Origin of the sequence: Inquilinus sp. YAF38 (assembly GCF_052113205.1) — a bacterium.
Classification (GTDB): Bacteria; Pseudomonadota; Alphaproteobacteria; order DSM-16000; family Inquilinaceae; genus Inquilinus.
Map to the genome: position 1 here is coordinate 111,844 of NZ_JBFRCU010000003.1, position 55,441 is coordinate 167,284.

A 55,441-nucleotide genomic window follows, 5' to 3' on the forward strand; every position below is an offset into this window, starting at 1 on the left:
CCCGACCACGTCGGCGGCCAGGATCGCCGCCAGCTTGCGATGGTCGTTCATGGCCCCGAGGTCATTCCTCCCTCAGCGGCAGCAAGCCGACGCTGCCATAAATCGTTATGCAGTATACGCCTCAAATTCGATCATTGCGCGTGTCGTCGAGCGCGGGCTCGGGGCGCTGTCCAGCGCCACCATGTGCCCGCGATCTGGCACCATGACGCGAAGGCATTGGGCCCGGGGCCGGCACCGCCGCCAGGATGCAGCCTCTGCGTCCCCGGGAGCGAATGCGGTGTCGGCAAGGCTGTGGGTGTTGACGATCATGGCGGCGGTGGCTTTGGCCCTGCCGGCCTCGGCGCAGGAGCCGCAGCGGGTGGTGCCCGTGGCCGTGCGCGTGATTCCGCCGATGGTCGAGGAGACCAACGGCCAGTTGAGCGGCTTCAGCGTCGATCTGTGGAACGCGATCGCCAGCCGCCGCCACTGGACCACCGCGTTCACGGTGGTGCCCAGCGTCCAGGCCCAGCTCGCCGCGGTGTCGGGCCGGGCGGCCGATGTCGGCGTCGGCGCGATCTCGATCACCGCCGAGCGCATCACCGATTACGACTTCTCGCAGCCGATCCTGAATGCCGGTCTCGGCATCCTGACGCGCAGCCAGCGGCCGGGGCGCGAGGCCACCGCCTTCGGCAGCCTGCTGCACCTGCTGCTGTCGCCCGCGGTGCTGGTCTGGCTCGGCATCGCCGGGCTGCTGACGATCATCCCGGCGCATATCGTCTGGTTCGTCGAACGCAGCCAGCCGGACGGCATCATCGGCACCAAGCGCTATTTCCCCGGGATCTTCCAAGCCTTCTTCTGGGGCCTCGGCACCCTGGCCACCCAGGCGGATGCGATGCCGCGCCACTGGATCTCCCGCGGCGTCGCGGTGCTGTGGATGTTCACCGGCGTGGTCTTCGTCGCCTTCTACACGGCGACGCTGACGGCCAGCCTGACGGTCCAGCAGATCCGGCAGGAGATCAACGGCCCCGGCGACCTGCCGGGCAAGGCGGTCGGCACCGTCGCCGGCACCACCTCGGCCCGCTATCTCGGTGCCGCCGGCATCCAGTCCCTGGCCTTCGCCAATGCGGAGGACGCGTACCAGGCCCTGTTGGACGACCAAGTCGACGCGGTAGTCTATGACGCGCCGGTGCTGCAGTACATCGCCGCGCATGAAGGGCTGGGGCGCGCCGGCCTGGTCGGGACGGTGTTCCAGCCTGAGGATTACGGCTTCGTCTTCCGCAACGACAGCGACCTGCGCCGCGACGTCGACTCCGCCCTGCTGTCGATGCGGCAGGACGGCAGCTACGAGGAACTGCGCGAGCGCTGGTTCGGCAAGTCGTAGCGGGGGGCGGCGGGAAATGGGGCCGGGAAAAAACTTCGAATAAGAACGGGCCGGATCCGCCCGCGGTAGCAACATCAAATGTTAATTGCGTCATATCTTTTGCTTCGGTCGGCCTTGCGCCGTACGCTTGGGCGATGCGGTCCGCTGGGTTGGGGTCGGTCAGGCCAACGGCGGGAAGTTTCGAACAGGATCGACCAGGATGACCGGATCCGCGACACCATCGGAGCCTGAACGGTCACTTCGGTTCCGGTTGGGGCGTCTGGCCACGGAGCTGCAGTGGCAGGGGCTGCTGCGAGAGCTGCCCGTCGGCGTGTACATGACCGATGCGGCCGGCTGGATCACCTTCTACAACGAGGCTGCGGCGAGGCTCTGGGGCTACCGTCCGGAGATCGGGAAAGCGCGGTACAACGGTGCGCTGCGGCTGTTCCGGCCCGACGGGACATCCCTGCCGCATGACCAAGCGCCGTTGGCTCTTTCGCTTCGGAACAGGCAGCCCGCCCTCGGCATGCATGCCGTCGCGGAGCGTCCCGACGGCAGCAGGGCGCATTTCGTTCCATATCCGACGCCGCTGTTCAACGCCGCCGGCGAGCTGACCGGCGCGGTCAATCTTCTGATCGACGTCACCGAGAGGTACGAGGCCGAGCAAGCGGCGCTACGGCTTGCCGCCATCGTCGAATCATCCGAGGACGCCATTCTGGCGAAAGACCTCACCGGCGCCATCACCAGCTGGAACGCCGCCGCCACGCGGCTGTTCGGATACTCGGCGGAAGAGGTGGTCGGGCGGCCCGTCACCATGCTGATCCCGCTCGAGCGGCATGACGAGGAACCGGAGATCCTCGCCCGTATCCGGGCCGGAGAGCGGATCGATCAATTCGAGACGGTGAGACGCCGGAAGGACGGCAGCCTGGTCGAGGTGTCCTATTCGGTTTCGCCCTTGAAGAGCGCCGAAGGCCGAATCATCGGCGCGTCGACGATCGTCCGCGACATCACCGAGCAGAAGCGCGCGCGGGAGCGTCAGGTGCTGCTGCTCCGGGAGATGAGCCATCGGGTGAAGAACCTCTTTGCGCTGTCGAGCGCCATCGTCACCCTGAGCGGTCGATCCAGCAATTCGATCGAAGAGCTGGTCCGCTCCGTCCAGGATCGACTCGCGGCGCTCTCCCGCGGCCACGAACTGACCCTTGCCGACCTTCAGCAGCAGGGGGTCGCCAAGCCGACGACGCTGCACAGCCTGATCCGTACGATCGTCGCGCCCTTCGAGGCTTCGGTCGACGAACGTGTCTCGATTGCAGGGCCTGACGTGCCCGTGGCGGGGCACGCCGTGACCGGCCTGGCGCTCATCTTCCACGAGCTCGCGACGAATGCGGCGAAGTACGGGGCACTCTCGGGGTCCGATGGCGGGGTCGAGATCGTGACCGCTGTCAAAGGGGACGAACTCAGCCTGTCCTGGACGGAACATGGCGGGCCGCCCATGTCAGGTGCGCCTGGCTCCAAGGGCTTCGGCACCTGGCTGTCCGACGGGACCGTGAAGAGCCAGCTGCGTGGAACCCTGTCGCGGGAATGGCGGCCCGACGGGCTGGTGATCACGATGACCGTGCCGACCGCGCAACTCAACGGTTCCGAACCGTAGCAGGCAGGCTAGGCTGGGAACAGATTGCGCGCCAGGAAGTCGACGAACACCCGCAGCTTGGGCGAGGGGTAGCGGCTGGACGGCCACAGCAGCCGGAACACGCCCTCATGCTCGGTGTGGTCGGCCAGCACCACCGCCAGACGGCCGTCCTCGACCTGTCGGCCGATCGCGAAGTCGGGCAGGCAGGCGATGCCCAGCCCCTGCTCGGCCAGCGCGATCAGCGGCTCGATCGTATTCGCCACAGCCGTGCTCGGGAGCGTGATTTCCTTGTCCCCGCCGCGCAACGGCCAGGGCTCGAACTTGCCGCTGGTGGCGAAGCGGTGCTGCAGGCAGGCATGGCCGGCCAGATCCTCCGGCGCTTGCGGGACGCCCCGCCGATCGAGATAGGCGGGCGCGGCCACCAGCTGCAGCCGGAACACGCCGAGGAATCGGCTCATCAGCCGGGAATCGCTGACCTCGCCGGCGCGGATCACCGCATCGAAGCCCTCGTCTATGACATCGACCAGCCGGTCGGTGAAGTCGAGGTCCAGCTCGATCTCGGGATAGGCCTGCATGAAGGCGCCCAGCGTCGGCATCATCAGCATGCCGGCCAGCGGCAGGCTGACCCGCAGCCGGCCGCGCGGCGCGCCTTGGGTCTGCGCCAGCTCGGTCTCGGCGGTCTCGATCTCGCTGAAAATCCGCCGGCAGCGCTCCAGGAACAGCGCTCCCTCCGGCGTGAGCGTCACCGAGCGGGTCGAACGGTGCAGCAGCCGCACGCCCAGCCGCTCCTCCAGCCGCGCCACCGCCTTGCCGATGGCGGAGGAGGACACGCCGAGCTGCCGCCCCGCCGCGGTGAAGCTGCGCGCCTCGGCGGCGCGGACGAAGGCGTCGAGCGCGCCCAGGCTGTCGGTGTGCCGCATGCTCATTCCGGACATTGAGATCCCAAGTGTCCGGAACTATAGCCCAGTTCTCCGGAATGCGTCCCGGCCTCACCTTCTCGGCAGTCACTGACCGCAGGAGGCAGACATGGACGCACCCCAGCATCACGACCGGTTCCCGTATTCCGCCATCGTCGACCGGCCGCCCTTGCGCTGGCCGAACGGCGCCCGGGTGGCGGTCTGGGTCAACCCGAACATCGAGCATTTCCTGTTCGACCGGCCGTCCAGCGCGATCAACCCGCACACCAATGGTTTGGTCCCGGACGTGCTGAACTATTCCTGGCGCGACTATGGCGCGCGGGTCGGCATCTGGCGGCTGATGGAGGTGATGCAGAAGCACGGCGTCAGGGGCACGGTCGCGCTCAACTCCGACGCCGTCCGGCACTATCCCCGCATCATCGAGGCCGGGCAGGGGCTGGGCTGGGAATGGATGGGCCATGGCGAGACCAATTCCACCCTGATCCACGCCCAGCCGGAGGCGGAGGAGCGGCAGATCATCCGCCGCGTGGTCGAGACCATCGAGCAGGCGACCGGCCGGCGGCCGCGCGGCTGGCTCAGTCCGGCGCTGACGGAATCGCACCGCACGCTCGACCTTCTGGCCGAGGCCGGCGTCGACTACGTCGCCAACTGGGTCAATGACGAGCAGCCCTATCCGATGCGGGTGAAGAGCGGTTCGATGCTGTCGCTGCCCTATTCGATCGAGATCAACGACTTCAACGCCTTCCTCTTCCAGGGCCAGACCGGCGAGCAGTTCGCGCAGACGATCCGCGACCAGTTCGACGTGCTGTACGAGGATGGGGCGAAGACCGGCCGGGTGATGGGCATCGCCCTGCACCCGTTCCTGATCGGCCACCCGCACCGGTCCCGGCATTTCGCCAAGGCGCTGGCCCATATCGCCGCGCATGACGAGGTCTGGCTCGCCACCGGCAGTGAGATCGCCGACTGGTACCGGACGAATACTCAGGAGCGCTGAATACTTGAGCCGAAAGCTGGGCCGGAATCTCCGGGATGAAGATCAAGGGCTCTCTTCAGTCGCGGTCTTCATCCGGCTTTCTTTCCCTTCACGCTCGGCTTGGCTGCTGCCTCGGGCTTATTGCCCGGTGCCTTGGAGGGGCCGGCCTTGGAGGCAGCGGCGGGCTTTGTCATCTTGGCCTTCCGCGCCTTGGCCGGCCCGGGCGCCTCGACATCGACCCATTGGCCTGTCCTGCCCGAAGCGATGATCGCGTCGCAGACGACGGTCGTCTCCAGCGCGTCGCGGAAGGTCGGCGCGGCCGGCTTGCCGTCGGCAAGGCCCTGCAGGAAATCGGCGACCTGGTGCACGAAGGAATGCTCATAGCCGATGGTCAGCCCCGGCACCCACCATTTGCCGAGATAGGGGTGCTCGCCATCCGTGACCAGGATGGAGGTCCAGCCGCGGAGCGCGCCGGGCGAGCGGTGATCGAACCAGGCGAGGCGGTTGAGGTCGTGCAGGTCCCAGGCGAAGGAGCCCTTCTCGCCGTTGATCTCCAGCGTATAGGCCGCCTTGTGGCCGCGCGCGTAGCGGGTGGATTCGAAGGTGCCGAGCGAGCCGTTCGAGAAATGGGTCAGCACCGCCGCGGCATCGTCGATGCCGACCTGCTGCACCTTGCCGGTCAGCGCGTGCTTGCGCTGCTTGACGAAGGTTTCCGTCATGGCGGTCAGGTTGCTGATCGAGCCGTTGATCCAGATCGCCGTGTCGATGCAATGCGCCAGCAGGTCGCCGGTCACGCCCGAACCGGCCGCGTCGACATCCAGCCGCCAGGTCCCGGCGCCGCCTTGCGGCACGTCGGGCGAGATGGTCCAGTCCTGCAGGAATTTCGCGCGGTAGTGATAGATCCTGCCGAGCAGGCCCTGGTCGACCATCTGCTTGATCAGGCTCACCGCCGGCACTCGCCGATAATTGTACCAGACCATGTTCGGCACGCCGGCCGTCTCGACCGCCTGCACCATCGGCAGGCCTTCGGCGGCGCTGCGGGCCAGCGGCTTCTCGCAGGTCACCATCTTGCCGGCCTTGGCCGCCGCGATCGCGATCTCGGCATGGCTGTCGTTCGGCGTGCAGATATCGATCACGTCGATATCCTTGCGCTCGACCAGCCTGCGCCAGTCGCTCTCGACCCCCTCATAGCCCCACATTTGCGCGAAGGCCTTGGCCTTCTCGCCGTTGCGGGCCGCAACGGCCTTCAGGACCGGCCGGTAGCCGGTGTCGAAGAAATGCGAGACGTTAGCCCAGGCATTGGAATGGGCTCGGGCCATAAAGCCGTAGCCGACCATGCCGACATTAAGTGTCTTGGCCATTATTGTTCTCCCCCCGTCTTCAGTCTTCGCGCCAGCCATGGGCGTCGCGCACCTTGACCATGGCGCCGAGCACGGCATTCCAGGTCTTCTGGTCCTCCATCACCGCGTTCGGGAACATGCAGCCGTCCCAGCAGATATGGCGCATCCGCCTGGTCAGGGTGCCGTCGCCGTCGCGCAGCCAATACCCGGCATGCTTGGTGATATCCAGCCTGCCGTTCGGGTCCGTGACCTGGCAGTGGCGGCCGGTCTTCTCATGGTCGCCGGAGCCGAAGACGGTGCCGTCATTCTGCGCGACGTGGAAATCCATGGTCCAGGGCCGGAGCGCGTCGGCGACTTTCCGGTAGGCGGCATCGAGCGTCGCCTGATCGGACCAGTCGAAATCCTTGGGCAGGATGCGGTCCTGCTCGGCATTGTAGCCGAGCGTGTAGAGCATCGAATGCGCCATGTCGGCCTGGTAGCCGACCACGCCCGGGCGATCGACCAGCTCGAGCAGCTTCACCATCTCGCGCCAGGAATGCATGCCGCCCCAGCAGATCTCGCCCTCGGCGACGAGGAACTCGCCATGGTCCGCGGCGATGTCGGCGGCCTCCCGGAAGGTCTGCGCGATCAGCCGGGTGTTGGCCTCCGGATCCCGGTCCCAGGCCTCGACGCCGGTGGAGGAGTCGATCCGGATGCCGCCGGTCGGACGGATGCCGAGCTCGCGCATCTGCCGTCCGATGGCGCAGGCCTTCCTGACCTGGGTGACGAAGCGCTTGCGGTCGTCGGCCGAGCCCATGGCCGATCCGCCGCCGGCACCGCCCCAGATCGGCGCGACGAAGGAGCCCACCTTCAGCCCGTAGCCGGCGATATGGTCGGCCATCCGCTTGACCGCATCCGTGTCGCTGTCGATCGAGACATGCGGATCGGTGATGAACAGATCGATGCCGTCGAACCTGACGCCGTCGACCTCGGCGTCGGCGGTCAACCGCAGCAGCGTGTCGAGCGGAATGATCGGCTCGGAATCGCCGCCCTTGCCGACGATCCCCGGCCAGGCGGCGTTATGCAGCTTCGGAAAATTGTTGGTCATCGAATCCTCCCGGGTCTGAAGTCGTGCAGGCTTCTCATTGACTGCCGGTTTGCCCGGTCAGCGCCGCAATCTTCGCAGCAGGTCGTCGTCAGCGCGATGGACGAGGTCCACTCGCGGATCTTGGCGCCCTTCTCGTCATACGGAAAGGGCCGGGTTCACCGGCACCCGTCATCCTGCGGTCGAGCGGATCAGGGTTTCCTTGGCCGAAGCCAGATGGGCGCGGCAGGCGTGCTCGATCCTGGAGGTGTCGCGGCTGAACAGCGCCTCGATATAGGCGAGGTGCTCGCGGATCGCGACCTCGTTGCGCTGCCGTTCGTCATGCTTGTTCCACTGATAGTGGTAGTGGAAGATCAAGGTGATGATGTCATAGAAGCCGTCGATGAACCGGTTGGGGGTGGCCGTGTTGACAAGCCGGTGGAACCGGCTGTCGAGGTCGGAGAAGTCGTGGTAGCGGAGCTCGATCTCTTGCAGCAGGGCGACATGTTCCTCCCGCAAGGCGTCGATCTTTCGCCAATGCGGTGAGCTTTGCGGCAGTGCCGCGAACGTCATCGCCGACCGCAGCTCGAACATCTCGCGGATCTCGAACAGGTCGAGCGCGAAGCTCGGCGTGAAGCCCTGGAACACCCAGCCGGCGTTCGGTCGCTTCTCGATCAGCCCGAAGCGCTGGAAACGGTTGAGGAACTCGCGGATCCCGGTGGTGGCGACGCCGAACTGGCGGGCCAGGTCGAGCTCGTTGATCGCCGTCCCCGCGCGGGCATCGCCGCGCAGCATCCATTCCATGAAGCGCTTCTCGATCTGATCGGCCATCGGCACGGTTTCCGCCGCCGGAAACCGCTGCATCGCTCCACCGTCCGAGCGGACGGTCCGGTGACGCCCGGTTCCGGCCACGGTCCCTTGCTCGGCCAGCATCGAGAGCACCTTGCGCACCGTCGTGCGGCTGACTCCGAGCTGTGCGCTGAGGACGGTTTCCGACGGCAGCGAGTCGCCGTCTTCCAGCGCCGCGAGCAGGTCCAGGGCGTCATTGAAGGTGCGCTTGAATACCGTATCGGTCTTCATGCCAATGGTCTCCGGGTCGTGCAATTTGTCTTTTAATCCATAAAAAACAGTTTGACCACAAGGGCGATTGGTTTTTCTGTATAAGGAACAAATAAGCGTAGATCAGGGAGAAAAAATATGGTCGGCGTGAGATTTCGGCTGGTGCCGGTGAGCGCGTGAGCCCGATCCTCGAAGTCGCCGGGCTGCGCAAGAGCTTCGGGCCTGTCGAGGTGCTGCGCGGCGTCGACCTGCATCTCGATGCCGGGGAAGTCCTGGCCGTGGTCGGCGATAACGGCGCCGGCAAGTCGACCTTGATCAAGCATATCTCGGGGGTCTACCGGCCCGATGCCGGCCGGATGCTGCTGGCCGGCACGCCGCTCGACCTGTCCTCGCCGCGTGAGGCGCGGCAGCGAGGCGTCGAGACCGTTTATCAGGACCTGGCGCTCGCCGACGACCTCTCGATCGGCGCCAACATCTTCCTCGGCCGCGAGCCGATGCGACGGCTGTTCGGGTTCCTGCCTGTGGTGGACGAGCGGACGATCCGGCGCGAGACCGTGGAATTGCTGAAGCGGATCCGCAGCGAGATTCCGGCCGAGGCCCGCACCGTGGCGCGGCTTTCGGGCGGGCAGCGGCAGGCCGTCGCGATTGCACGGGCGATCTATTGGAAGGCCAAGGTGGTGCTGCTCGACGAGCCGACCGCGGCGCTCGCGGTCATGGAGCGCGAGCGCGTGATCCATCACACCCGCGACCTCGCCGCCCATGGCGTCGGCGTCATTTATATCGGCCACAACCTGGTCGAGATCCTGAAGGTTGCGGACCGCATCGCCGTGATGTTCCGCGGCCGGGTGGTCCACGTCACGCCGGCGGCGGAGACGGATCAGGAGACCCTGATCAAATACATGACCGGCTACAGCGATTCAAAGAAGGCAGCCTGAGCGCTGCACGACACGGGGAGGAACCATGATGCGCAAAACCTTACTGGCTGCTTCGGCGGCGATCTTTGCCCTCGCGGGCGTCACGCCGGCGAGTGCCGAGGACACGGTCGCGGTGATCGTGAAGGCGACCACGTCGGAATACTGGCAGTGGGTGTTCAAGGGCGCCGAGGAGGCCGGCCGGCAGCTCGGCGTCAAGGTCGACAAGCTGGGCACGCCGAAGGACGATGCCGCCGGCCAGATCGCCGTCCTCGAGAACGCGGCAGGGTCGAAGCCCGCCGCGATCGTGATCTCGCCGACCATCTTCGAGGCCCTTGGTGATCCGATCGCCGCCGTGACAGCTGCCGGGATCCCCGTCATCGTCATCGACTCCGGGGCGAAGACGGACCAATACGCCTCCTTCCTCACCACCAACAACGAAGCCGGCGGCAAGGCCGCGGCCGAGGCGATGGCCGCTTGCGTCAAGGAACGGACCGGGAAGGCGGCGGGCAAGGTCGGCTACCTGACCGCCATGGCCGGCCATGAGTCGCTCGACTCGCGGGACCGGGGCTTCGTCGAAGGCCTGAAGGCCTATCCCGACATCACCCTGGTCGGCAACCGGGTCGCCAACAACGAGGAGGCGGAGGGCATGACCCTGACCGCCGACATGCTGACCAAGGATCCGGACCTCGTCGGCGTCTTCGCCGACAATGCGCAGATGGGGACCGGGGCGGGCGCTTCGGTCGCCGAGCAGAAGCTGGGCGCGAAATTCTGCCTGGTCGCCTTCGACTCCGATGCCGGAGAGCTGGAGCATCTGAAGGACGGCTCGATCTATGCCCTGATCGTCCAGGATCCCTACATGATGGGCTATGCCGGGGTCTGGTACGGCTATGCCGCCGCCCATGGCGTGCGCCTGCCGAAGGCTGTCGACACCGGGGTCGGCACGGTGACCAAGGCGACCATGAACGATCCGGCGCTGGCCGGCCTGCTCGACGTGTCGAAGCGCAAGCTCGGCCCGTTCCTGGCCAACTGATCTGCCGCGGGTGGGGGTTGCCGCGGCAGCCTCCGCCCGCCTTCATCCCGGAGGTCCGATGACGGATCAGCCCATGCCGCATATCCGCCCTGGACCGCGCCTTCGCAGCGCTGCGCCGGGCAAGTCCCTTCAGGCTCTGCTCCGGCGTTTGCCGATCGAGACCTATGTCATCGCCTTCACGGTCGCGCTCTGGGTCGCGCTGGCGGTGACCACGCCCAATTTCCTGACCGAGGGCAACATCAGCAACCTGATGCGGCAGACGCCGGTTGCGGCGATCGTCGCGATCGGCGTGATGTGCACCATCGTCATCGGCGGCATCGACCTGTCGGTGGGCTCGGTGGTCGCGTTCTGCGGCGTCGCCTTCGCCCAGATGTGCGGCCATGGCCTCGGCCTCGCGCCCGCCGCCCTGCTGACCCTGGCGGCGGGAGCCGGGGTCGGGCTGGTCAACGCCGCCGCGGTCGCCCGCCTGGGTATTCCCCCCTTCATCGTGACGCTGGCGGGCCTGCAGGTCTATCGCGGCCTGGCATTGCTGCTGTCGGGCGGCATGACCATCGGCGGCCTGCCGGCCGAGGTGAAGGAATTCGCCCGCGGCACCACCGGCCTGCCCAACCTGTTCTGGGCGATGGTGGCGGTCGGGATCGCAGTCCATTACCTGCTGCGCTTCACGCGGACCGGGCGATACATGTACGCGATGGGCTCGAATGCCGAGGCGGCGCGCCGGCAGGGCATCAACACGCCCCGCATCACGCTGATCGCCTATGTGCTGAGCTCGGGCCTCGCGGCCCTGGCCGGCATCCTCCTGGTCTCGCGCCTCAGCATCGCATCGCCGTCCATGGCCAACGCCTACGAGCTGCAGGCGATCGCCGCGGCGGTGGTCGGCGGCGCCAGCCTGTTTGGCGGCAGGGGCACCGTGCTGGGCACGGTGGTCGGCGCCGTCCTCTTCACCACGATGAGCAACGCGGCGGTCCTGCTCAGCATCGACCCGTTCTGGGAGATGGTGCTGGAGGGCCTCCTGATCGCGCTCGTGGTCTATCTCGACAACCTGCAGAAGCGACGGCAGGCCGGTTCCTGACAGGAATCCGGCGCGGTGTCGGTGCGCGCAATCAGAGAACGGACAAGCCATGCGGGCAGTGGTGTGCCGGGCCCCCGGGGAGCTGGTGCTCGAAGACCGGCCGGAGCCCGGGCGGGGCGACGGCGAGGTGCTGGTCCAGGTCCGCCGCATGGGCATCTGCGGCACGGATTTCCACATCTACGAGGGCAGCCACCCGTACCTGCAATATCCCCGGATCATGGGGCACGAGCTGTCCGGCGAGGTGCTGGAGGCGCCTGACGGCAGCCCGCTGAAGCCGGGCGACATGGTGATCGTCAACCCTTACGTCTCCTGCGGCGCCTGCATCGCCTGCCGCGCCGGCAAGCCCAATTGCTGCGTCCGGATCGCGGTGCTGGGCGTGCACCGCGACGGCGGCATGTGCGAGCGGATCGCCGTGCCGGAGCGCAATCTCTATCCGGCGGGCAGCCTCACGCTCGACCAGGCGGCGAGCATCGAGTTCCTGGCCATCGGTGCCCATGCGGCGGCCCGGTCCGGTCTCGCGCCGGGCACCCGCGCCCTGGTGATCGGCGCCGGACCGATCGGGCTCGGTGTGGCGGTCTTCGCCGGCCTCGCCGGGGGCGACGTAACGATCATGGACCGCGAGGCCGACCGGCTCGCCTTCGCGCTGGACAGCGGCATCGCGGTCCGAAGCATCGGCGCCGGCAGCGATGCGGCGGAGGCGGTCCGCCAGGCGACCGACGGCGACGGCTTCGACGTGGTCTTCGATGCGACCGGAAGCCGGGCCTCGATGGAAAGCGCCTTCGGCCATGTCGCCCATGGCGGCACGCTCACGCTCGTCAGCGTGGTGACCGAGACCATCGCCTTCTCGGATCCAGAATTCCACAAGCGGGAGATGACCGTTCTCGGCAGCCGCAATGCCCTGCGGGCGGATTTCGAGCGGGTCGTCGCCGCGATCGAGGACGGCCGCGTCCCGCTGCAGCACCTCCTCACCCACCGCACCAGCCTGGCCGGCGCGGTCGCCGATCTCCCGCACTGGGCGACCCGGAAGAGCGGGCTGGTCAAGGCGCTGGTGGAGATCGGCTGACGCGCAGCCGTCGCCCGGTCATAGACTCGTATAATCGAGTCCGGTCAGGCGCAGGGCGCGGCCGTCCTTCGCCGCGATGGCCCGCATCTCGCGCTCGAGCGCATCGCGGTCGTCGGCGCCGCGCAGCATCCGCCCGGCGAGCGGGTCGAACCGGCCCCCCGCGATATCGGCGATCAGCAGGGCTGCCCGTGTCGGCGGGATGTCCACCCCGTCGTCAAACAGTTGCTTGATGCCGGGCAGATGCGTCTTGCCGGCGTCGGAGGTCAGCTGCAATTCGGTCATCGCCGTCCGGACAAGCCCGGGATCGACGGCAAAGGCCAGGACGCCGCCGGCCTTCGTCGTGTCGTTGAGGCATTCGGTCAGGCGCATGACCCCGGCTTTGCTGGCGGCATAGCCCGAGCCGTGCGGAAAGCTCGTTCCGGTCCCGCCGCCCACCAGGTTGACGATCCGGCCCCGTCCACGCCCCAGCATCCGCGGTGCCATGACCCGGCAGGTGTGGAAGGTGCCGCGCAGATTGATCTCGACGTCGCTCCACCAGGTCTCGGGATCGCACTCCCAGATCGGGCCGAAGGCCCGGAACGAGCCGTGATTGTTGACGAGCGTGTCGACCGGCCCGAGCTCTTCGCTGATCCGGTCGAAGGCGCGCTCGACCGCCGGGCCGTCGACGAGGTCGAGCGGCAGCGCGATCGCCGTCCCGCCCTCGCCGGCGATCATTGCCCGAGTCTCCTCGATTTCGCGCTCCGTGCGCGCCAGGACCGCGACCCGGGCGCCGGCCCGGGCCTGGTGCAGCGCGATCTCGCGCCCGATTCCGCGGCCTGCGCCGGTCACGACCGAAACCGTGCCGTTCAAACTCTTCATGACCTGATCCTCCAGCATCCGGCTTGCGAAAGGCGTCACCGGCGGCCTGGCAGACCGTTGGCCGATATCGAGCCGATCACTCCGCCTCACTACACCCGTGAGACGATGCGATCAAAGCCGTGTCGCGATATACTTGGCCTCGAGGAATTCGAGCACGCCCTGGGCGCCGCCCTCCCGTCCGAGCCCGCTCTGCTTGGTGCCGCCGAACGGCGCCGCCGGGTCGGAGACCAGCCCGCGGTTGAGCCCGACCATGCCGGTCTCGATTCGGCGGCAGACCCGCAAGCCCCGTGCGAGGTCGCGGGTGAAGACATAGGCGGCCAGGCCGTACTCGGTCGCATTGGCGAGGGCGACGGCCTCGTTCTCCGTCTCGAAGCGGCTGAGTGCTGCGACCGGCCCGAAGATCTCCTCCTGCGCCATGGCGGCATCGGCCGGAACCCCTTCCAGCACGGTCGGCGGGTAGAAACAGCCGGGCCTGTCCGGCTGGCGGCCACCGCAGAGCAGCCGGGCGCCGCGCGACAGCGCATCGTCCACCAGCCGCTCGATCTTGTCGACCGCGGCCGGGTTGATCATCGGGCCGCATTCGGTGGCGGGGTCGGCGCCCGGGCCGACCTGCAGCGCCGCCATGCGCGCCGCGAGCTCCGCCGCGAACCGGTCGTAGAGGCCGGATTGCACATAGAGGCGGTTGGCGGCGGTGCAGGCCTCGCCGCCATTGCGCATCTTGGCCAGCATGGCGCCTTCGAGCGCCAGCTCCAGATCGGCGTCGTCGAAAACGATCAGCGGCGCGTTGCCGCCGAGCTCCATCGAGCAGCTCACCACATGCGTCGCCGCCTCGGCGAGCAGCACCCGGCCGATCTGGGTGGAACCGGTGAAGGACAGCTTCCGCACCCGGGGATCCGCCAGCATCGCCGCCGTCACCGGGCCAGGCGTGGAGGTGGTCAGCACGTTGATGACGCCCGCCGGCACGCCGGCCTCGGCGCACAGGGCGGCGAGGGCATAGGCGGTCAGCGGCGTCTCGCTCGCCGGCTTCAGCACCACGGTGCAGCCGGCGGCCAGCGCCGGGGCGATCTTGCGGGTGGCCATCGCCGCCGGGAAGTTCCAGGGCGTGACCAGCACGCAGATGCCGATCGGCTCGTAATCGACGATGATGTGGTTCGCCCCGGTGGGGGAGAGCATGAAGTCGCCGCAGATGCGCACCGCCTCTTCCGCGTTCCAGCGGAAGAAGTCGGCGGCGTAGGCGACCTCGCCGCGCGCGTCGCGCAGGGCCTTGCCGTTCTCCAGCGAGATCAGCCGCGCCAGGTCCTCGGCGCGCTCGGTCATCAGCTCGAAGCAGCGGCGCAGGATCTCCGACCGCCGCCGCGGCGGCGTCGCGCGCCAGGCCCCGGCCGCCTGCGCCGCCGCCTCGACCGCCGCCGCCGCATCCTCAATCGATGCATCCGGCACCTCGGCCAGAAGCCGTCCGGTCGACGGATCGATGACGGGGATCGATGCGCGCCCCACTGGCCACAGCCATTCTCCGCCGATGCAGAGGCCGCGGGCGCAGCTCGCCGGATCGATGCCCGATGCGGAGGGGGACACGGCTGAAAGCGGCATCGCAATGGTCATGGGTGGGTTCCCTTATTCGAAAGCAGGGTTGCAGGCCGCCGCGTCGAGGTCGCCGCGATAGGCGGCATCGAGCAGCCGGCGCATCTCGGCGAGCCCGATCGGGCGCGGATTGTTCTTGATCAGCCGCTCGATGCCGACCGCCTGCTCGGCGGTCCAGTCCAGCTTGTCGGCGGGCAGGCCGAGACCGGCGAGCGTCGGCGTGATGCCGATGGCGCGCAGCAGCCGCGTCACCTCGTCGATGGCGGCATCGGCCAGCGCCGCGCGCGTGGTGTGCCCGCCGTCGACCCGGAGCGCGAGGGCGATCTCCGCCATCTCGGCCAGCGCCGCGGCGCGGTTGAAGCGCATCACATAGGGCAGGGCGGTGGCGACGCCCAGGCCGTGGGGCGTGTGGGTCAGAGCGCCGACGGGATACTGGATCGCGTGCGCCGCCGCCGTGCCAGCCGTGCCGAAGGCGCAGCCCGCGGCCAGTGCCGCCATCATCACGTCCGCCCTCGCATCCTCATCCGCCCCGTCGCGCCAGGCGCGTTCCAGGCTGCGCCCGAGCAGCCGGATGGCGAGCAGCGCGAAATGGTCGGTCAGCGCGCTCTTGCCGATGAAGACGTGCTGCTGCGCCAGTTCCGCCGATGGCGGGCGCCGTCCCGCGGTGAACGCCTCGATCGCATGGGTCAGCGCGTCGGCGCCGGCGACCGCGGTCAGGGCGGGCGGGCAGGAGAGGGTGAGGTCGGGGTCGCAGATGGCCGCGGCGGGAATGAGGTGCGGGCTCGAGATGCCGACCTTCAGCAGGCGGTCCGGATCGGAGATCACCGCGACCGGCGTCGCTTCCGAGCCGGTTCCCGCGGTGGTGGGGACGGCCACGACCGGCAGCACCGGTCCCGGCACCTTGAACTCGCCGTAATAGTCCGGCAGCCGGCCGCCATGGGTCAGCAGCAGGGCGGTGCATTTCGCCATGTCGAGGCAGCTGCCGCCGCCGATGCCGATGACGAGGTCGGGCGCGAAGCCGCGCGCCTCGTCGGCGCAGTCGGCGGCGCTGTCGCGCGGCACGTCCGGCTGCACGCGGCCATGGACGCTGACGGCAAGGCCGGCCGCGCGCAGCCCGTCCAGCATCCGCTCGAAATCGGCTGACGTGGCCAGCCGCTCGTCGGTGCACACCAGCGCCCGCCGCCCGAGGCGGCCGGCGACCGCCGGCAAAGCGGCGCGCTGGCCTTTGCCGAACAGGATCTCCTTGGGCAGCCGGATCGCCGAGAAGAGCGTCACGATCGACTCCATCGATGGGGATGAGCCGGAACATCGGCCATTCGAGATCCTATATTAAATCCTATAGGATATCGTATTGAATGCGGCGGAGGATCGTGCTAGCTCTCCTTCATGTCAAGGGACAAAGCAGTGCGCAGCCAGAAGCCGATCCTCCCATCCCTTTCGGCGGCCGACCCGGGCGGCCCGGCGATCCATCGCGCCGCCAGCCTGGCGGAGGAGGTCTATGAGGCGATCTTCGCCCAACTGATGGCCCTGAAGATCCCGCCGGGCGCCCGCATCACGGTCGATGCCCTGGTGCGCGAATTCAACGTGTCGCAGACGCCGATCCGCGAGGCGCTCGGCCGCCTGGAAGGCGAAGGCCTGGTGGTCAAGACGCATCTCGTCGGCTACAGCGCGGCGCCCCAGGTCTCGCGCCGGCGCTTCACCGAGCTGTACCAGCTGCGCCTGCTGCTCGAGCCCGATGCCGCGCGCCGGGCCGCGTCGGCGATGACGGATGCGGCGCTGCAGGAACTGACCGCGGCGGCGGGGGTGATGTCGCGCCCGGACGGACCGGACGAACGGGCCCGCTACTCCCAGTTCGCCCGCGAGGACGCGGTGTTCCACGACAAGATCCTCCAGGTCGCGGGCAACGAACTCATCCGCGAGACGCTGGTGCACCAGCACACGCATTTTCATATTTTCCGCCTGATGTTCCACGCGCGGGTGACCGAGGAGGCGCTCGACGAGCACTCGGCGATCCTTGCCGCCTTCTCCCGGCGCGACCCGGACGAGGCCGAGCGGGCGATGCGCACCCATATCGAGCGGTCGCGCGACCGCCTGCTGCCGGCATTCGACTGATGCCAGGAGCCATGGGCAGCGGGCCGATCCGTGATACGCTGGCGGAAAAGGGAGGATAACGATGGGACAGGTCGACGCCTGCGCGCTGAGCCTGACCAATGTCAGCAAGTCCTATGGCCATGTCCGGGCTCTGCACAACCTGTCGTTCAGCGTTGCGGAAGGCCGCTTCTTCGTGCTGTTCGGGCCCAGCTCGGTCGGCAAGACGACGACGCTGCGCATGATCGCCGGCCTGGTCCCGCCGGATCGCGGCCGGGTCGAGATCTTCGGCCGGGATTGGACGCATGAGCCGATCGCAGGGCGCGGCGTGTCGATGGTGTTCCAGTCCTTCGCGCTCTACCCGCACCTCACCGTTTTCGAGAACCTGGCCTATCCGCTGCGCGAGGCCGGGGTGGGACGGGAGGAGATCGGTCGCCGTGTCCGGGAGACCGCGACGATGCTCCGCCTCGACACGAAGATCGGCCGCAAGCCCGGCACGCTGTCGGGCGGCGAGCAGCAACGGGTCGCGCTCGGCCGTTCCCTGATCCGGCGCCCCCGGATCCTGCTGCTGGACGAACCCCTGACCAATCTCGATGCCAAGCTGAGGCACGAGATGCGGGCCGAGCTCAAGCGCCTGCATCGCCAGTTCGGCCTGACGATCGTCTATGCGACGCCCGACGAGCTCGAGGCGCTGTCGATGGGCGAGGAGATCGCCGTGCTGCGGGACGGCGGCGTCGTGCAGACCGGGACGCCCGACGAGCTCTACGAAGCGCCGCGCGACCTGTATGTCGCCGGCAAGATCGGCTCGCCCACCATGAATCTGATCAAGGGCACGCTGGCCCGCGACGGCAACGTCATCGACTCCGCGATCGGCCCGCTGCCATGCACGCGCAAGCTCAGCACCGCGGAAACCGGGGAAGCGGCCGTGGTGGGCATCCGGCCGAACGATATCCGCCTCGCGACCGGCGGCGAAGGCGGTATGGCGGCGAGCATCGCCATGCTGGAGCCGTTGGGCGACGTCACGGTGATCTCGATGGAGACCGCTGGCGAGACGCTTCGGCTGGTGCTGCCGGAAGCGGTGGCGTCGGGTCTGCAGCCCGGTCAGCAGGCCTCGATCGTCCTCGATCCGGCAAAACTGCACGTCTTCCGGGCCTCGAACGGACAGGCAATCACCTGACGCCGGGGGCCGGACAAGAACAACAACACCGATAACACATGGGGAGGAGACCTGACGATGACGGCGACGACAAAGATCAAAGGCGTAGTGGTGGCAGCAGGGCTGGCTGCTCTGCTGATGACGGGCGCGGCCCGGTTTGCCCTGGCCGAGGAGGTGACGCTGTCGATGGCGGTGCCCGACTGGCCGCCGACCCGCGTCATGAAGAAGTTCTTCGACGAGCAGTACAAGCCGAAATCCGGCAACACCGTGAAGCTCGATGTCGACTTCATTCCCTGGCCCGATTTCTACACGCGCGTGAACGCGTCGCTCACCTCCGGTGAGCAGAAATACAACTTCATCGTGTCCGACTCGCAGTGGCTGGGCGCCTTCGTCGAGGGCGGCTATTTCCGCAAGATCAACGATCTCCTGGATGCCGACCCCGATTTCAAGAAAGCGTTCATGGAGATCCATCCCAATCCGCTGAACGCCTACGCGACTTATCCCTACAAGTCCCAGAACTATTACGGCTTCCCGCAGTTTCCCGACGTCCTGGTCACCTACGGGCGCAAGGACATCCTCTGCGACGAGACCGAGCAGAAGAACTTCACGGCGAAGTACCAGAAGAAGCTGCCCTGCACGGGCGAAGAGATCGACGCGATGACCTGGGACGATTTCAGGAACGTCGGCGAGTTCTTCCGGCGCAAGAAGGGCGAGATGCTGGCCGGCAAGCCCGCCGACGACGATTTCTACGGCATCGCCTTCCAGGCGGGCAAGGCCTACGACTTCTCGTCCATGCAGGTCAACGGCCTGATCTGGCAGATGGGCGGCGACATCTGGGACGAAACCCAGGTTCCCAAAGGGCAGGCGGAAGGCGTGGTCAATTCGCCGATCGCGGTGAAGGCTCTCGAGAAATATCTGAGCCTGATCGAATACATGCCGCCTGTGGCCAAGACCGGCACCATGGACATCTTCAAGTCGGACGAGTTGTTCCGCGAAGGCAAGGTGGCCATGAATGTCGACTGGATCGGCCTGGGCGAAGCCTCGCTCGATCCGAAGACCTCGAAGGTCGCGGACAAGCTGGTGTTCGGCCTGATGCCGGGGACCATCGGCGCCGACGGCAAGATGGTCCGCTGGTCCAATATCGGCGGGCAGCCCTTCGTGCTGACCACCTGGACGACCGACGCGCAGATCAAGGAGGCCGTGGACTTCGTGAAGTGGTGGCTGTCGCCCGCCATCCAGCACCAGTTCGCGGCGGCTGGCGGCCAGTCGGCGATCAAGTCGGTGTATTCGGATCCGAAATACGTGACCTACCGCCCATGGAACCGGGCATGGGCCGCGTCGCTGGATTGGCAGAAGGACGTCTGGCACGTGCCCCAGTTCTTCGAATTGCTGACCGAGCAACAGGACCAGTTCGATCTCGCGATCACCGGCAAGCAGAACGCCAAGACGACCTTGGACAACATCGCCAAGTTCCAGCAGAACCTGCTGACCGAAGCGGGCCTGATCCAATGATGTGACGAGACCGCTGCCGCCCGCCGCCGGCCGGCGGCAGCGATCCCGAGCCGGGGCCGGCGTGCCGGACCCGCCAAGCAGAACTGCGATCGAGAGCACTCATGTCCGTGACCCCAATCATGTCGGCTCCCGGGGCCCGAACGTCGCCGGCATTTTTGCATATTGCCGCCGACAACTGGCGGCTGGCCATTGCCGTCGGCGTCGTCGTTACCGTGGCTGCCACGGCGGCACTGCCCGCGGCCATCGCCTTCTGGATCGTCGGCGGCATGGCGGCGCTGGTCGCCGCGGCGTTCGCGGTCAACGCCTATCGCCGCCGCTATTATGGCGGGCTGCTGGTGGCGCCGGCCATCGCCGTGCTGTTCACGATGAACATCTTCCCGCTGCTGTGGTCGCTGGGGCTTTCGTTCTTTGCCTATCAGTCGAACCAGCAGTCGATCCGGTTCGTCGGGCTCGGCAACTACATCAAGGTGCTGACCAACGACATCGCTGCCGCCGACAATTGGCACGCCCTGACCAACACGGCCATGTTCGTCGTGCTCACGGTCGCGGCCCAGATGATCATCGGCTTCCTGCTGGCCATGCTCTTCGCCAAGCAGTTCCCTCTGCGGAAGTATCTGCTGATCCTTGTCTTGGCACCGATGATGCTGTCGGTGGTCGCCTCGGGCGTGTTCTTCACCTATTACTATGACCCGACCTTCGGCATCCTCAGCTATGTGATGAACAGCATCGCCGACGGCCAGTTCATCCTGATGGACAGCAAGGCGGGCGCGGTGGGCGGCATCGTCTTCGCCGATGCCTGGATGTGGTCGCCCTTCGTCATGCTGCTGGTGCTGGCCGGGCTCGTCTCCGTGCCGAAATACCTCTACGAGGCGGCGGCCATCGACCGCGTCTCCGCCTGGCGGCGCTTCTGGACCATCACCTTCCCCTATATCCGCGGGCTGCTGATGCTGGCGCTGCTGTTCCGCACCATCGAGGCGTTCAAGCTGGCCGACCTCGTCATCCTCCTGACCAAGGGCGGCAACGACACGATGACGATCTCGTACCACCTGATCCGCATCGCCAACGAGCAGAACAAGACCAGCGAAGGGGCGGCGATTTCCTACGTCATGCTGTTCATGGTGATCGTCCTGACCAACCTCTACCTCTATCTCGCCAATCGCCGGAACGGGGAGAGCTGACCATGGCCTCCGGCCCGTCCATCTGGGAGCGCATCGGGTTTCGCCGGAGCAACGGCGTCGCGGAGGCCGGCTGGGGACGCACCCTGGTCGTGGCAGGCGTCAGCCTGCTCTACTTCCTGCCGGTGCTGTTCATCATCTTCACCGCGATCAAGCCGCAGGCGCTGGCGCTGTCGGTGCCGCCCACGCTGTCGCCGACCTCGCTGTTCGGTCTCATCCCCGACCGCTTCGTCTTCACCCCGACGCTGGAGAATTTCGGCTCGGTGTTCTCGCGCGTGATGACGACCGGCGGGCAGCCGGAAGCGACCGGCTTCGACCGCTTCTTCTTCAACTCGATCGTGATCGCTTCGGTCTCGGTCCTGCTGGCCCTCGTCCTCGGCACGCTGGCGGCCTACGGCTTCTCGCGCTACCCGCTCAAGGGCAACGACACCTATCTCTTCATCATCCTGACCACGCGGATGCTGCCGGCGATCGTCGTCATCATTCCGGTGATCCTGATGTTCCGCGCCGTCGGCCTGTCCGGGTCGTATCCCGGCATCATCCTGCTCTACACCGCCTTCAACCTGGCCTTCACCATCTGGATGATGAAGAGCTTCTTCGACGAGCTCTCGACCGATGTCGAGGACGCCGCCCGCATCGATGGCTCGTCCGAGGTCAAGGTGTTCTGGAAGATCTGCCTGCCGCAGGTCGTCGCCGGCCTGGCCGCGACCTTCGTGTTCGGCCTGATCCTGACCTGGAACGAGTTCCTGTTCGCGCTGCTCCTGACCGGCACCGACACGCGCACCGTGCCGGTGGCGATGAACCAGGCCGTCTCCTCCGGCGGCCGCGGCACCGACTGGACCCTGCTGGCCGCGATCGAGACGCTGTTCCTGATCCCGGTCTTCCTCGTCACCTTCTTCCTGCAGGACCACCTGCTGCGCGGCGTCACCTTCGGCACGGTCAGGAAATAGCGATGTCGACCATCGAGATCCGCAGGATCACCAAGGCCTTCGGCCCGTTCGTCGCGGTCCGCGATGCCGACCTGTCGGTCGCGGCGGGGGAGGTCGTCTGCCTGCTCGGCCCGTCGGGCTGCGGCAAGACCACGACCCTGCGCATGATCGCGGGGCTGGAGCGCGCCACGGCGGGCGACATCGTGATCGCGGGGCAGCGCATGAACGAGCTGTCGCCGCAGAAGCGCAACATCGCCATGGTCTTCCAGTTCTATGCGCTGTACCCGGCGCTGACGGTCGGCGAGAACATCTCCATGCCGCTGCACCGCGAAGGCATCGGCAAGGCGGAGGTCGCCGCCCGGGTCGGCAAGGTGGCCGACATCCTGCATCTGCGCGATGTCCTGGACCGGATGCCGGGGCAGGTCTCGGAAGGGGAGAAGCAGCGCGTCGCCGTCGCCCGCGCCATCGTGCGCGATCCCAACTGCTTCCTGTTCGACGAGCCGCTGTCGCGGCTGGATGTGGAGCTGCGCCACACCATGCGCGGCCAGATCAAGGCGGTGCTGTCGAACCTGTCCAAGGCCACGGTCATCGTCACCCACGACCAGCTCGAAGCCCTGACCATGGCGGATCGCATCGCGATCATGCGCGACGGCATGATCGAGCAGGTGGGCAGCCCGCACGAGGTCTTCGCCAAGCCGGCCAATGTCTTCGTCGCCAGCTTCATCGGCACGCCGCAGATGAATCTGATCGAGGCGGAGCTGAAGGGCTATGGCGGCGGCAAGGCGACGGTCACCTTCGACCAGCAGGACGTCGATCTTCCCGCCAACCCCGCCGTCGCGGCCCTGGGGCCGGGACGGGTCACGGTCGGCGTGCGCCCGCGCGCCTTCACCGTCGTGCCCCAGGACACCGCCGGCACGATCGATGCCGTGACCGAGCTGATCGAGCCGATGGGCGCCGAGACGCTCATCCATGCGCGGACCAAGGCCGGCGGCGACATCCGGGTGGTCGTCCCGCGCGACAGGAAGGTCAGGATCGGCGAACCGCTCCACCTGATTCCGGATCCCATGCAGACCCACATCTTCGCCGCGGACGGCAAGGCGGTGCGGGCATGAGCCGGCATGACCAGGGCCATGGCGGGCTGTCGTCCGCAAGCGCGCGCAGGCTGGAATACGCGATCATCGGGATCGGCGTCGTGGCGCTGCTGCTGATCTTCCAGCCCTTCAACATTGTGCTGTTCACGGCCGGGGGCGTCATCGTCATCGTGGCGGCGCTGGCGAACAACCTGCTGCCGATGGCGCAGCCCGGCGTGCCGAAGCGGTCGGTGGTGAAGGCGGCGATGATCGTCGCCATGATCTTCTGTCTCACCTTGCTGGTCGCGATCGCCGCCGCGCATCTCTACGGCCAGTTCTTCCTCAAGCCGCCGGATCCCAGCACCGTCACCGGCAAGGCCCAGCTGAACGCCACGCCCTGGTACATGCATGGCTTCACCTGGACGGTCGCGGCCATCGCCGGCGTCCTGGCCTGCGCCCTGGTTCTGCAGGGCCGCCGCAGGGGCGGAAGCGAGGAAGGATCCGGCGAGCACCATCCTTCAACATCTCCGGGAGAGTGAAAAATGAGCCTTAATCAAGCCGCCCTCATCCAGCGGATGCAGCAGCTGATGTCCACCTCGCCGGTCCCGTCGATCTCCACCGAGCTGCTGGCGACGGCGGATGGCGAGCTGAACCGGGAGCTCAACAGCTTCCTGTTCGACCCGCCCTCCGATCCGACCCTGCTCAAGGGCAAGCGGATCGCGATCTGCTGCACCAACGGGGTGGAGGAGGTGGAGATCCTGGGCGCCCATCGCTGGCTGACCGAGCATGGCGCCACGGTCCACATCGTCTCGCCGCGCATCGGCGAATTCGATCCGACGCTGGGCCTGCGCTTCCCGCCGCAATGCGCCACCCACGTCCTTGCCATCCGCCTGATGGAGAACGCCGGCTGGCTGAAGATCGACCGCTACTCCGACGAGGCGAAGGCCGCGGATTACGATTCGGTCCTGCTGCCCGGCGGCTGTTGGAACCCCGACGCGCTGCGCATGGACAAGCCCACCCTGGCCTTCGTGCGCGCCATGTATGAGGCCGGCAAGCCGACGACCGCGATCTGCCATGGCCAATGGGTGATGATCAGCGCCAAAATCCTCAAGGGCAAGCGCGCCACCGCGGTGTGGAACATCCAGATCGACCTCGAAAATGCCGGCGCCGTCGTGCTCGACGAGCCCTGCGTGATCGACGGCAACCTGATCACCGCGCGCTTTCCCTACGACCTGCCGCGGCTGGTCCAGGCGATGGTGCAGCAGCTGCTGGCCACGGCGGGACAGGCGTCGGCGGCGCAGTGAGAGCGGATCTCGCCTGAAGGGACCGGGCCGGCGATCCACGCCGGCCAAGGGAGGAGGGGGCATGAAGTACGGGTTCAACCTGCTGCTCTGGACAGGACATGTCACCGACGAGCACGCACCCCTCCTGAAGGCGATCCGGGAGACGGGATATGACAGCATCGAGGTCCCGGTCTTCGAAGGCACGCCCGACGACTACGCCAGGCTCGGGGAGCAGCTTGCGGCGCTGGGCTTCGACGTCACGACGGTGAGCGTGCTGGGGGCGGGCCACAATTGTCTTTCGGACGACCGGGCCGAGCGGGACGCCGCGCTGGACCGGACGAAGTGGGTGATCGACTGCACCAAGGCGCTCGGCGGGTCGATGGTCGCCGGCCCGATGCACTCCCAGCTCGGGCATTTCACCGGCCATGGCCCCACGGCCGAGGAGCGCCGGCGCGGCATAGAATTCAACCGCCGCGCCGGCGACCACGCCCAGCGACACGGGGTGCGCTTCGCCCTCGAGGCGCTGAACCGCTTCGAATGCTACTTCCTCAACACGATGGAGCAGCTGGCCGAGTATCTGGACGAGGTCGACCATCCTGCCGTGAAGGGGATGTACGACACCTTCCACGCCAATATCGAGGAGAAGGACCCGGTCGCCGCCATCGGCGCGATCTGGCGCCACATGATCCATGTCCATATCTCGGAAAACGACCGCGGCACGCCGGGCAAAGGTCATGTGCCGTGGGGGGCCACCTACAAGGCGCTGCGGCAAGCGGGATATGACGGCAGGCTGACGATCGAGGCTTTCGGCCGCGGCGTTCCGGCGCTCGCCGCCGCCACCCGCGTGTGGCGCGACTTCTTCCCCAATGAGGAAGAGGTCTACCGATCCGGCTTCACGCACATGGCGCAGGGCTGGGCCGATGCGGGGGCCGATCGATCCCGGCGATAGGCCTCCCCCCCGCAGGCGCATGACGATGTCCTGATCATGGTTGCCGAAGCCCCGGCCGGTCGGCTTTTCCTCCAAACGCCCCGTCCTGAAACACCCGGCGCAGCCGGCCTTGCAAGGGCGTCGAGTTGTAATGCCGGATCCTGGTCGTCGAAACTCGCGCGCAGCCGATCTCCGCCGTCGTCCACCAGTCTTTGTCCGAAAACTCGTCCGGCAAACTATCTGTCCGGAAAGCCATCACCAATGTAGGTTGGCGGACAGGACGCAGGCCGGCCGTCAAACGGCCGTTGAGTGGACGGGCGCAAGCGTCCCAGGTTTGCGACACTGGCGATCGTAGCGCCGACAGCTCACTTCGGACCGCTTTGGGCTAAAGCGGACTCTCCAGTCGCGGCGCCAGCCAGGCAACGCGCGATAGTAGCGATCGTCGCGCATTGGAACGAATGTCGCGTGGCGGACCAGTGTCCTTTGGGGGCCTGGGCGGCTCGCTTCCCTCCACCCACACCGGATCGGGCAAAGCCGAATGGCCGAGCACGACCAATTTTAGATGTCGTTCGACATCAATCGGGTGCTAAGTTCAAACGGAGTTGCTTGACCACTGAATCGGGCGGAGATGAGGAAGTCGAGGCAAGAAGCGGCCGAGACCCGGAGGCGCATTGTCGATGCCGCCTCGAAAGAGTTTCGCCGCAACGGGATCAGCGCGACGGGCCTTTCAGATCTCATGGCCGCTGCCGGGCTCACGCATGGCGGGTTCTATCGGCATTTCAACTCGAAGGATGACCTCGTTGCCGAAGTCTGCGCGTCCGCGGCGGAGATGCTGATCGCTTCAATTGGCAAGGAGCAGGCGGACCATCCGGACCAGAGCCCATTCGAGGCCACCGTGGAGGGCTATCTTTCGGCCGGTCATCGGGACAATCCTGCAGAGGGATGCCCCTTTGCGGCGCTTGGGAGTGAGCTCACGCGGGGCGACGATCTGGTCCGGGGGAAAGCGACTGAAGGTTTCCAGGAGGTGGTCGGGGTCGTCGCCAGGCAGTTCACCGAGGTGAAAGCCGATGTTGCAAGGGGCCGAGCCCTGAGCGCCCTGGCCACCATGATCGGAGCGCTGACGATGTCGCGCATGGTCAACGATCCCGACCTCTCCGCCGAGATCCTGCGGCAGGCGAAGAGACATCTCCTGCGGGGATGAAGACGCTCTCCGCTTAGCCGCGCAAACCGAACCGCAGCCCCGGAAACAATCGCGCCGGCGACGCTGATACCGCGGCGCACCAGGGATTTCGCCTACGGCTCTCGACCGCCTTCGCGGTCCGGATTCTCCTCGGCACGAGAGCTCTTGACGAGTTGTATGATGTTCATCATCTATACGTGACTTAGATGTCAATCGACATCTTATCTTGATGCCGCTTCGCCGGTTGCGGATTCGACGAACGGCAGACCTCACCGCCACCAGTGCCTTCGAGGATCAGCGGGCGAGCAGATGAACGAGATCAGCAGGTTGCCCGAGGTGGAGGAGCCGCCACCATCTTCGGCGGTCGAACGCCGGAGGCGTGGGTCCTGGATTGCCGGCTTGGTGGCGACTGCGTTGGCCGCGGCGGGATGGTTCGGGCTGGCGGCCATGAACGCGATCCTGATCGTCGAGTTCGTGCGCCAGGGGGAGGAGGAGGCGGCCACCGCGGCCGAGGCGGCAGTGCGCGCGCCCCGCACCCGGCTGCGCCCGATCCTGATGACGTCCTTCGCCTTCATCTTGTGTGTCGCGCCGCTGGTGGTCGCCACCGGCGCGGGGTTGGAAATGCGCCAGTCGCTGGGAACGGCCGTGTTCGCCGGCATGCTCGGCGTCAACTTGTTCGGCCTGCTGTTCACGCCCGTCTTCTACACCGCAGTCCGCAAGATCGGCGGCCGGCGTCGAGACCCCGCCGGAGCGGTCCACGCCACCGCGGCTCCCTGACGTGTCAGGGCTCCGATCCGCGACTGCATCCATCCTTCGATAGACAAGGGAATATCATGAGGATCTTCGATCGCCCCGGCTTTCCCAATCCGGCCCGCATCCGCATCGTGCTGGCCGAGAAAGGGCTCGACCCCCTGATCGAGTTCGTGCCGGTCGACCTGATCGGCGCAGAGCACAAGCAGACCGCCTTCCTGGAAAAGAACCCCTCCGGCGTCGTCCCGGTCCTGCAGCTCGATGACGGCACCTACATCGCCGAAGCCACCGCCATCACCGAATATCTCGACAATCTCGACGGCGATCCGAAGCTCACCGGCAGGACGCCGAGGGAAAAGGCTGTCATTCACATGATGCAGAGGCGTGCTGAAGCCGATCTGCTCGACGCGGTCGGCAACTATTTCCATCACGCCACGCCGGGCCTCGGCGCCGAGCTGCAGGCGTTCAAGAGCCCCGAATGGGCCGGCCGTCAGGAGTGGGGTCATCGCCAACGCGACAAGGCGCTGGCCGGTATGACGTATTTCGACACCGTGTTGCAGAACCACCCGTTCGTGGCGGGCGACGCCTTTTCCATGGCCGACATCACGGTGTTCGCGGGCCTGATGTTCGCCGATGCCGCCGGCATTGTCATTCCGGAGGACCATTTCGCGCTGAGAGCCTGGCGCGCGAAGGTCGCCGAACTGCCGAGCGTCAAGAACCGCAGCGGCCAGATGTTCGTGGCCGACGATCTGCGCCGGCTTGGCTGCTGATCCCAATGCGAGCCGTGCAGCCGAAAGCCGGCCGGACAGGCTCGTCGCTTCTGCCACTCAACAACCCGTCGCCGCAAGCGGCCGCTTTTCCCGCGGAGTTCACCATGTCCACGATCTCACCGCCTGAAGGCGCTTCGCGGCGCCACCTCCTCAAGGGGGGCGCCGCTGCCGGCGTAGGTCTTGCCGCTGCCGCCGGCGCTGCCGATGCGAAAAACGCGGCGCCAGCAAGTCACGGCAAGCCGATGGCGGATCGCCTCATCACGAAAGACGGCACCCGCCTCTACTTCAAGGATTGGGGCTCGGGGCCGGCCGTGGTGTTCAGCCACGGCTACCCGCTCTCGTCCGACGCGTGGGAGGACCAGATGTTCTTCCTGTTGCAGAACGGCTATCGCGTCATCGCCCACGACCGTCGCGGTTTCGGCCGATCCAGCCAGCCGGCTGCGGGATATGACTACGACACCTTCGCCGACGACCTGGCGCAATTGGTCGATGCGCTCGATCTGCGCCACGCGACCTTCATCGGCCATTCGATGGGCGGCGGCGAGGTCGCGCGCTATATCGCCCGTCACGGCCAGAGCCGCGTCGCCAAGGTCGCCTTCATCTCCTCGGTGACGCCGTTCCTGCTCAAGACCGCGACCAATCCCACAGGTGCGCCGAAGGAGCTGTTCGATGGCTTTCGCGCGGCCGTCCAGGCCAACCGGTCGCAGTGGAATCTCGACGTCACCACGCCGTACTACAGCTTCAACCGGCCGGGCGCTCACGTCTCGGAGGGGCTCCGGCAGAGCTACTGGCGACAGGGGCAGGCAACCGGCATCCTCGCCGCCTATCACGCGCTCGGCGCTTTCTCAGAAACCGATTTCCGTGAAGATCTCAAGAAGATCACCGTCCCCGCGCTGGTGGTGCATGGCGCGACGATCAGATCGTCCCGCTCGAGATCTCGGCGACGTTGACCGCCAAGCTCATCCCGCAGGCCAGGCTTGTGGTTTACGAGGGCGGGTCTCACGGCTTGCTGCACGTCGACAAGGACCGGCTGAACGCCGATCTGCTGGCGTTCCTTCAAGGCTGATGCCGCGCTTCGCTTCAAATGGTCGGACGGAGTCAGATCCGCCCCCATTCGCGAGCGCCATTCGACTCAACCGGAACATCCCGTTCGCTTCAATCCTGTTCTCTACTCTGGAGATAATAGATGACCGACAAGTTCCTGGTGACCGGTTCAACCGGCGAGACCGGCCGCTATACGGTCCAACGGCTCCTTGAGAAGGGCCACGCCGTCAGGGCGCTGGTCCACAAAGAGGACGAGCGCGCCGAGGCGCTGCGACGAGAGGGAGCGGAGGTCGTGGTGGGTGACCTCTTCGAGCATGACGACGCAATTCGTGTCACGGCCGGCACCACCGCCGCTTACTTCTGCTACCCCGTTCGTCCCGGCATCATCCAGACGACGGCGTACTTCGCCGATGCAGCCAGGCGTGCCGACCTTAAGGCCGTCATCAACATGTCGCAGATCTCGGCGCGGGAGGATTCCAAGAGCCATGCGGCGCGCGATCACTGGATCGCCGAGCGCATCTTCGACTGGTCGGGTGTTCCCACCGTGCACCTGCGGCCGACCTTCTTCTCGCAATGGCTGCTTTACCCGTTCGCGCGCAAGACGATCGTCGAGCAGGGCATCATCGATCTGCCCTATGGCGCCGGACGCCATGCCCCGATCGCGGCAGAAGACCAGGCACGCCTGATCGCCGCGCTTCTGGCGGAGCCGGCCGCCCATGTCGGTAAGACCTACACGCTCCACGGCCCGACCGAACTGGACCAGCCAGGCATCGCTGCTGCGATCAGCGAAGTCCTCGGGCGGACGATCAGCTACCGGCCGCTGACCATCCCCGAGTATCGGGAGCGCCTCGAAGACTTTGGCCTGCCCGCGTTTCTGATCCAGCATTTCTGCGCCATCGCCGTCGACTATCAAAACGGCATCTTCTCCGGCGCCGACAAAATCGTCGCCGAGGTGACAGGCGCCCCGCCGATGACTGTGCAAGCATTCGTCGCGTCGCATCGGGCCGCCTTCGACAGCCTCGATGCGGCGGCGCGACGGTCGTAGGGAAAGCAGATGAACATCGATCTTTCAGGCAAAGTTGCCCTCGTCACCGGCTCTACCGAGGGCATCGGCTTCGCCATCGCCCGCGGGCTTCACGAGGCAGGCGCCGAGGTGGTGATCAATGGCCGTACCAAGCAGAAGGTCGAGGCGGCCGTGGCGCGGCTAGGCGATCGGGCGAGCGGCCAGGCCGTCGACCTCGCCACGTCGGACGGGTGCACGGCACTGATCCGGGCCGCGCCCGCGCCGGATATCGTCGTCAGCAATCTCGGCATCTTCCAGCCGCTCGATTTCTTCGGGACCGATGATGCCATCTGGGATCGCCATTGGCAGGTGAACGTCATGGCCGGAGTGCGGCTCGCGCGTGCCTACCTTCCGAAAATGGCGGCGAAGCCGTGGGGACGGTTCATCTTCCTCGGCTCGGAATCCGCCTTCAACATCCCGGTCGAGATGATCCATTACGGCGTCAGCAAGACGGCCGATGTGGCGGTCGCGCGCGGCCTTGCCAAGCGCATGGCCGGCACCGGTGTGACGGTCAATTCGGTCTTGCCGGGCCCGACCTTTTCCGAGGGCGCTGCCGAGATGCTCAAGGACCACGTCACCGCCGAGCGGTCCTTCGAGGAGGTCGGCATCGACTTCGTCAGGACGCATCGGCCAACCTCCATCATTCAGCGCCCTGCGACCGTCGAGGAGGTCGCGAACATGGTCGTCTACGTCGCATCGAACCAGGCGTCGGCGACGACCGGTGCGGCGTTGCGTGTCGATGGCGGCGTTGTGGACTCCATCATCTAGCGCAGGATCGGCACATATCCGAGCCGACACATCCGCCGGCCCGGTGGCCGGGGAACGACGGTCCCGTGGGCCAGCTTCATTCTCGCGCGAAGTCGTTCAGCCCTGGCGCCTTCGGCACAAGCCCATGCGAAGGGAGCTCGGCATGAGCACCAGCGATACAGCACCAGCATCCTCGAACCGGAGGATCGACGCGGACACCCGGTTCGAGGCCATCGATTTCGTCAACCGGGTGAACTTCCTGTTCGACCAATGGCAGGCGGAGGAATTGCTCGCCGCGTTCTCCGATGATGTGATCGTCGATCATCCGCTTGGCCGAAGCGTCGGGAAAGAAGAACTGGCGAGGTTCTTGAAGGCCTATGAGCCCATCACGCACGGCGTGCGGCGGCACAACTGCAACCATGTGATCGACGCCGGGCCGGGCGAGGATATCATCGTGACCTATTACATCCTGCTGATCCGCATCGCGCCATCAAGTCAGGCCGGCAAACTCAAGACCGCGCCGATGGAGATCATGGAATATGACGCGCACCTGCCGAAGCTGATTTCCTACGCGATGGTTACCGACCGGCTGACCAGGATCACAGGAGGCGACTGGCGCGTCCGTCACAAGCGGGTCCAGAACGTGTCCGAGGACAAGGAGTTTCATTTCTAAAGGAATGATGGGCCGCAAACTCCTGCGCGGCGGTCTCGTCCTCGGTGCCGGCGCGCCCACGACGCAATGGCCGACGATTGCCAGCGCAATGCATCGGGCGAGTGCGGCCGAACAGATCACAGTCAACCAGAGCCCGCTCGGGTGAGCGAGGCGGTCGAAGGCAGGCCTTATGAAAGCCATTCAGTACCGGACGTTCGGCGGTCCCGAAGTGCTCGAGTATGTCGAGCTCCCCGACCCCGAACCGGGTCCAGGCGATGTTCTGATCGAGACGTCAGCGATCGGCGTCAACTTCCCTGACATTCGTGAGCGTCTCGGCGTCTACAATCGCGCCGAAACTCGCGTCGGCGGAGTCACCCTCCCTCAGGTCGGGGGACTGCAGGTCGTGGGACGTGTGCTGCGGTCCGGTCCCGGGGCCGATCCTGCACTCGAAGGCCGCAAGGTCATGGCACTGATGCCGAAGGGAGCCTATGCCACAAAGGCGCTGGCACGCGCCGAGATCGTGGTGGCGCTCAATGAAGATGCCGATGACGTCGCCATGGCCAGCTTGCCCTGCCAGGGCGTCACCGCATTTCTCGCTCTTCAGGCCTGCACGACGCTGCGCAAAGGTGAGAGCGTTCTGGTTCAGGGCGCCGCGGGCGGCGTCGGCAGCCTGGCGGTTCAGATCGCCAAGGCGCTGGGCGCCGGCACTGTCATCGGCACCGCCAGCAGCGAGGCCCGCCGAGAATTCGTGCGCAGCATCGGCGCCGATCACGCGATCGCCTACGATACGCCCGCGTGGCCGCAAACGGTGCTCGCACATACCGATGGGCGCGGCGTTGACATCATCCTGGAGACGATTGGCAGCGATGTCTTCGATCAGAACTTTGAATGTCTCGCGATGCTTGGCCGGTGCGTCGTCATCGGGTCGACGGGCGGGCCGGGTCAGCCACTCGCGCCGAGGCGACTCATGGCGAAGGCGCAGTCGCTTTCGGGGGTGTACCTGCCGAGCTTCTTCCAGCGGCCAGAACTGATCCTACGCGCGCTCCGCTTTCTGGCCGACGGAGTGGCCATCGGATCCATCAAGGCGAACGTCGCGGCGGTCCTGCCACTCAGCCGCACGGCCGACGCGCACTGGCTGCTGGAGCGGCGCGAGGTGCAAGGCACCGTCGTGCTCAACCCAAGCGTCTGACCGGCGTTAGCTTGCCACGCAGTGAACGGGCAAAGGGCGCTCTTTCTCGATGGCGACCACGATCTCGGACCAAGCGCCGACCCGGTCGTCAACGTGGATCCCAAGGTTTATCGCGCGCTGGCAGACCCGATGTCCGCAAACGGGCGCTTACCAGAAGATCCGACCTTCGCTCCCGAGTGGCCGCTTAGCCGGCTCGGGACAACGACAAGCACCAAGCGGCGCTCGATCCGTCAAACGGACCTGATCCGGACCGCGCCCCTGGACCGTTGAAGGAAAAGGAGACCAAGTCGCTCCTGCCGCTATGACGCCCCGAACGACCGGAGAGGGCGATGGCGCGACGGCGGCTCCTGACCGAAGTACGCTTGGGGAAACTGCTGGCTGTTCCGACAGATGAACGCGATCGACCGTCACCCCCGCAGGCGCAGGCGCATAACGATGTCCTGATCATGGTTGCCGAAGCCCCGGCCGAAGATGTTGAGGCCACCCGGGTGCTCGGCATTCTCATCGATGCCGACCCGGAGGCGGATCGCGTGATGGTCGTTCAGGCGGAGCTGCTCCAGCGTCACGTCGGAGGCAAGGGTGCCATCGACGAACGCCCCCTCATCGGTGACCCGCCAAGTGACCAGCTTGCCGTATTGCGAGCCGGCCAGCTTCCACCATCGCGGCGTAAAGCGGCCGCGGATATCGCCGTAATCGCCCGGCGACGTCCAGGTCGCGACGGCCACATGGTTGATCCACAGCGTGATGTCGGACGGCCAGTCGCTGTTGGTGCCGGGCACTTCCGACGACAGCTCCATGGTGATCTCGAGCTGCTCGATCGCCTTTTCGACCACCTTGGCGTTGTTGGGGAACTTGTATTCGACGAAGCCGCGGCCGAACCAGATCAGGGACGCCTTCATCCGGTTCGGATCGAGGAAATGGTCGGGGACGTCGAGCAGGCCGAGCACGCCTTCCGTCGAGCACAGTCCGCAGGGCGCGCTGACCTCGCAGGTGGTGTAGAGGCCGATCGGCATCGCGACCTCGATGACGTGGTCGTCCTGCAGGGCATCCGGGTCGTCGAGCCGGACCGTGATCTCGTCGTAGAGGGCCGAGCAGACCTTCTGCTGTCCCTTGCTCGCCTTCACGGCCTCGGTTCGGATCAACTCGGCCCGCTCCAGCTTCTGCACATTGATCGCCACCGTGGACTGCGGCAGTTCCAGCTCGCTGCTGATCTGGTTGACGTTCAACGGCCCGCGCTGCCGGAGAAGCCGGAGCATGGCCAGCCGGACGGGGGAGGCCAGCGCCTCCAGCGCCTCGCTGCCGTCACTGGCCATCAATGTCAGCAATCGGCGCTGCGGAACGTCCATCGCTCGATCATCCTTCAGGAGAAGCAGCACGGTAACGCGACGTTCATATCAGCATAAATGATACATATCAAAATGATTGACGCACAGTTTGAATGAGGCTTCACTCCTGCCGAGCCGGCCGCAGAACCGGTCAGAAAGGGAGAGCCTATGCGCGCCATCAAGTTGCTCGTGCTCGCCTTGGCGAGCCTCATCGCAAGCACTGTCGCGGCATCCGCCCAAGCCACGATCTCGGAACTGCCGCGCCGGGAGACGCTGATCCTCGAAAACCCGGAAGGGACGATCAAGAATCCCGGCTGGTTCAACATCTGGGCGATCAATGCCGGCGGGCAGTATACCGGCCTGCACCAGCTCGCCCTCGACACGCTTTGGTACATCGATCCCGAGCGGGGGCTGGACGGGTCCTGGCAGAACTCGCTGGCGTCCGAGAAGCCGATCTACAATGCCGACTTCACCGAGATGACCGTGAAGCTGCGGCCGGGGATCTTCTGGAGCGACGGCGTCGAGTTCACGGCCGACGATCTCGTCTACACCGTCGAGACGCAGATCAAGACCCCGGGGATGCGCTGGAGCGCCCTGCTGTCGCTCAATGTCGACAGCGTGCAGAAGGTCGATGCCCAGACGGTGGTCTTCAAGCTGAAGAAGCCGAATTCGCGTTTCCACGCGCTGTTCACGGTGCGCTTTAACGCCATCTGGATGATGCCGAAGCATGTCTTCGAGAAGGCGCCCGATCCGCTGCGGTTCGACTTCAACAAGCCGGTCTCGCTGGGCGCCTACACGCTCAACAGCTACGACCCGGACGGCAAGTGGTTCCTGTGGCAACGACGCGATGATTGGCAGCGCACCACGCTCGGCCGCTACGGCGAGCCCGGGCCGAAATACGTCGCCTATGTCGACCCCGGCCCGCCGGACAAGCGCGTCATCGCGCAGCTCAACCACGATCTCGACGTCATCCACGACGTCGCGCCGGAGGGGATGTTCACCCTGGCCAAGCAGTCGAAGTCGCTGAAGACCTGGTTCAAGGGCTTCCCCTTCGGTCACCCCGACCCGACCCTGCCGGCCGTGATCTTCAACCTGCAGAATCCGACCTTCCAGAACCATGACGTGCGCTGGGCGCTGGCCCTGCTGATCGACATCCGGGCCGTCGCGATGGCCTCGTATCGCGGCGCCGCGACGATCTCGGCCATCGCCATCCCGCCGACCGGCACGCATCCGGACGACTACCACAAGCCGATGCAGGAGTGGCTGGCCGAGTTCGAGCTGGATACCGGCAAGGAGAGGATCAAGCCGTACGACCCAACCATGGGGCAGCAGATCGCGACGATGCTGCGGCCGTCGATGGGCGACCAGATCCCGACCGACCCCGCCGTGATCGCGCGCTCCTTCGGCTATGGCTGGTGGAAGCCGAACCCCACGGCCGCGGCCGAGCTGCTGGAGCGGGCCGGCTATGCCAAGCGCGGCGACGCTTGGTACACGCCGGACGGCAAGCCCTTCTCGATCAAGATCATGGTTGAGGGCGATTCCCGCCCGGTGATGACCCGGGCCGGCACCATGATCGCCCAGCAATGGCGCCAGTTCGGCATCGACGCCAAGATCGACGTGGCGCAGGGCACGAACATGCTGGACCGGCGCGGCGCCGGCGATTTCGACACCTTCATCGGCTGGAGTGTCGAGACCTATGGCGGCCACCCCGATCTCGCCTTCTTTCTCGACAGCTGGCATTCCCAGTTCGTGGCGCCGGCGGGCAAGACGCAGTCGCCGCGCAACTGGCAGCGTCTGCAGAGCCCGGAGCTCGACAAGCTGATCGAGCAGATCCGGACCGTGTCCTTCGAGGACCCGAAGACGGTCGAGCTCGGGCGCGACTACGCCAAGTTCATGGTCCGCGAGATGCCGATCATCCCGCTGATGGCCTACAACGTCTTCACGGCCATGGATACGACCTACTGGAACGGCTACCCGACCGCCGAGGACCCCTACACCGATCCGGTGCCGAACTGGGGCAATTCGCGCCTGATGATGGTGCGGCTCAAGCCGACCCAGCCCTGATCCCTGCGAAGCCCCGCGGTGCCCTGAGAGTCCGGGCGCCGCGGGCAACCCCGAGGGCCGGAGACCTATGAAGCCCTTTCTCGCCTATCTCGCCAAGCGGCTGCTGCAGTTCGCGCTGGTCGTCTTCATCGGCGTGAACATCACATATGTGATCACCCATGCGACGCCGATCGATCCGGTCGAGCAGACCGTGACCGCGGCGACCTCCTTCGGCGTCACCAGCCCGGAGGCGGTCGAGATGATGCGGGCCTCGCTGCGCGAGCTCTATGGCCTCGAAGGATCGCCGGTCGAGCAGTATCTGTCGTTCTGGCGGCGGGTCGTCGTCGGCGATTTCGGCCCGTCACTATCCGCCTTCCCGACCCCGGTCTCCACCCTGATCTGGCGGGCCATGCCCTGGACCGTCGGGCTGCTGCTCGCCTCCACCCTCATGACCTGGATCATCGGCAACCTGATCGGCGGGCTCGCCGGCTACTACCGCCGGAACCGCCTGCTGAAGCTGGTCGGGATCGTGTCGATGGGGGTCCATCCGATCCCGTATTACATCGTCGCCTTCGTCTTTCTGATCGTGTTCGGCTTCGTCTGGCCGGTGCTGCCGATCACCGGCGGCGCCAGCATGAACGTCAATCGCGAGGACGGCTTCGGCTTCGCCCTGGACGTGCTGCTGCATTCCATCCTGCCCAGCCTGTCGCTGATGGCGGTCGGCATCGGCGGCTGGTTCATGGGCATGCGGGCGCTGGTGTCGAACATCGTGACCGAGGACTACGTCACCTATGCCGAGCTGGCCGGCGTCGGCCGGCGGCGGATCCTCGGCTCCTATGTCATGCGCAACGCGCTGGGGCCGCAGGTCACGGGCCTCGCGCTCCAGCTCGGGGCGATCTTCAACGGCGCCATTATCACCGAGCAGGTGTTCGGCTATCCCGGTCTCGGCTCGCTGCTGATCAGCGGGGTGCATGCCGGCGACTACAGCCTGGTGCTCGGCATCACCTCGGTCTCGATCATCGCGGTCTCGGCCGCGGTGCTGGTGATCGACCTCCTGTTTCCGCTGATCGATCCGCGCGTGGAGGTCCGCTGATGCAGTTCCTCGCCATCCTCCGGGACCTCGTCCGCTACAATTTCGAATTCGCCGCGGGCCTGGTCCTGGTGGGGCTCGTGGTGGTGATGGCGCTGCTGTCCTTCGTGTCGCCATACCCGCCGCTCGACGTCTATGTGGTGGCGCCGGACGTGCCCCCGTCATGGGAATACTTCTTCGGCACGACCTCGCGGGGGCAGGACGTGTTCTGGCAGCTCACCCTCGCGATCCGCAACACGCTCACCTTCGGTATCGTGGTGGCGGTGCTCAGCCGGATCATCGCACTCGCGGTCGGGCTTATCGCCGGCTACAAGGGCGGATGGATCGACCGGGTGCTGATGTCGATCAACGACACCTTCGTCGTCATCCCGCTGTTCCCGATCCTCGTGCTGTTCTACTTCATCATGCGCGACGCGATGAGTTGGGCCATGCTCGCGCTGATCACCGCAGCGCTCGGCTGGGCCTATGACGCGCGGCTGATCCGGGCCATGGCGATGAGCCTGCGCAGCCGCGAATTCACCAACCAGGCCTATTTCTCGGGCGCGAGCACCGGCCGGATCCTGGTGCAGGAACACCTGCCCTTCGTCCTGCCGATCGTGTTCTCGACGACGATGAACAACATCAACTGGTCGATCGGCATCGAGGTGACGCTGTCAGTGCTCGGCTTCACCGACATCAACACGCCGACCGTGGGCGGCATGATCTACTGGGCCAACCAGCACACCGCGCTGGTCGCCGGCGTGTGGTGGTGGATCGCCTTTCCGGTGGCCCTGGTGGTGATGCTCTTCATCGGGCTGTTCCTGCTCGCGATCTCGATGAACGAATACATCGATCCGCGCAGCCGCCTCGCGCGCATGGGGGGCGGCGCATGAGCCTGGCACCGCTGCTCCAGGTCTCGGGCCTCAAGGCCTACTACCAGATGCGGTTCTTCGGCGTGACGCGGGAGGTGCGGGCCGTCGACGACATCAGCTTCACCATCCGCCGCAACGAGATCTACGGCCTGGCCGGGGAATCCAGCTCCGGCAAGACCACCCTGATCAAGACCATCGCCCGCGCGATCCGCCCGCCGCTGAACGTCGTCGGCGGCTCCGTCACCTTCGACTTCAAGGACGGCCGCCGGGACGTCTATGCGATGTCCCCGGCCGAGCTCGACGCGATCCGCTGGAGCCGGCTGTCCTATGTCAGCCAGGGCTCGATGAATGTGCTCAACCCGGTGCGACGGATCCGGCACAGCTTCGTCGACTTCGCCGCGCGGCATCTCGGCGGCACCCGGCAGGCCTTCTTCGCCGCGGTCTCGGCCCATCTGCGGCGGCTGTCCCTCGACCCCAAAGTGCTCGACGCCTATCCGCACGAGATGTCGGGCGGCATGCGCCAGCGCCTGACCATCGCGCTCGCCACCATCTGCCGGCCCGAATTCATCATCGCCGACGAACCGACCACCGCGCTCGATGTCATCGTGCAGAAGGGCGTGCTGGCCATGCTGCGCGAGGTCCAGCAGGAGATGGGCTCCTCCATCCTGTTCGTCACCCACGACATAGCGGTGCATGCCAATCTGACCGACCGGCTCGGCATCATGTATGCCGGCCGGCTGGTGGAGGAGGGGCCGACCGCCGAGGTCTTCCAGCGCCCGTTCCATCCCTACACGGCGCATCTCATCTCCAGCCTACCCCGGATCGGGGACGAGGTCAGGAAGGCCGGCCTGCCGGGGTCGCCGCCGAACCTCGCCGACCCGCCGGCGGGCTGCCGCTTCCATCCTCGCTGCCCGCTGGCGGTGGGGCGCTGCCGCGAGGTGGCGCCGCCGCTGGAGGAGCTCGAGCCGGGGCATCGCGTCGCCTGCCATGTCGCCAAGGCCAGGGCCAGCGGGGCGGTCCTGTCATGACCACCCTTCTGGAGATCCGGCAGGTCAGCAAGACCTTCAGGTCCGGAGGGCTGTTCGGGCGCCATGTCGTGCAGGCCGTCGACAGCGTCGATTTCGCCCTGGCCAGCGAGCGGCCGGAGATCTTCACGATCATCGGCGAGTCCGGCTCGGGCAAGTCGACGCTGGCGCGGATGATCCTCAACAGCGTGTCGCCGAGCGCAGGGTCGATCCTGTTCCGCGGCCGCGATCTCGCCGCCATCCGCAGCCGCCGCGACCGGCTGGCCTTCATGGCCGAGGTCCAGCCGGTGTTCCAGAATCCCTTCGAGGCGTTCAACCCGCTGAAGCGGCTCGACCGCTATCTGTACATGGCGGCGCGCCGCTTCTGCGGTGCCCGGACGCGCGACGAGGTCGAGGCCCTGGCGGATGCGGCGCTGCGCAAGGTCGGGCTCTCGCTCGCCGAGGTCCGCGGCCGCTTCCCGCACGAGATGTCCGGCGGGCAGCTGCAGCGTGTCGCGATCGCCCGCGCCCTGGTGCCCGAGCCGGCCCTGGTGGTGGCGGACGAGCCGGTCTCGATGATCGACGCCTCGCTGCGCATGACCATCGTCAACATGTTCCGGACGCTGCGCGACGAGTTCGGAGTCTCGATCATCTACATCACCCACGACCTCGCCACCGCCTACACCATCAGCGACCGGCTGATCATCATGGAGAAGGGCAAGGTGGTGGAGAGCGGGGCGGCCCGCGCCGTGCTCGACGCCCCGAGCCATCCCTATTCCATCCGATTGCTGCAGGCGGTGCTGCCCGTCGGCAACGCCTGGCGGGACGAGCATCCCGCCGAGCCCCGGCCCCAGCCGGCGGCCTGACCGTTTTCCTCGTCTCTCCCGGAGTTTTCCATGCAGACCATCAAGGTTTCCATCGACCGCACCTTTGCCATCGGCGAGACCGATCCCCGTCTGTTCGGCGCCTTCGTCGAGCATCTCGGGCGCTGCGTCTATGGCGGTCTGTACGAGCCTGGGCATCCGACCGCGGACGCCCATGGATTCCGTGGCGACGTGCTCGAACTGGTGCGTGAGCTGGCGCCCACCATCATGCGCTATCCGGGCGGCAATTTCGTCTCGGGCTATGACTGGGAGGACGGCGTCGGGCCGGTCGACCAGCGTCCGCGCCGGCTCGACCTCGCCTGGATGTCGAAGGAGACCAATGCCTTCGGCACCAACGAGTTCATCGACTGGTGCCGGGCGGCCGGCATCGAGCCGATGCTCGCGGTCAATCTCGGCACGCGCGACGGCGACGCGGCGCGGCGGCTCGTCGAATACTGCAACTTCCCCGGCGATACCGAGCTGTCGGACCTTCGCCGCGCCCATGGCTGGCCGGAGCCGCACGGCGTCAAGTTCTGGTGCCTCGGCAACGAGATGGACGGTCCGTGGCAGATGGAGACCAAGACCGCCGAGGAATACGGCCGCAAGGCCACCGAGGCGGCCAAGATGATGAAATGGGTCGACCCGTCGATCGAGCTCGCCGCCTGCGGCTCCTCCGGCCGCACCATGCCGACCTTCGGCACCTGGGAGGACACGGTGCTCGAGCACACCTTCGACCATGTCGAGTTCATCTCGCTGCACACCTATCTCAACGACTATGCCGGCGACACGGAGGCCTTCCTCGCCAGCCCCGACCTGATGGACTCCTTCATCGACGAGGTCGTCGCCCTCGTCGATGCGGTGGCGGCGCGGCGGCGGTCGTCCAAGCGCATCATGCTCAGCTTCGACGAATGGAACGTCTGGTACCGCACGCGCCGCCGCAGCGAAGGCCGGACCAAGCTCGGCTGGCCGGTGGCGCCCGAGATCCTCGAAGAGATCTACAACATGAAGGATGCGCTGGCCTTCGGCGGGGCCTGCATCTCGCTGCTCAACCATGCCGACCGGGTGCGCTGCGCCTGCCTGGCGCAGCTGGTGAACGCCATCGCGCCGATCATGACGGAAACCGGCGGCCCGGCGTGGCGGCAGACGATCTTCCACCCCTTCGCCCATTTCAGCAATTTCGGCCGCGGCCGGGTCCTGCGCGCGGAGGTGGCCTCGCCGACCTATGCCGCGACCTATCACGACCCGCGCGGCACCGCCGACCTGGCCTTTCCGCTGCCGGAAGTGCCCTATGTCAAGCTCGCCGCCGTCCACGACGATGCGGGCCGGACCGTGACCCTGTTCGTGCTCAACCGCCATCTCGACCAGCCGATGCCGATCGACGTCGACATCCGCGGCTTCGGCAACCTCGAACTGAAGGAAGCGCTGGAATTGCGGGACGATGATCTCTCCGCGACCAATACGAAGGAGGCGCCGGACCGGGTCGGGCCGGGCACGCTGGCCGGGGTCCGCGCCGGGGGCGGCCGGGTCCTCGCCACGCTCGCGCCCGCATCCTGGAACGTGATCCGGCTGGCGACTGCTCTATGACCTAAGTCGCCCGAGAATTAATGTTCCGGAGAAGCGAATGTTATTCTTTTACTGTCATTGCCGGGCTTGACCCGGCAATCCAGGGGCCACCGAGAGCTGCTTTGGAAGCCCCTGGATCCTCGGGTCAAGCCCGAGGATGACAATTAAATAGAGTATCAACCTAAGACAAACACGCTTCGGTTGCGATTTTTCCTCAACCGGACGGCCGTGGGTCAAGCCCGGGCATGACAGTTGGGTGGAAGTCCGATCGGCTCACCAATTCTCGGACGACGCCTAAAGCCCCATGGCCCGCTGGATCGCCTGGGTCAGGTGGGCCCGGAGCGCCGCCTCGGCGGCGTCCGGATCCCGGGCCAGGCAGGCCTCGAAGATCTCCAGATGCTCCGCCATCGTCCGCCGCACCTTCGCTGCGGAATAGGCGTAGTGGTGATCCAGCCGGATCAGCCGGATGTAGTCCTGCGTCTGCAGGAACGCCTTGCGGAGGAGGGGGTTGTCCAGCGCGTCGATCGCGCCGAGATGCAGGCTGGCGTCGACCTCCTCGATCCGGCGCGCCAGGTCGCGGTCGACATCTCCGCCATCGACCCAGCCGATGACCTCGCGATGCTGCCCGATCATCGCCTCGATCCGGTCGCGCGGCGCTGTCTCGGCGAAGTGCCGGATGGCGGGAGTCTCCAGAAAGAGGCGCAGCTGGTACGAGTTGCGGACCAGCGCCAGGTCCGGCTTGGCGATCTCGATGCCCGCGCGGGCCCGGATCGTCACCAGCCCCTCCGCCTGCAGCACCTGCAGCGCCTCCCGCAGGGGCCCCAGCGGCGAGCCGACGATCTCGACCAGCTCCGCCTGCGACATGAAGGCGCCGGGCTGCAGCCGCCGCTCGAACAGCGCCTCCTTGAACCGTTCATAGGCGACGCGGCTGAGATTCGGCGCGGCTTCGGTGCGCAGCGTCGCCGGATGTTCGTCGGATGACCGTCTCAGGGTGCTGCTCATTTGCCTGATGATTCAATTGCCACATAGAGAAATATCTGTTACCTGAGTTGATATATCAATAGCCGTCACGCAAGACGGCGCATGGAGGAGCCCGGAATGCGGCTGAACGATTTCACCCTGACCCGTTTCCAGTTCGCCCGCGACCGGGTGATCGGGGACAGCCAGGTCCGCATCGCCCAGGCGCATATCGGTGTGATCGAGCTGCACACCGATGACGGGAACACCGGGACGGGTTTCTTCCACAGCCTGTTCCATCCGCTGCCGGCGCTGGCCGAGATCGAGCGGACCTTCGCCGAGGAGGCGTGGCCCGGCCTGGCGGGGCAGGCGCCGGCGGGGCTGATCCACCGCGTCACCCGGCCCCGCGGCGGCAACAGCCGCCGGACGTCGCTCGGCTTCGAAGAGGCGATAGCCCAGGCGCTGTGGGACCTCGCGGCCCGGGAAGCCGGCCTGCCGCTCTACCGCTATCTCGGTGGCAGCGATCCCAAGGTGCGGGTCTATGCCAGCGGCCTCGACTTCCATCTGAGCGACGACGACTACGCGTCCCTGTTCCGGCAGGCGCGGGACCAGGGCTACCGCGGCTTCAAGATCAAGGTCGGCCATCCCGACATCGAATGGGATCTCCGGCGCCTGGCGCTGGTGGCCGAGATCGCCAAGGGCCATGGGCCGATCATGATCGATGCCAACGAGGCCTGGTCGCCGAAGGAGGCGATCCGGCGGCTCGACCAGTTCCGGCGCGCGGGCTTCGACATCCTCTGGGTCGAGGACCCCTGCCTGCGCGACGATTTCGACGGCCTGCGGGAGATCCGCCTGGCCGCGCCGCATGTGCTGGTCAATTCCGGCGAATATCTCGACCTGCGCGGCAAGCGCCGGCTGCTGGAGGGCCGCGGCGCCGACCTTCTCAACGTCCACGGCCATATCGGCGACGTGTTGAAGGCGGGCTGGCTGGCGGCGGAGCATGGCGTCCCGGTGACGCTCGGCAACACGTCGCTGGAGATCGGGGTCCATCTGGCCGCCGCACTGCCCGAGGCCGATTGGCTGGAATACTCGTTCCAGAACACCAACCACCTGGTCGAGGAGCCGATCGCCCTGCGCGACGGCTATGCCTACGCGCCGGACCGGCCGGGCCACGGCCTGGTGCTGTCCGCCGAGGCCCGGGCCGGGGCGGCGCCGCAGGTGCTGCGGCCGGAGGAGCTGCCGCCGGCCCCGGCATCGACGCCGATCCGGCTCCCGTCCTGACCAGATCCAAGAACGCAAAGCCCAAGAACGCAAAACAGGGAGGACATGTCATGCTCGTCGATCGGCGCACATTGCTGCGCACCGCCGCGGCCGTCCCGGTCCTGGCGCTCGCGCCGCGCCTCGCCCGGGCGGCAGCGGAAGGCCGCATCAATTACTGGCACCACCTGACCAGCGAGAGCGAGTTCAAGGGGCTGGAGGCGGTGATGGCGCTGTTCCAGCAGCGCTATCCCGGCATCTCGCTGACCCAGGAGAACATCCCGAACCCGGAATACATGTCGAAGATCACCGCGGCGGTGGTCTCCGGGTCGAAGCCCGACACGGCGATGGTGACCGCCGAGCGGGTCAACGATATGGTCGGGATGGGCGGGCTTGTCGACCTGACCGACCGGATCAAGGGCTGGGACAAGGCGGCGGCATTCCCGCAGGACCGCTGGACCGGGGCGAGCGTCGGCGGCAAGATCTACGGCATCCCGGCCTTCACCTTCGTCGACTGGATGTACTACCGAAAAGACTGGTTCGACGAGGCCGGCATCAGCGGCCCGCCGAAGACGCTGGCCGAGTTCCAGGACGCCGCGATCAAGCTGACCGACCCGGCGAAGGGGCGCTATGGCTTCAGCCTGCGCGGCGGGGCCGGCGGCTACCAATACGTGGTCGACATGATCGAGAGCTTCGGCTCGCCGATCGTCGTCGATGGCAAGCCGGCGATGGACAAGCCCAAGGCCATCGAGGCGATCACCTTCCTGTCGGAGCTGTTCACGCGGTACAAGGCCTGCCCGCCCAGCGCGCCCAATGACGGCTACCGGCAGATCATGGAGGCGTTCAAGACCGGCCAGACCGCCATGGTCTGGCATCACACCGGATCGCTGGCGGAGATCTCCGGCGCGATGAAGCCGGGCCAGTTCATGACCGCGGTGCGCCCGGCCGGCCCTGCCGCCCACATCGCGCGGCTGACCTATCAGTTCAACGGCCTGATGTCGGATGCCAATGCCGAAGCCGCCTGGGCCTGGCTCGCCTTCTGGGCCGAGCCCGACGCGGCGATCGCGTTCCTGGAGCAGACGGGGTACTTCCCGGCCTCGCCGCAGACGGCGTCGGACAGCCGCATCACCGGCAACCCGCTCTATGGCGCCGCGGTCGAGACGACCAAATTCGGCCGCCTGCCACCCCGGTTCATCGGCTCCGCGGGATGGGACGACAATGTCGTGCTGCCCGAATTCCAGAAGGTCCTGGTCGGCCGGAGCACGCCGGAGGCCTGCGTCGATGCCCTGATGGCCGGCCTCGACGCCGCCCTGCAGTAGCGGCCGGGGCAGGGGGGCGGCAACCGTCCCGCGGGACTGCCGCACGGCCAGACCGAGGATCGAGGGAGGCGCGGCATGCGCATCGAGGACATCCGCTGCTGGGTGGTCGAGACCGAGCATCCGGCGCATCCCTATCGCTGGCGCCAGGGGCTGGCCGGATCCGGCGACGGCACCCCGGCGGACCGCAAGCCGCTGAAGGCCGTGATCCGCATGGACACCGATTCCGGCATCTCCGGCGCGATCGAGGTGGCGAATGCCTGGGGCGCGATGAGCCTGGTCGACCGGCGGCTGAAGCGGCTCGTCGGCGAGAACCCGCTCCTGACCGAAAGGCTGTGGACGCTGGTCTGGGAGATCGACCGGATCGAGGAGATCGCGATGCCGCATCTCGGCATCGTCGACCTGCTCGCCTGGGACATCAAGGCCAAGGCCGCCGGCATGCCGCTGCACCAGCTGCTCGGCGGCCATGACCGCCGGGTGCCGGCCTACGCCTCCACGGTCACCTGGGACTCGATGGGCGACTACGAGCGGCACATCAAGCAGTGCATCGATGCCGGCTTCACCGCCTTCAAGCTGCACGCCTGGGGCGACGCGAAGGAGGATGCGGTGCTGTCCCGCAACCTCCGGCGCTGGGCCGGGCCCGATGCGGCTCTGATGTTCGACGGCTCGGCCGGCTGGGACTACGTCACCGCCCTGCGGTTCGGCCGGGTGCTCGAGGCGGAAGGGTTCCTCTGGTACGAGGAGCCGATGCGGGAGTTCGAGCTGGGCTCGTATCGCAAGCTCTGTGACGCGCTCGACATCCCGGTCCTGGCGGCGGAGACCTCGGATGGCTGTCATTGGAACATGGCCAGCTGGATCCAGGCCGGCGCGCTCGACATGGCGCGGACCAGCGCCTTCTACAAAGGCGGCCTGACCGGGGCAGTCAAGATCGCGCATCTGGCGGAAGCGCATGGCATGCGGGCCCAGGTGCACGGGATGGGCCTGGCCAACGCCCAGCTCTGCGCCGCCATCCTCAACAACGACTATTACGAGCAGCTGGTGATCTCGAGCGAGCAGATCGCGGGCCTGGGCAGGCTCGGCCCCCTGTCGATCGAGGGCGGCGTGCTCACGGTGTCCGATGCCCCGGGGATCGGCTTCGACTTCGACTGGGAGCGGATCGAGGCCACGGCCGTGGCGCGGGCATGACGGCGCTGGACCTGCCCTCGGCGCGGGCCCCTGCGCCAACCCGTCGGCTCGGCCCCCTCGGCCGCCTGTCGGAAAGCCGGCGCTGGGCCTACTACCTGCTGCTTCCGAGCCTGGTGCTGATCCTGGCGGTCGTGCTGTACCCGACGCTGTGGGGCATGGTGCTCAGCGTCCGCGAGATGAGGCTGAACCGGGTCGACCTCGGGACCGGCTTCGTCGGCCTCAAGCACTACGTCGCGCTGGTCCATGATCCGGTGTTCTGGCTGTCGCTGCAGAACACCGTCGTCTGGGTCGCGGGGGCCGCGAGCGGCGAGCTTCTGCTCGGGCTGCTGACGGCGCTGGTGCTCAACACCAGCCTGCCGGGCTTCCGCGTGTTCGGGATCCTGGTGCTGCTGCCCTGGTTCCTGCCGAACGTCGTCGCCGGCCATATGTGGGCGCTGATGCTGGATCCGCGCCTCGGCGTGCTCAACGACATCCTGGTGCGTGTCGGCATTCTCGGCAGCTACAAGGCGTGGTTCGCGGATCCGGACATGGCGATGTTCGCCGCCATGGTGGTCGAGGTCTGGCATGGCTTCCCCTTCTTCGCGCTGCTGCTGCTAGCGGCCCTGAAGGGGATCCCCAGCGACCTCTACGAGGCGGCGGCGACCGACGGCGCCGGGCTGTGGCGCCAGTTCGTGCATATCACCCTGCCGCAGCTGCGGGTCGTGATCGTGGCGACCGTGGTGCTGCGCGTCATCAGCCTGGTGAACTCGCCCGACATCCTGCTGATCCTGACCGGCGGCGGGCCGGGCCGCTCGACCCAGGTGCTGTCGCTGTATGCCTTCCTGAAGGCGAACAAGGAATTCAACTTCGGCTACGCCAGCGCGCTGTCGGTGGTGATGTTCCTGCTGCTGATGGTGTTCAGCTACGCCTATGTGAAGCTTTCCAACGCGATGAGGGACTGATGCTTCGCAGCCACTCCGCCCGGCGCCGGATCCATGTCCTGCTCTGCTATGCCGTCGCCCTGTCGATCGTGGCCTTCGCGATGTTCCCGGTGCTGTGGGCGCTCCTGACCTCGCTCAAGCCGGAAGCGGACATCGTCACCGCGACGATCCAGTACATCCCGGACCGGGTGACGTTCGACAACTACGTCGCGATCTGGACGCGCTCCAACTTCCCGACCCTGATCGTCAACAGCGCCGTCGTGACGCTGACGACCGTCGTCATCTGCGTCGTGATCGGGACGCTCGCCTCCTATGCCGTCGCCCGCTATCGCTTCCGCGGCCGGCGCGAGCTGATGCTGTTCTACCTGGTGGTGCGGATGTTTCCCGCGGTCATGATCATCGTGCCGCTGTTCATCCTGATGCGCAGCGTCGGCCTGCTCGACAGCCGCCTCGGGCTGGCGCTGGCCTACACCACCTTCCTGCTGCCGGTCTTCATCTGGATGATGAAGGGGTTCTTCGATGCGGTGCCGTCGGAGCTGGAAGACGCTGCCAGGATCGACGGGGCGTCGCGCATCGGCGCGATGCTGCGCATCGTCCTGCCGCTGGTGGCGGGCGGCCTCGTCGCCACCGCGGTCTTCGTGGCGATCGGGGCCTGGAACGAGTTCCTGTTCGCGCTGATGCTGACCACCAGCACCGGTTCGCGCACCTGGCCGGTCGGGCTGCAACTCATGGTCGGGGAGTTCCAGCTGCCCTGGGGGGCGCTCTCGGCCGGGGGCATCATCAGCATCGTCCCGGTCGTCGTGCTGTTCGCGATCGTGCAGCGGGCGATGGTGCGGGGCCTGACGGCCGGGGCCGTCAAAGGCTGAATGGCGTCCCGGGAGAGAAACCGCGCCGTCGAGCCGACGGCGACCGTCGCCGGCTTCATTCCCGTCGAATCAACTGAGCAGCAGAAAGCCGACAGATCCCCGGCGATCCGGCGGTGGGCATTGGTGCTCGGCGCCGGGCCGGTCCCGAAACGGCTGATCAGTTTCGATTCTTGTTGCTGAGCCAGTGCCCGAGGTTGACCGCGAGCATGGGTGCCCCGCAAACGTCGAGGGGGCGGACGGCGTCGAGCACGGAGGTGTCCGCTGGCTTGCGGGGCACTGCCCCAGTCAGCCTTGCTCTCCGGCGGCACCCTGTCGGAGGCGTTGATCCAGCTCGCCAAGTCAGCGATGAATTGCTTCAACTTCTTGGCGGTCACGTTCTCGAACATGCGGTGCGTCGTCCTGCTCCAGTCCCTCGAGCAGCGCGAGTTCCTCGTTCGAGGCGCCCAGCTTCCGCCAATCCTCGCTCTTCGCCACGATTCCCTGATAGGAGCGCAGCTTGGCCTGCGGGACGTGGGGCGACATCAGACCGATCGCTTCGCCGCCTGCGGCGTGCTTGCGCGCGGCGTCGATCATGACGCGGCGGAACTGGACGATGGCGATGTCGCTGGCCCCCAGGCGCTCGCTGGTGCGGTCGGCGATGGGGCCCATCGATTCCCACATCATGATGTCCTGGTTGGGGATGCCTGGCACGCCGGTGAAGTTCCCCAGCTTCATCGCCTTCCGATCCTGGAGATAGCTGTTCGCCCTGGTCCGCAACACCGGTTTGTAGGTCTCGTCCAGATCGAGTCCGACCTGCGCGCCGCAGAACTTCCGCCAGGCCTCCTGGTCGATGCAGTCGGAATTGTCCCAGGCGATGAAGTGGAAATAGCTGGACACGTCGTCCTTGGGCACGATCACGCTCGCGACATTGTATGAGGCGTTCGGCGGGATCAGGGMCGTGAAAGGGGCAACGAAGACGGTCATTCGGACGTAATCGTGGGTCTGGGCATTGGCGATCGGCCGGCGGATTGCGGCATAGCGGAAGCCGTAATTGGTGAGCTGCACCTGGATACGCGGATTCTTGTCGGTCGAAGGACGGGTCCAATGCGTCGCCGTCGCGCCGGCGGTGGTCACCCGTGCCGGCTTCATGTCGGAGGAATGCAGGCTCGAAGAATGGGCGGAGTCGATCTGCCCTTCCATGATCTGGGCCCAATTGCACGGCAGGTCGATCTTCACGATCGAGATCTTCGTCTCCGGGGTGGGAGCCCAGGGCGGCGGCTCGAATTCCGGCATCCGGTCTTTCGGGCCCATATAGACCCAGATGAACCCGCCGGCCTCCCGGGTCGGGTACGCCTTGTGCTGCACCTTCTCGGCGAACCCGCTTTCCGGCGGCTCGGAGACCATCTCCAGGACCTTGCCGTCCACGTCGAATTTCCAGCCGTGATAGAGGCAGCGCAGCCCACAATCCTCGTTTCGTCCGAAAAACAGCGACGCCTTGCGGTGCGGGCAATATTCGCCGAGGACGCCGATGCGGCCGTCGGTGTCCCGGAAGGCGACGAGGTCTTCGCCGAACAGGCGGGCCCTCACCGGCGCGCCATCGCTCTCGATCAGCTGTTCCGACAGAAGCGCCGGCACCCAGTGGCGGCGCATCAGTCGCCCCGTCGGAGCGTCACCTTCGACGCGGCAGAGCAGCTCGTTCTCGTCGCGAGTCAGCATGTCGTTTTCCTCCTTTGCGGTAGCTGGGGCTGGTCAAACGCCAATCGATTAGATATCTAAGTGATAAGGTAATCTGGTCGGTAGCGGTTGTCGAGAGGAAGGGACGGAGGGTGGCGATGGCCGAAGAAGCAGGGGCCGTTCAGGTCGAGATCACCGAGAAACGTCTTGTGGCGGACGACATCTGCCTGTTCGAGCTCCGCTCGGCCGAGAGCCGTCCGTTACCGCCGTTCACGCCAGGCGCGCATATCGGAGTCGCGGTTCCGAACGGCGAGTTGCGGAAGTACTCGCTCTGCAACAGCCCGGATGAGACCGATCGGTATGTCATCGCGGTCAAGAAGGAGCATGGCGGCCGGGGAGGGTCGGTCAGCCTGATCGACCGGACGGGAGTGGGCGACCTGATCACGATCGCCCCGCCGCGGAACGACTTCGAGCTCAAGGCCGGCCCGTCGAGCTACATCTTCATCGCCGGCGGCATCGGCATCACCCCGATCCGGGCCATGATCAAGCACCTGCAGGCGACGCGGGCGGCGCCGTTCAGGCTCTACTACTTCACCCGCACGCCCGGGATGATGGCTTTCCGCGAGGAGTTCCTGAGCTCGGAGTTCCGGGGGAAGGTGGTGGTCCATCACGACGGCGGCGATCCGGACAAGGCTTATGATCTTTGGCCTGTGCTCGAAGATCCGAAAGGCGCGCATCTGTACTGCTGCGGGCCGCGCGGATTGATGGAGGCGGTCCGGGACATGACCGGGCACTGGTCGTCCGCGGCCGTGCATTTCGAGGATTTCGGCGCCGCCAAAGCTCGCCCGGAGGACAACACCCCTTTCACCATACGCTTGGCGAGGAGCGGCGAGAGCTATGAGGTGCCGGTCGACAAGACGATCCTCGAAGTTCTGCGGGAAGCGGGAAAGGTCCTGCCGAGCTCCTGCGAGAGCGGCACATGCGGAACCTGCAGGACCCGCCTGGTCTCAGGCGAACCGGACCATCGCGACCTCGCTTTGGCCGAGCACGAGCGCCCGCGGAACATCATGATCTGCGTCTCGCGGGCCAGATCTCCCGACCTCGTCCTCGACCTTTAGGAGCGTCCCATGAGCGAGCCCTTGCGGCTGGGCGTCGTCGGGCTTGGCCGAGCCTTCATGCTGATGCTGCCGACCTTCGCGCATCATCCCCTGGTCCGGCTCGTCGCTGCCGCCGACCCGCGCAGCGAGGCTCGCCGGCAATTCGAAGCGGACTTCTCGACACCGGAGCTGGCGGCGCGGGTCTATGACAGTGTCGAGGCGCTCTGCGCCGACGGCGCGGTCGAGGCGATCTACATCGCCTCTCCGCACCAGCTGCATCTCGAGCATGTCAGGCTGGCCGTGGGACACCGCAAGCACATCCTGGTCGAGAAGCCGATGGCGCTTTCCATCGCGGACTGCCGGGCGATGATCGCGGCGGCGCGGGCGGCCGGCGTCCATCTCCTGGTCGGTCACAGCCACTCCTACGACGCGCCCTATCTGAAGTCGGCGGAGCTGATCCGCACCGGCCGCTTCGGCCGCCCCCGCATGATCGTGGCGACGACCTACACCGACTTTCTGTACCGGCCGCGCCGCCCGGAGGAGCTCGACACCTCACAGGGCGGCGGAGTCGTGTTCAGCCAGGCCGCCCATCAGGTCGACGTCGTTCGGCTGCTTGCCGGCGGGGTCGTGTCGAGCGTCCGAGCTGTCACCGGGCGCTTCGATCCTGCCCGTCCGACCGAAGGCGCCTATCAGGCATTCCTGAACTTCTCCGGAGATGCCAGCGCGACGCTGACCTACAGCGGCTATGGCCGATACGACACCGACGAGCATCTCGGCTGGATCGGGGAGCTCGGCCAGAGGCGGGATCCGGACGGCTACGGCGCCGCCCGCCGCGGGCTTGCCCGGGTCTCGACGCCGGAAGGGGAGGCGGCGCTGAAGAACGCCCGCGCCTATGGCGCTGCGAAAGGCGCGATCTCGGCGCCTGCCGCCGCGGCGGAAGGCGCGATCTCGGCGCCTGCCGCCGCGGCGGGGCACAACCATTTCGGCCACATCGTCGTCTCGTGCGAGAGAGCCGATCTTCGGCCGATGGCGGATGGGGTCATGATCTATGCCGACGACCGATGCTGGCTGGAGCCGCTGGCCGTCCCCGATGTGCCCCGTGCCGAGGTGGTCGATGAGCTATATGCCGCCGTGAAACAGAATATAGCTCCCCTGCATTCCGGGGAGTGGGGCATGGCGACGCTCGAGGTCTGTCTCGCCATTCTCGAATCGGCGGCCTCGGGCCGCGAGATCGTGCTCGAGCACCAGATCGCGGCAGGCTGACCCTCTCTCGGAACCGGGCTTCCATGTCGGCCCTTCGGCAGCGTGCGGAGACCGTGCGCGTGGCAAAGCCGCGACTCGCCGTTCAGCTGTGATCGGCCGGCCCTTCAGGCGGCGGGTTGTTCGCCGCGGCCGAGAGGATGGCGATCGTGTCCTGTTCGGCCGCGGCAGCGCTCATATAGCGCGGGGCCGTGGTGACCAGAGGGCGGTCGGCATCCGCGGGGTAGTAGATCTCGATCGAGAAGCGCCCCGTCCGTGCGTCCTCGGCTGCCTCGATGCGGATGAGCGGCATGGATGTCTCCTCAATGAGCCCGGCCACGACGGCAAGTCTCGCATACGATTAGACCGCGGCCCGCTCCCGGACCAAGGCGGGAAGACTCTGGCTGCGATACCTTTTGCGGATGGCGGGGAGGATCGGCTTCAGCCGCGATCTCGAACGTTTCGCGGCTTCGGCGAACTGCTTCGCGACGGCTTCTCCGATCCCCGCTCCACCGTCGGCGACGGTGCCGGCGAATGCCGGGATATGGTTTCCTTTGCGTCCGAATGATTTGGCAATCGAGACGCCGGCGCGACGACGCATCGGCAAGTTCGGATCTGGTATCCTGACGACTTCTATTGCGCCGTCCAGCCGCCATCGACCGACACGCTGGTGCCGGTGATCTGCTCGGCCGCGTCCGAGCACAGGAAGGCGACCGTGCCGCCCAGCTGCTCCGGCGTCACGAAGGTCATCGAGGGCTGCTTCTCGCCCAGCAGCTGCCGCGCCGCTTCGTCCTGGCTGATGCCCTTCTCGGCCGCGATCGCGCTGATCTGCTTCTCCACCAGCGGGGTGCGGACCCAGCCCGGACACACCGCGTTGCAGGTGACGCCGGTGCCGGCCGTCTCCAGCCCCACCACCTTGGTCAGCCCGATCAGCCCGTGCTTGGCCGCGACATAGGCGGCCTTGTGGGCCGAGGCGACCAGGCCGTGGGCGGAGGCGATGTTGACGATCCGGCCCCAACCTTGGCTCTTCATATGCGGCACCGCCGCGGCGATGCCGTGGAACGCCGCCGACAGGTTGATCGCCAGGATCGCATCCCACTTCTCGGCCGGGAATTCCTCCACCGGCGCGGTGAACTGGATGCCGGCATTGTTCACCAGGATGTCGACCCGGCCGAGCTTCTCGACCGTGGCCGCCACCAGGCCGCGCACCGCGTCGCCCTTCGACATGTCGGCGCCGTCATAGACCGCGCGCACCCCGTGCTCGCGCTCGATACCGCTGCGAATCGCCTCGATTTCGCCGGCGTCGCCGAAGCCGTTCAACACGATGTCGGCACCCTGGCCGGTCAGCACCCGGGCGATGCCGAGCCCGATGCCGCTGGTCGATCCGGTGACGATCGCAACCTTGCCCTTCAACATAGGTCCGTTCCTTGAGATGACGGGAGTGGGGTCTTCGAGGGCGCCTCAGCGCTTGAACAGCGCGTCCGCGACCGATTTATGGCTCTGCTTGCCGGCGATCACGCCGCGGGCGCGGGCGATCTCGGCCTCCAGCTCGGCGACATACGCCTCGAGCTCGGCGACCGAAAGCCCGTCCAACGGCTTCGGGGGCGCCTTGCGCTGGCGCGGTTCGAGATCTTCGGGGTCCATCGGCCATCTCCTTCGGCAGCGGATGGACAATCCTCGCGGGCGGCGCGAGGATCGGCAAGCCCGGAGCGCAAGCGTGCCGGAGCGCCTGCACTGTCGACGGGCGACCTTAGGCCGCCCCATCCGACGCCCGGATGACGGCCGCATGACATTTCGGCCATGATCCGGCCCTTTCCGAAAGACAGGGCGAGAGCCGATGACGAGCCTTCCCGAGACCATGACCGCGATCGTGATCGAGGCCCCCGGCGGGCCCGAGGTGCTGAAGCCGGCGACCCTGCCGGTGCCGTCGCCCGGGGCCGGCGAGATCCTGATCAGAGTCGAAGCCGCGGGGGTGAACCGGCCCGACGTGCTGCAGCGCCGCGGCCTGTACAACCCGCCGCCGGGTGCCAGCCCGCTGCCGGGGCTGGAGGTCGCAGGCACCGTCGCCGCCATCGGCCCGGACGTGGCCGGCTGGTCGGTCGGCGACCCGGTCTGCGGCCTGGTCTCCGGCGGCGGCTATGCCGAATTCTGCGTCGCCCCGGCGCCGCAATGCCTGCCGATCCCCAAGGGCCTGTCCGCGGCCGAGGCGGCGGGCCTGCCCGAGACCCTGTTCACCGTGTGGACCAATGTGTTCGAGCGCGGCCGGCTGCAGACCGGCGAGCGTTTCCTGGTGCATGGCGGGTCGAGCGGCATCGGCACCACCGCGATCCAGCTGGCCAAGGCCTGGGGCGCCATCGTCTTCGCCACCGCCGGCAGCGCCGGGAAGGCCCAGGCCTGCCGCGACCTGGGCGCCGATGTCGCGATCGACTACCGCGAGCAGGACTTCCTGGCCGTGGTCAGGGAGAAGACCGGCGGCCGCGGCGTCGACCTGATCCTCGACATGGTCGGCGGCGACTATGTCGCCCGCAACATCGATGCGCTGGCGGTCGACGGCCGGCACGTCAGCATCGCCTTCCTCAAGGGCTCGAAGGTCGAGATCGACCTGCAGAAGGTGATGGCCAAGCGGCTGACCCTGACCGGGTCGACCCTGCGGCCGCGCAGCGTCGCCGAGAAAGGCGCCATCGCCGCGGCGCTGCAGGCCGAGGTCTGGCCGCTGATCGAGGCCGGGCGGGTCAGGCCGGTGATCCATGCCACCTTCCCGCTGGCGCAGGCGGCGGAGGCGCATGCGCTGATGGAATCGAGCGCGCATGTCGGGAAAATCATACTCCTCGCTTGACTCGGGCGTGCGACATCCCTAGGTCGAGCACAGTGGGCGGCGCCGCGCCGACCCCGCTCCCCTCCCTTAAATACGAGTGCGAGAGGACAGGTCGGCCGCCCCGGCCGGTCGCGGCGGGATCGCTTTGCGCAGAGGAGTACGCGAACAATGAACAAACAGCCCCTGATGCCGAAGGCGACCGCCGTCTGGCTCGTCGAGAACACGTCGCTGAGCTTCGACCAGATCGCCGCCTTCTGCGGCCTGCATGAGCTGGAGATCCGGGCCATCGCCGACGGTGAGGTCGCGATCGGCATGGTCGGGCTGGACCCGATCGTCAACGGCCAGCTGACCCAGGCCGAGATCGACCGCTGCCAGGCCGACCCGAACGCCCGGCTGCGCATGGCCATCTCGGACATGCCGCAGCCGGTCGCCCGCTCCAAGGGCCCGCGCTACACGCCGGTGACCAAGCGCGGCGACAAGCCGGACGCCATCGCCTATCTGCTGAAGGAGCATCCGGAGCTGTCGGACGCGCAGATCTGCAAGCTGATCGGCACCACCAAGCCGACCATCCAGGCGATCCGCGACAAGAGCCATTGGAATTCGCCGAACCTGAAGCCGCGCAGCCCGGTGATGGTGGGTCTTTGCTCCTATCTGGAGCTGGATGCGGCCCTGACCAAGGCCCGCGCCAACCTGCCGCCGGGCGCGATTCCGACCCCGACCGTCAGCTTCGATGAGGATTCCGAGGACACCCGGGAGGACTGAGGCGCGGCTCGGCCTCCACAAACGACAAGGGCGGCGCCCCCCGGCACCGCCCTTTGAATTTTGAGATCCGTGATCTCTCCGTCAGGCGTGATCCAATCGCGCCATCTCATCCTTCAGTCTCAGCTTTTCCTTTTTCAGCCGTACGATCTCGATCTCGTCGGGTAGGGGGCGGTGGACCGCATCTTCCAATGTGCGATCCAGGGCGGCGTGCTTGGTCCGAAGCGCTTCAATACGCTCTGCGACAGCCATCTCTCGCTCCTCTG

The 55,441-nt window shown here is 66.9% G+C and carries 56 protein-coding genes (1 of these 56 cut by a window edge); 40 read left to right on the forward strand and 16 right to left on the reverse strand.

Features of this window, described 5'->3' with window-relative positions; genetic code table 11:
• A protein-coding gene (locus AB4Z01_RS02240; RefSeq protein ID WP_441690104.1) for an adenylate/guanylate cyclase domain-containing protein crosses the window boundary here: on the reverse strand, nt 1-51 show its beginning. The gene continues 1,734 nt to the left of window position 1, outside the view; 51 of the gene's 1,785 nt are visible here — the first part of the coding sequence; it begins with the start codon at nt 49-51; the stop codon falls past the left edge of the window.
• 226 nt (nt 52-277) lie between these two features.
• Here AB4Z01_RS02240 and AB4Z01_RS02245 point away from each other — a divergent pair, with 226 nt between their 5' ends.
• The gene (locus AB4Z01_RS02245; protein ID WP_441690107.1) at nt 278-1,360 is read left to right on the forward strand and encodes a transporter substrate-binding domain-containing protein; all 1,083 of its coding nucleotides are present in this window, start codon (nt 278-280) and stop codon (nt 1,358-1,360) included.
• Nucleotides 1,361-1,559: 199 nt separating this feature from the next.
• On the forward strand, nt 1,560-2,987 hold the full coding sequence (locus tag AB4Z01_RS02250; protein ID WP_441690110.1) for a PAS domain S-box protein: 1,428 nt from the start codon (nt 1,560-1,562) through the stop codon (nt 2,985-2,987).
• Nucleotides 2,988-2,995: 8 nt separating this feature from the next.
• Here AB4Z01_RS02250 and AB4Z01_RS02255 read toward each other — a convergent pair whose 3' ends face one another.
• On the reverse strand, nt 2,996-3,886 hold the full coding sequence (locus AB4Z01_RS02255) for a LysR family transcriptional regulator (RefSeq protein ID WP_441690112.1): 891 nt from the start codon (nt 3,884-3,886) through the stop codon (nt 2,996-2,998).
• A gap of 106 nt (nt 3,887-3,992) precedes the next feature.
• Between AB4Z01_RS02255 and AB4Z01_RS02260 the strand changes: the two genes are divergently transcribed.
• Nucleotides 3,993-4,877 carry a polysaccharide deacetylase family protein gene (locus AB4Z01_RS02260; RefSeq protein WP_441690115.1) on the forward strand — a complete coding sequence of 295 codons (885 nt, stop codon included), beginning with the start codon at nt 3,993-3,995 and terminating at the stop codon, nt 4,875-4,877.
• Between the two features lie 68 nt (nt 4,878-4,945).
• Here AB4Z01_RS02260 and AB4Z01_RS02265 read toward each other — a convergent pair whose 3' ends face one another.
• From AB4Z01_RS02265 to AB4Z01_RS02275, 3 genes are all read right to left on the reverse strand, one after another.
• The gene (locus AB4Z01_RS02265) at nt 4,946-6,217 is read right to left on the reverse strand and encodes a Gfo/Idh/MocA family protein (protein ID WP_441690118.1); all 1,272 of its coding nucleotides are present in this window, start codon (nt 6,215-6,217) and stop codon (nt 4,946-4,948) included.
• Between the two features lie 19 nt (nt 6,218-6,236).
• Entirely contained in the window at nt 6,237-7,283 is a 1,047-nt protein-coding gene (locus AB4Z01_RS02270; RefSeq protein WP_441690120.1) for a sugar phosphate isomerase/epimerase family protein, read from the reverse strand.
• A 168-nt stretch (nt 7,284-7,451) separates the two neighbouring features.
• Nucleotides 7,452-8,363 carry a GntR family transcriptional regulator gene (locus AB4Z01_RS02275; protein ID WP_441690123.1) on the reverse strand — a complete coding sequence of 304 codons (912 nt, stop codon included), beginning with the start codon at nt 8,361-8,363 and terminating at the stop codon, nt 7,452-7,454.
• A 131-nt stretch (nt 8,364-8,494) separates the two neighbouring features.
• On the opposite strand from AB4Z01_RS02275, the gene AB4Z01_RS02280 reads away from it, so the two are divergent.
• The 4 genes from AB4Z01_RS02280 to AB4Z01_RS02295 are packed head-to-tail and all read left to right on the forward strand — an operon-like array spanning nt 8,495 to nt 12,397.
• Complete coding sequence (locus AB4Z01_RS02280; RefSeq protein WP_441690126.1) at nt 8,495-9,253, forward strand: ATP-binding cassette domain-containing protein; 759 nt, start codon at nt 8,495-8,497, stop codon at nt 9,251-9,253.
• A gap of 25 nt (nt 9,254-9,278) precedes the next feature.
• Nucleotides 9,279-10,262: a substrate-binding domain-containing protein gene (locus AB4Z01_RS02285; protein ID WP_441690129.1), complete on the forward strand. Its 984-nt coding sequence runs from the start codon at nt 9,279-9,281 to the stop codon at nt 10,260-10,262.
• 58 nt (nt 10,263-10,320) lie between these two features.
• Nucleotides 10,321-11,334, forward strand: coding sequence for an ABC transporter permease (locus AB4Z01_RS02290; protein WP_441690131.1), 1,014 nt, complete (start codon nt 10,321-10,323; stop codon nt 11,332-11,334).
• Between the two features lie 49 nt (nt 11,335-11,383).
• Nucleotides 11,384-12,397, forward strand: a complete 1,014-nt coding sequence (locus AB4Z01_RS02295; protein ID WP_441690134.1) for a zinc-binding alcohol dehydrogenase family protein — start codon at nt 11,384-11,386, stop codon at nt 12,395-12,397.
• An 18-nt stretch (nt 12,398-12,415) separates the two neighbouring features.
• On the opposite strand, the gene AB4Z01_RS02300 is transcribed toward AB4Z01_RS02295, so the two are convergent.
• The 3 genes from AB4Z01_RS02300 to AB4Z01_RS02310 all read right to left on the reverse strand — a co-directional run bounded on the left by AB4Z01_RS02300 (nt 12,416) and on the right by AB4Z01_RS02310 (nt 16,111).
• The gene (locus AB4Z01_RS02300; protein WP_441690137.1) at nt 12,416-13,273 is read right to left on the reverse strand and encodes an SDR family NAD(P)-dependent oxidoreductase; all 858 of its coding nucleotides are present in this window, start codon (nt 13,271-13,273) and stop codon (nt 12,416-12,418) included.
• Nucleotides 13,274-13,366: 93 nt separating this feature from the next.
• Entirely contained in the window at nt 13,367-14,857 is a 1,491-nt protein-coding gene (locus AB4Z01_RS02305; protein WP_441690140.1) for an NAD-dependent succinate-semialdehyde dehydrogenase, read from the reverse strand.
• A 12-nt stretch (nt 14,858-14,869) separates the two neighbouring features.
• Nucleotides 14,870-16,111: an iron-containing alcohol dehydrogenase gene (locus AB4Z01_RS02310; RefSeq protein ID WP_441690142.1), complete on the reverse strand. Its 1,242-nt coding sequence runs from the start codon at nt 16,109-16,111 to the stop codon at nt 14,870-14,872.
• Between the two features lie 129 nt (nt 16,112-16,240).
• Between AB4Z01_RS02310 and AB4Z01_RS02315 the strand changes: the two genes are divergently transcribed.
• The 18 genes from AB4Z01_RS02315 (at nt 16,241) to AB4Z01_RS02400 (ending at nt 32,372) form a co-directional block, all read left to right on the forward strand.
• Nucleotides 16,241-16,948, forward strand: coding sequence for a GntR family transcriptional regulator (locus AB4Z01_RS02315; protein ID WP_441690145.1), 708 nt, complete (start codon nt 16,241-16,243; stop codon nt 16,946-16,948).
• Nucleotides 16,949-17,009: 61 nt separating this feature from the next.
• Nucleotides 17,010-18,101: an ABC transporter ATP-binding protein gene (locus AB4Z01_RS02320; RefSeq protein ID WP_441690148.1), complete on the forward strand. Its 1,092-nt coding sequence runs from the start codon at nt 17,010-17,012 to the stop codon at nt 18,099-18,101.
• 57 nt (nt 18,102-18,158) lie between these two features.
• The gene (locus tag AB4Z01_RS02325) at nt 18,159-19,592 is read left to right on the forward strand and encodes an extracellular solute-binding protein (RefSeq protein ID WP_441690151.1); all 1,434 of its coding nucleotides are present in this window, start codon (nt 18,159-18,161) and stop codon (nt 19,590-19,592) included.
• Nucleotides 19,593-19,747: 155 nt separating this feature from the next.
• Complete coding sequence (locus AB4Z01_RS02330) at nt 19,748-20,770, forward strand: carbohydrate ABC transporter permease (protein ID WP_441690154.1); 1,023 nt, start codon at nt 19,748-19,750, stop codon at nt 20,768-20,770.
• Between the two features lie 2 nt (nt 20,771-20,772).
• Entirely contained in the window at nt 20,773-21,717 is a 945-nt protein-coding gene (locus tag AB4Z01_RS02335; protein ID WP_441690157.1) for a carbohydrate ABC transporter permease, read from the forward strand.
• A gap of 2 nt (nt 21,718-21,719) precedes the next feature.
• Nucleotides 21,720-22,808 carry an ABC transporter ATP-binding protein gene (locus AB4Z01_RS02340; RefSeq protein ID WP_441690160.1) on the forward strand — a complete coding sequence of 363 codons (1,089 nt, stop codon included), beginning with the start codon at nt 21,720-21,722 and terminating at the stop codon, nt 22,806-22,808.
• The gene (locus tag AB4Z01_RS02345) at nt 22,805-23,305 is read left to right on the forward strand and encodes a hypothetical protein (RefSeq protein ID WP_441690162.1); all 501 of its coding nucleotides are present in this window, start codon (nt 22,805-22,807) and stop codon (nt 23,303-23,305) included. The genes AB4Z01_RS02340 and AB4Z01_RS02345 overlap by 4 nt, the downstream gene beginning before the upstream one ends.
• A gap of 3 nt (nt 23,306-23,308) precedes the next feature.
• Nucleotides 23,309-24,070, forward strand: coding sequence for a DJ-1/PfpI family protein (locus AB4Z01_RS02350; RefSeq protein ID WP_441690165.1), 762 nt, complete (start codon nt 23,309-23,311; stop codon nt 24,068-24,070).
• A gap of 61 nt (nt 24,071-24,131) precedes the next feature.
• Complete coding sequence (locus AB4Z01_RS02355) at nt 24,132-24,998, forward strand: sugar phosphate isomerase/epimerase family protein (protein ID WP_441690167.1); 867 nt, start codon at nt 24,132-24,134, stop codon at nt 24,996-24,998.
• A 607-nt stretch (nt 24,999-25,605) separates the two neighbouring features.
• A complete protein-coding gene (locus AB4Z01_RS02360; RefSeq protein WP_441690170.1) occupies nt 25,606-26,178 on the forward strand; it encodes a TetR family transcriptional regulator in 573 nt (190 codons plus the stop codon).
• A 288-nt stretch (nt 26,179-26,466) separates the two neighbouring features.
• Nucleotides 26,467-26,934: an efflux RND transporter permease subunit gene (locus AB4Z01_RS02365; RefSeq protein ID WP_441690173.1), complete on the forward strand. Its 468-nt coding sequence runs from the start codon at nt 26,467-26,469 to the stop codon at nt 26,932-26,934.
• Between the two features lie 56 nt (nt 26,935-26,990).
• Nucleotides 26,991-27,677: a glutathione S-transferase family protein gene (locus tag AB4Z01_RS02370; protein ID WP_441690176.1), complete on the forward strand. Its 687-nt coding sequence runs from the start codon at nt 26,991-26,993 to the stop codon at nt 27,675-27,677.
• A gap of 104 nt (nt 27,678-27,781) precedes the next feature.
• Nucleotides 27,782-28,627 carry an alpha/beta fold hydrolase gene (locus tag AB4Z01_RS02375; protein WP_441690178.1) on the forward strand — a complete coding sequence of 282 codons (846 nt, stop codon included), beginning with the start codon at nt 27,782-27,784 and terminating at the stop codon, nt 28,625-28,627.
• Nucleotides 28,624-28,743, forward strand: coding sequence for an alpha/beta fold hydrolase (locus AB4Z01_RS02380; RefSeq protein ID WP_441690181.1), 120 nt, complete (start codon nt 28,624-28,626; stop codon nt 28,741-28,743). The genes AB4Z01_RS02375 and AB4Z01_RS02380 overlap by 4 nt, the downstream gene beginning before the upstream one ends.
• Before the next feature lie 120 nt (nt 28,744-28,863).
• A complete protein-coding gene (locus AB4Z01_RS02385) occupies nt 28,864-29,766 on the forward strand; it encodes an NmrA family NAD(P)-binding protein (protein ID WP_441690184.1) in 903 nt (300 codons plus the stop codon).
• A gap of 9 nt (nt 29,767-29,775) precedes the next feature.
• Nucleotides 29,776-30,552 carry an SDR family NAD(P)-dependent oxidoreductase gene (locus tag AB4Z01_RS02390; protein ID WP_441690187.1) on the forward strand — a complete coding sequence of 259 codons (777 nt, stop codon included), beginning with the start codon at nt 29,776-29,778 and terminating at the stop codon, nt 30,550-30,552.
• A 142-nt stretch (nt 30,553-30,694) separates the two neighbouring features.
• Entirely contained in the window at nt 30,695-31,204 is a 510-nt protein-coding gene (locus AB4Z01_RS02395; RefSeq protein WP_441690189.1) for a nuclear transport factor 2 family protein, read from the forward strand.
• 169 nt (nt 31,205-31,373) lie between these two features.
• The gene (locus AB4Z01_RS02400) at nt 31,374-32,372 is read left to right on the forward strand and encodes a quinone oxidoreductase family protein (protein WP_441690192.1); all 999 of its coding nucleotides are present in this window, start codon (nt 31,374-31,376) and stop codon (nt 32,370-32,372) included.
• Between the two features lie 407 nt (nt 32,373-32,779).
• On the opposite strand, the gene AB4Z01_RS02405 is transcribed toward AB4Z01_RS02400, so the two are convergent.
• Nucleotides 32,780-33,718 (reverse strand): ArsR/SmtB family transcription factor, encoded by a 939-nt coding sequence (locus AB4Z01_RS02405; protein ID WP_441690197.1) that lies wholly within the window; start codon nt 33,716-33,718, stop codon nt 32,780-32,782.
• 147 nt (nt 33,719-33,865) lie between these two features.
• Between AB4Z01_RS02405 and AB4Z01_RS02410 the strand changes: the two genes are divergently transcribed.
• From AB4Z01_RS02410 to arfA, 6 genes are all read left to right on the forward strand, one after another.
• Nucleotides 33,866-35,761 (forward strand): ABC transporter substrate-binding protein, encoded by a 1,896-nt coding sequence (locus AB4Z01_RS02410; protein ID WP_441690200.1) that lies wholly within the window; start codon nt 33,866-33,868, stop codon nt 35,759-35,761.
• A gap of 67 nt (nt 35,762-35,828) precedes the next feature.
• A complete protein-coding gene (locus AB4Z01_RS02415) occupies nt 35,829-36,833 on the forward strand; it encodes an ABC transporter permease (RefSeq protein WP_441690203.1) in 1,005 nt (334 codons plus the stop codon).
• Nucleotides 36,833-37,702, forward strand: coding sequence for an ABC transporter permease (locus tag AB4Z01_RS02420; RefSeq protein WP_441690206.1), 870 nt, complete (start codon nt 36,833-36,835; stop codon nt 37,700-37,702). The genes AB4Z01_RS02415 and AB4Z01_RS02420 overlap by 1 nt, the downstream gene beginning before the upstream one ends.
• Entirely contained in the window at nt 37,699-38,709 is a 1,011-nt protein-coding gene (locus tag AB4Z01_RS02425; protein WP_441690209.1) for an ABC transporter ATP-binding protein, read from the forward strand. The genes AB4Z01_RS02420 and AB4Z01_RS02425 overlap by 4 nt, the downstream gene beginning before the upstream one ends.
• Entirely contained in the window at nt 38,706-39,551 is an 846-nt protein-coding gene (locus AB4Z01_RS02430; protein WP_441690212.1) for an ABC transporter ATP-binding protein, read from the forward strand. Before AB4Z01_RS02425 ends, AB4Z01_RS02430 begins: the two co-directional genes overlap by 4 nt.
• Before the next feature lie 30 nt (nt 39,552-39,581).
• A complete protein-coding gene (gene arfA / locus AB4Z01_RS02435; protein WP_441690216.1) occupies nt 39,582-41,132 on the forward strand; it encodes an arabinosylfuranosidase ArfA in 1,551 nt (516 codons plus the stop codon).
• 273 nt (nt 41,133-41,405) lie between these two features.
• Here the strand turns inward: arfA and AB4Z01_RS02440 are convergent, their stop codons facing one another.
• Complete coding sequence (locus tag AB4Z01_RS02440; protein ID WP_441690219.1) at nt 41,406-42,113, reverse strand: GntR family transcriptional regulator; 708 nt, start codon at nt 42,111-42,113, stop codon at nt 41,406-41,408.
• A gap of 96 nt (nt 42,114-42,209) precedes the next feature.
• Between AB4Z01_RS02440 and AB4Z01_RS02445 the strand changes: the two genes are divergently transcribed.
• From AB4Z01_RS02445 to AB4Z01_RS02465, 5 genes are all read left to right on the forward strand, one after another.
• On the forward strand, nt 42,210-43,349 hold the full coding sequence (locus AB4Z01_RS02445; RefSeq protein ID WP_441690222.1) for a mandelate racemase/muconate lactonizing enzyme family protein: 1,140 nt from the start codon (nt 42,210-42,212) through the stop codon (nt 43,347-43,349).
• 50 nt (nt 43,350-43,399) lie between these two features.
• A complete protein-coding gene (locus AB4Z01_RS02450) occupies nt 43,400-44,644 on the forward strand; it encodes an ABC transporter substrate-binding protein (RefSeq protein WP_441690225.1) in 1,245 nt (414 codons plus the stop codon).
• A 75-nt stretch (nt 44,645-44,719) separates the two neighbouring features.
• The gene (locus AB4Z01_RS02455) at nt 44,720-45,826 is read left to right on the forward strand and encodes an enolase C-terminal domain-like protein (RefSeq protein WP_441690228.1); all 1,107 of its coding nucleotides are present in this window, start codon (nt 44,720-44,722) and stop codon (nt 45,824-45,826) included.
• Nucleotides 45,823-46,767 carry a carbohydrate ABC transporter permease gene (locus tag AB4Z01_RS02460; protein WP_441690231.1) on the forward strand — a complete coding sequence of 315 codons (945 nt, stop codon included), beginning with the start codon at nt 45,823-45,825 and terminating at the stop codon, nt 46,765-46,767. Before AB4Z01_RS02455 ends, AB4Z01_RS02460 begins: the two co-directional genes overlap by 4 nt.
• The gene (locus tag AB4Z01_RS02465) at nt 46,767-47,612 is read left to right on the forward strand and encodes a carbohydrate ABC transporter permease (RefSeq protein WP_441690234.1); all 846 of its coding nucleotides are present in this window, start codon (nt 46,767-46,769) and stop codon (nt 47,610-47,612) included. Before AB4Z01_RS02460 ends, AB4Z01_RS02465 begins: the two co-directional genes overlap by 1 nt.
• A gap of 339 nt (nt 47,613-47,951) precedes the next feature.
• Here AB4Z01_RS02465 and AB4Z01_RS02470 read toward each other — a convergent pair whose 3' ends face one another.
• Nucleotides 47,952-49,307, reverse strand: a complete 1,356-nt coding sequence (locus AB4Z01_RS02470) for a Rieske 2Fe-2S domain-containing protein (protein ID WP_441690237.1) — start codon at nt 49,305-49,307, stop codon at nt 47,952-47,954.
• A gap of 116 nt (nt 49,308-49,423) precedes the next feature.
• Here AB4Z01_RS02470 and AB4Z01_RS02475 point away from each other — a divergent pair, with 116 nt between their 5' ends.
• Nucleotides 49,424-50,383 carry a PDR/VanB family oxidoreductase gene (locus tag AB4Z01_RS02475; protein WP_441690240.1) on the forward strand — a complete coding sequence of 320 codons (960 nt, stop codon included), beginning with the start codon at nt 49,424-49,426 and terminating at the stop codon, nt 50,381-50,383.
• 9 nt (nt 50,384-50,392) lie between these two features.
• Nucleotides 50,393-51,625: a Gfo/Idh/MocA family protein gene (locus AB4Z01_RS02480; protein ID WP_441690242.1), complete on the forward strand. Its 1,233-nt coding sequence runs from the start codon at nt 50,393-50,395 to the stop codon at nt 51,623-51,625.
• Between the two features lie 82 nt (nt 51,626-51,707).
• Here AB4Z01_RS02480 and AB4Z01_RS02485 read toward each other — a convergent pair whose 3' ends face one another.
• From AB4Z01_RS02485 to AB4Z01_RS02500, 4 genes are read right to left on the reverse strand one after another with little or no spacing between them, the layout of a single operon-like run.
• Nucleotides 51,708-51,914 (reverse strand): hypothetical protein, encoded by a 207-nt coding sequence (locus AB4Z01_RS02485; RefSeq protein WP_441690245.1) that lies wholly within the window; start codon nt 51,912-51,914, stop codon nt 51,708-51,710.
• 48 nt (nt 51,915-51,962) lie between these two features.
• Complete coding sequence (locus tag AB4Z01_RS02490) at nt 51,963-52,202, reverse strand: hypothetical protein (protein WP_441690248.1); 240 nt, start codon at nt 52,200-52,202, stop codon at nt 51,963-51,965.
• 32 nt (nt 52,203-52,234) lie between these two features.
• Complete coding sequence (locus tag AB4Z01_RS02495) at nt 52,235-53,017, reverse strand: 3-hydroxybutyrate dehydrogenase (protein ID WP_441690250.1); 783 nt, start codon at nt 53,015-53,017, stop codon at nt 52,235-52,237.
• Nucleotides 53,018-53,062: 45 nt separating this feature from the next.
• Entirely contained in the window at nt 53,063-53,245 is a 183-nt protein-coding gene (locus AB4Z01_RS02500; RefSeq protein WP_429224497.1) for a DUF1192 domain-containing protein, read from the reverse strand.
• Between the two features lie 193 nt (nt 53,246-53,438).
• Here AB4Z01_RS02500 and AB4Z01_RS02505 point away from each other — a divergent pair, with 193 nt between their 5' ends.
• Together AB4Z01_RS02505 and AB4Z01_RS02510 are read left to right on the forward strand one after the other, a co-directional pair.
• On the forward strand, nt 53,439-54,437 hold the full coding sequence (locus AB4Z01_RS02505; protein ID WP_441690253.1) for an NAD(P)H-quinone oxidoreductase: 999 nt from the start codon (nt 53,439-53,441) through the stop codon (nt 54,435-54,437).
• A gap of 147 nt (nt 54,438-54,584) precedes the next feature.
• Nucleotides 54,585-55,178 (forward strand): DUF1013 domain-containing protein, encoded by a 594-nt coding sequence (locus AB4Z01_RS02510; protein ID WP_429224499.1) that lies wholly within the window; start codon nt 54,585-54,587, stop codon nt 55,176-55,178.
• A gap of 81 nt (nt 55,179-55,259) precedes the next feature.
• Here AB4Z01_RS02510 and AB4Z01_RS02515 read toward each other — a convergent pair whose 3' ends face one another.
• The gene (locus AB4Z01_RS02515) at nt 55,260-55,427 is read right to left on the reverse strand and encodes a YdcH family protein (RefSeq protein ID WP_441690257.1); all 168 of its coding nucleotides are present in this window, start codon (nt 55,425-55,427) and stop codon (nt 55,260-55,262) included.
• Between the last annotated feature and the right edge of the window lie 14 nt (nt 55,428-55,441).

Excerpts from the sequence above, each read along its gene's own strand:
- AB4Z01_RS02355 (WP_441690167.1), top strand. The coding sequence starts at position 24,132 with ATGAAGTACGGGTTCAACCTGCTGCTCTGGACAGGACATGTCACCGAC.
- AB4Z01_RS02260 (WP_441690115.1), top strand. The coding sequence starts at position 3,993 with ATGGACGCACCCCAGCATCACGACCGGTTCCCGTATTCCGCCATCGTC.
- AB4Z01_RS02350 (WP_441690165.1), top strand. The coding sequence starts at position 23,309 with ATGAGCCTTAATCAAGCCGCCCTCATCCAGCGGATGCAGCAGCTGATG.
- AB4Z01_RS02305 (WP_441690140.1), bottom strand. The coding sequence starts at position 14,857 with ATGACCATTGCGATGCCGCTTTCAGCCGTGTCCCCCTCCGCATCGGGC.
- AB4Z01_RS02430 (WP_441690212.1), top strand. The coding sequence starts at position 38,706 with ATGACCACCCTTCTGGAGATCCGGCAGGTCAGCAAGACCTTCAGGTCC.
- AB4Z01_RS02295 (WP_441690134.1), top strand. The coding sequence starts at position 11,384 with ATGCGGGCAGTGGTGTGCCGGGCCCCCGGGGAGCTGGTGCTCGAAGAC.
- AB4Z01_RS02485 (WP_441690245.1), bottom strand. The coding sequence starts at position 51,914 with ATGCCGCTCATCCGCATCGAGGCAGCCGAGGACGCACGGACGGGGCGC.
- AB4Z01_RS02300 (WP_441690137.1), bottom strand. The coding sequence starts at position 13,273 with ATGCTGGAGGATCAGGTCATGAAGAGTTTGAACGGCACGGTTTCGGTC.
- AB4Z01_RS02395 (WP_441690189.1), top strand. The coding sequence starts at position 30,695 with ATGAGCACCAGCGATACAGCACCAGCATCCTCGAACCGGAGGATCGAC.
- AB4Z01_RS02385 (WP_441690184.1), top strand. The coding sequence starts at position 28,864 with ATGACCGACAAGTTCCTGGTGACCGGTTCAACCGGCGAGACCGGCCGC.
- AB4Z01_RS02455 (WP_441690228.1), top strand. The coding sequence starts at position 44,720 with ATGCGCATCGAGGACATCCGCTGCTGGGTGGTCGAGACCGAGCATCCG.
- AB4Z01_RS02415 (WP_441690203.1), top strand. The coding sequence starts at position 35,829 with ATGAAGCCCTTTCTCGCCTATCTCGCCAAGCGGCTGCTGCAGTTCGCG.
- AB4Z01_RS02320 (WP_441690148.1), top strand. The coding sequence starts at position 17,010 with ATGGGACAGGTCGACGCCTGCGCGCTGAGCCTGACCAATGTCAGCAAG.
- AB4Z01_RS02345 (WP_441690162.1), top strand. The coding sequence starts at position 22,805 with ATGAGCCGGCATGACCAGGGCCATGGCGGGCTGTCGTCCGCAAGCGCG.
- AB4Z01_RS02255 (WP_441690112.1), bottom strand. The coding sequence starts at position 3,886 with ATGCGGCACACCGACAGCCTGGGCGCGCTCGACGCCTTCGTCCGCGCC.
- AB4Z01_RS02475 (WP_441690240.1), top strand. The coding sequence starts at position 49,424 with ATGGCCGAAGAAGCAGGGGCCGTTCAGGTCGAGATCACCGAGAAACGT.
- AB4Z01_RS02390 (WP_441690187.1), top strand. The coding sequence starts at position 29,776 with ATGAACATCGATCTTTCAGGCAAAGTTGCCCTCGTCACCGGCTCTACC.
- AB4Z01_RS02440 (WP_441690219.1), bottom strand. The coding sequence starts at position 42,113 with ATGAGCAGCACCCTGAGACGGTCATCCGACGAACATCCGGCGACGCTG.
- AB4Z01_RS02495 (WP_441690250.1), bottom strand. The coding sequence starts at position 53,017 with ATGTTGAAGGGCAAGGTTGCGATCGTCACCGGATCGACCAGCGGCATC.
- AB4Z01_RS02270 (WP_441690120.1), bottom strand. The coding sequence starts at position 7,283 with ATGACCAACAATTTTCCGAAGCTGCATAACGCCGCCTGGCCGGGGATC.
- arfA (WP_441690216.1), top strand. The coding sequence starts at position 39,582 with ATGCAGACCATCAAGGTTTCCATCGACCGCACCTTTGCCATCGGCGAG.
- AB4Z01_RS02505 (WP_441690253.1), top strand. The coding sequence starts at position 53,439 with ATGACGAGCCTTCCCGAGACCATGACCGCGATCGTGATCGAGGCCCCC.
- AB4Z01_RS02465 (WP_441690234.1), top strand. The coding sequence starts at position 46,767 with ATGCTTCGCAGCCACTCCGCCCGGCGCCGGATCCATGTCCTGCTCTGC.
- AB4Z01_RS02460 (WP_441690231.1), top strand. The coding sequence starts at position 45,823 with ATGACGGCGCTGGACCTGCCCTCGGCGCGGGCCCCTGCGCCAACCCGT.
- AB4Z01_RS02265 (WP_441690118.1), bottom strand. The coding sequence starts at position 6,217 with ATGGCCAAGACACTTAATGTCGGCATGGTCGGCTACGGCTTTATGGCC.
- AB4Z01_RS02285 (WP_441690129.1), top strand. The coding sequence starts at position 9,279 with ATGATGCGCAAAACCTTACTGGCTGCTTCGGCGGCGATCTTTGCCCTC.
- AB4Z01_RS02400 (WP_441690192.1), top strand. The coding sequence starts at position 31,374 with ATGAAAGCCATTCAGTACCGGACGTTCGGCGGTCCCGAAGTGCTCGAG.
- AB4Z01_RS02360 (WP_441690170.1), top strand. The coding sequence starts at position 25,606 with ATGAGGAAGTCGAGGCAAGAAGCGGCCGAGACCCGGAGGCGCATTGTC.
- AB4Z01_RS02450 (WP_441690225.1), top strand. The coding sequence starts at position 43,400 with ATGCTCGTCGATCGGCGCACATTGCTGCGCACCGCCGCGGCCGTCCCG.
- AB4Z01_RS02445 (WP_441690222.1), top strand. The coding sequence starts at position 42,210 with ATGCGGCTGAACGATTTCACCCTGACCCGTTTCCAGTTCGCCCGCGAC.
- AB4Z01_RS02340 (WP_441690160.1), top strand. The coding sequence starts at position 21,720 with ATGTCGACCATCGAGATCCGCAGGATCACCAAGGCCTTCGGCCCGTTC.
- AB4Z01_RS02250 (WP_441690110.1), top strand. The coding sequence starts at position 1,560 with ATGACCGGATCCGCGACACCATCGGAGCCTGAACGGTCACTTCGGTTC.
- AB4Z01_RS02325 (WP_441690151.1), top strand. The coding sequence starts at position 18,159 with ATGACGGCGACGACAAAGATCAAAGGCGTAGTGGTGGCAGCAGGGCTG.
- AB4Z01_RS02410 (WP_441690200.1), top strand. The coding sequence starts at position 33,866 with ATGCGCGCCATCAAGTTGCTCGTGCTCGCCTTGGCGAGCCTCATCGCA.
- AB4Z01_RS02515 (WP_441690257.1), bottom strand. The coding sequence starts at position 55,427 with ATGGCTGTCGCAGAGCGTATTGAAGCGCTTCGGACCAAGCACGCCGCC.
- AB4Z01_RS02420 (WP_441690206.1), top strand. The coding sequence starts at position 36,833 with ATGCAGTTCCTCGCCATCCTCCGGGACCTCGTCCGCTACAATTTCGAA.
- AB4Z01_RS02290 (WP_441690131.1), top strand. The coding sequence starts at position 10,321 with ATGACGGATCAGCCCATGCCGCATATCCGCCCTGGACCGCGCCTTCGC.
- AB4Z01_RS02405 (WP_441690197.1), bottom strand. The coding sequence starts at position 33,718 with ATGGACGTTCCGCAGCGCCGATTGCTGACATTGATGGCCAGTGACGGC.
- AB4Z01_RS02500 (WP_429224497.1), bottom strand. The coding sequence starts at position 53,245 with ATGGACCCCGAAGATCTCGAACCGCGCCAGCGCAAGGCGCCCCCGAAG.
- AB4Z01_RS02365 (WP_441690173.1), top strand. The coding sequence starts at position 26,467 with ATGAACGAGATCAGCAGGTTGCCCGAGGTGGAGGAGCCGCCACCATCT.
- AB4Z01_RS02480 (WP_441690242.1), top strand. The coding sequence starts at position 50,393 with ATGAGCGAGCCCTTGCGGCTGGGCGTCGTCGGGCTTGGCCGAGCCTTC.
- AB4Z01_RS02375 (WP_441690178.1), top strand. The coding sequence starts at position 27,782 with ATGTCCACGATCTCACCGCCTGAAGGCGCTTCGCGGCGCCACCTCCTC.
- AB4Z01_RS02370 (WP_441690176.1), top strand. The coding sequence starts at position 26,991 with ATGAGGATCTTCGATCGCCCCGGCTTTCCCAATCCGGCCCGCATCCGC.
- AB4Z01_RS02490 (WP_441690248.1), bottom strand. The coding sequence starts at position 52,202 with ATGCGTCGTCGCGCCGGCGTCTCGATTGCCAAATCATTCGGACGCAAA.
- AB4Z01_RS02335 (WP_441690157.1), top strand. The coding sequence starts at position 20,773 with ATGGCCTCCGGCCCGTCCATCTGGGAGCGCATCGGGTTTCGCCGGAGC.
- AB4Z01_RS02510 (WP_429224499.1), top strand. The coding sequence starts at position 54,585 with ATGAACAAACAGCCCCTGATGCCGAAGGCGACCGCCGTCTGGCTCGTC.
- AB4Z01_RS02425 (WP_441690209.1), top strand. The coding sequence starts at position 37,699 with ATGAGCCTGGCACCGCTGCTCCAGGTCTCGGGCCTCAAGGCCTACTAC.